Origin of the sequence: Paenibacillus germinis (genome assembly GCF_013141785.1) — a bacterium.
Lineage (GTDB): Bacteria > Bacillota > Bacilli > Paenibacillales > NBRC-103111 > Paenibacillus_E > Paenibacillus_E phytorum.
This window is the reverse complement of sequence record NZ_WHOC01000039.1, coordinates 1-57,671: the sequence shown is the minus strand read 5'-3', so window position 1 is coordinate 57,671 and position 57,671 is coordinate 1. Positions and strand designations below refer to the sequence as shown.

41 protein-coding genes (1 of these 41 running past the window's edge) are annotated in these 57,671 nt (G+C 44.7%); 37 read left to right on the top strand and 4 right to left on the bottom strand.

Features of this window, described 5'->3' with window-relative positions; all coding sequences use genetic code 11:
- The 12 genes from GC102_RS07655 to GC102_RS07605 all read left to right on the top strand — a co-directional run.
- Nucleotides 1-36: the end of an ABC transporter substrate-binding protein gene (locus tag GC102_RS07655; RefSeq protein ID WP_246320784.1), read on the top strand. Its footprint begins 1,245 nt before the window's first position; the window shows 36 of its 1,281 coding nt (coding positions 1,246-1,281); its start codon lies beyond the left edge, outside the window; the stop codon is at nucleotides 34-36.
- Nucleotides 37-40: 4 nt separating this feature from the next.
- A complete protein-coding gene (locus GC102_RS07650) occupies nucleotides 41-1,216 on the top strand; it encodes a response regulator (RefSeq protein ID WP_171688952.1) in 1,176 nt (391 codons plus the stop codon).
- A 121-nt stretch (nucleotides 1,217-1,337) separates the two neighbouring features.
- Nucleotides 1,338-2,645, top strand: a complete 1,308-nt coding sequence (locus GC102_RS07645; protein WP_171688951.1) for an ABC transporter substrate-binding protein — start codon at nucleotides 1,338-1,340, stop codon at nucleotides 2,643-2,645.
- 13 nt (nucleotides 2,646-2,658) lie between these two features.
- Nucleotides 2,659-3,540 carry a carbohydrate ABC transporter permease gene (locus tag GC102_RS07640; RefSeq protein ID WP_171688950.1) on the top strand — a complete coding sequence of 294 codons (882 nt, stop codon included), beginning with the start codon at nucleotides 2,659-2,661 and terminating at the stop codon, nucleotides 3,538-3,540.
- 116 nt (nucleotides 3,541-3,656) lie between these two features.
- On the top strand, nucleotides 3,657-4,442 hold the full coding sequence (locus tag GC102_RS07635; RefSeq protein ID WP_376769354.1) for a carbohydrate ABC transporter permease: 786 nt from the start codon (nucleotides 3,657-3,659) through the stop codon (nucleotides 4,440-4,442).
- Nucleotides 4,443-5,300: 858 nt separating this feature from the next.
- Entirely contained in the window at nucleotides 5,301-6,827 is a 1,527-nt protein-coding gene (locus GC102_RS07630) for a replicative DNA helicase (protein ID WP_171688948.1), read from the top strand.
- Nucleotides 6,811-7,572, top strand: coding sequence for a DUF6063 family protein (locus GC102_RS07625; RefSeq protein WP_246320783.1), 762 nt, complete (start codon nucleotides 6,811-6,813; stop codon nucleotides 7,570-7,572). Before GC102_RS07630 ends, GC102_RS07625 begins: the two co-directional genes overlap by 17 nt.
- A complete protein-coding gene (locus GC102_RS07620; protein WP_171688947.1) occupies nucleotides 7,556-11,986 on the top strand; it encodes a coiled-coil domain-containing protein in 4,431 nt (1,476 codons plus the stop codon). Before GC102_RS07625 ends, GC102_RS07620 begins: the two co-directional genes overlap by 17 nt.
- A 312-nt stretch (nucleotides 11,987-12,298) precedes the next feature.
- Nucleotides 12,299-12,685 (top strand): MarR family winged helix-turn-helix transcriptional regulator, encoded by a 387-nt coding sequence (locus GC102_RS07615; protein WP_246320782.1) that lies wholly within the window; start codon nucleotides 12,299-12,301, stop codon nucleotides 12,683-12,685.
- A gap of 51 nt (nucleotides 12,686-12,736) precedes the next feature.
- Nucleotides 12,737-12,865 carry a hypothetical protein gene (locus GC102_RS39985; RefSeq protein WP_281367633.1) on the top strand — a complete coding sequence of 43 codons (129 nt, stop codon included), beginning with the start codon at nucleotides 12,737-12,739 and terminating at the stop codon, nucleotides 12,863-12,865.
- Nucleotides 12,866-12,888: 23 nt separating this feature from the next.
- The gene (locus GC102_RS07610) at nucleotides 12,889-13,704 is read left to right on the top strand and encodes an MFS transporter (protein WP_246320781.1); all 816 of its coding nucleotides are present in this window, start codon (nucleotides 12,889-12,891) and stop codon (nucleotides 13,702-13,704) included.
- Between the two features lie 14 nt (nucleotides 13,705-13,718).
- Nucleotides 13,719-14,804, top strand: a complete 1,086-nt coding sequence (locus GC102_RS07605; protein ID WP_171688945.1) for a saccharopine dehydrogenase family protein — start codon at nucleotides 13,719-13,721, stop codon at nucleotides 14,802-14,804.
- A gap of 130 nt (nucleotides 14,805-14,934) precedes the next feature.
- On the opposite strand, the gene GC102_RS07600 is transcribed toward GC102_RS07605, so the two are convergent.
- On the bottom strand, nucleotides 14,935-16,143 hold the full coding sequence (locus tag GC102_RS07600; protein WP_171688944.1) for an SEC-C metal-binding domain-containing protein: 1,209 nt from the start codon (nucleotides 16,141-16,143) through the stop codon (nucleotides 14,935-14,937).
- A 145-nt stretch (nucleotides 16,144-16,288) separates the two neighbouring features.
- Between GC102_RS07600 and GC102_RS07595 the strand changes: the two genes are divergently transcribed.
- The 15 genes from GC102_RS07595 (at nucleotide 16,289) to GC102_RS07525 (ending at nucleotide 43,234) form a co-directional block, all read left to right on the top strand.
- Nucleotides 16,289-17,104: an RQC-minor-1 family DNA-binding protein gene (locus GC102_RS07595; protein ID WP_171688943.1), complete on the top strand. Its 816-nt coding sequence runs from the start codon at nucleotides 16,289-16,291 to the stop codon at nucleotides 17,102-17,104.
- 275 nt (nucleotides 17,105-17,379) lie between these two features.
- Nucleotides 17,380-18,609 carry a PD40 domain-containing protein gene (locus GC102_RS07590; protein ID WP_171688942.1) on the top strand — a complete coding sequence of 410 codons (1,230 nt, stop codon included), beginning with the start codon at nucleotides 17,380-17,382 and terminating at the stop codon, nucleotides 18,607-18,609.
- Nucleotides 18,606-19,205: an acyltransferase gene (locus GC102_RS39980; RefSeq protein WP_171688941.1), complete on the top strand. Its 600-nt coding sequence runs from the start codon at nucleotides 18,606-18,608 to the stop codon at nucleotides 19,203-19,205. The genes GC102_RS07590 and GC102_RS39980 overlap by 4 nt, the downstream gene beginning before the upstream one ends.
- A gap of 184 nt (nucleotides 19,206-19,389) precedes the next feature.
- Entirely contained in the window at nucleotides 19,390-20,343 is a 954-nt protein-coding gene (locus GC102_RS07580) for an ABC transporter permease (protein WP_171688940.1), read from the top strand.
- Nucleotides 20,343-21,227, top strand: a complete 885-nt coding sequence (locus GC102_RS07575; RefSeq protein WP_171688939.1) for a carbohydrate ABC transporter permease — start codon at nucleotides 20,343-20,345, stop codon at nucleotides 21,225-21,227. Before GC102_RS07580 ends, GC102_RS07575 begins: the two co-directional genes overlap by 1 nt.
- A 47-nt stretch (nucleotides 21,228-21,274) precedes the next feature.
- Nucleotides 21,275-22,789, top strand: a complete 1,515-nt coding sequence (locus GC102_RS07570) for an extracellular solute-binding protein (RefSeq protein WP_171688938.1) — start codon at nucleotides 21,275-21,277, stop codon at nucleotides 22,787-22,789.
- 52 nt (nucleotides 22,790-22,841) lie between these two features.
- On the top strand, nucleotides 22,842-25,082 hold the full coding sequence (locus GC102_RS07565; RefSeq protein WP_171688937.1) for a helix-turn-helix domain-containing protein: 2,241 nt from the start codon (nucleotides 22,842-22,844) through the stop codon (nucleotides 25,080-25,082).
- A 316-nt stretch (nucleotides 25,083-25,398) separates the two neighbouring features.
- Entirely contained in the window at nucleotides 25,399-26,382 is a 984-nt protein-coding gene (locus tag GC102_RS07560) for an ABC transporter permease (protein WP_171688936.1), read from the top strand.
- Between the two features lie 19 nt (nucleotides 26,383-26,401).
- On the top strand, nucleotides 26,402-27,277 hold the full coding sequence (locus tag GC102_RS07555; protein WP_171688935.1) for a carbohydrate ABC transporter permease: 876 nt from the start codon (nucleotides 26,402-26,404) through the stop codon (nucleotides 27,275-27,277).
- A gap of 41 nt (nucleotides 27,278-27,318) precedes the next feature.
- Entirely contained in the window at nucleotides 27,319-28,893 is a 1,575-nt protein-coding gene (locus GC102_RS07550) for an extracellular solute-binding protein (protein ID WP_216627975.1), read from the top strand.
- Nucleotides 28,894-28,970: 77 nt separating this feature from the next.
- Nucleotides 28,971-31,298: a helix-turn-helix domain-containing protein gene (locus GC102_RS07545; RefSeq protein ID WP_171688934.1), complete on the top strand. Its 2,328-nt coding sequence runs from the start codon at nucleotides 28,971-28,973 to the stop codon at nucleotides 31,296-31,298.
- Between the two features lie 337 nt (nucleotides 31,299-31,635).
- On the top strand, nucleotides 31,636-33,873 hold the full coding sequence (locus GC102_RS07540) for a discoidin domain-containing protein (RefSeq protein ID WP_171688933.1): 2,238 nt from the start codon (nucleotides 31,636-31,638) through the stop codon (nucleotides 33,871-33,873).
- A 377-nt stretch (nucleotides 33,874-34,250) separates the two neighbouring features.
- Nucleotides 34,251-39,812 (top strand): OmpL47-type beta-barrel domain-containing protein, encoded by a 5,562-nt coding sequence (locus tag GC102_RS07535; protein ID WP_171688932.1) that lies wholly within the window; start codon nucleotides 34,251-34,253, stop codon nucleotides 39,810-39,812.
- Nucleotides 39,813-40,096: 284 nt separating this feature from the next.
- On the top strand, nucleotides 40,097-41,152 hold the full coding sequence (locus GC102_RS07530; protein WP_171688931.1) for a glycoside hydrolase family 88 protein: 1,056 nt from the start codon (nucleotides 40,097-40,099) through the stop codon (nucleotides 41,150-41,152).
- Nucleotides 41,153-41,188: 36 nt separating this feature from the next.
- Nucleotides 41,189-43,234, top strand: coding sequence for a heparinase II/III domain-containing protein (locus GC102_RS07525; protein WP_171688930.1), 2,046 nt, complete (start codon nucleotides 41,189-41,191; stop codon nucleotides 43,232-43,234).
- 38 nt (nucleotides 43,235-43,272) lie between these two features.
- Here the strand turns inward: GC102_RS07525 and GC102_RS07520 are convergent, their stop codons facing one another.
- A complete protein-coding gene (locus tag GC102_RS07520) occupies nucleotides 43,273-44,082 on the bottom strand; it encodes an AraC family transcriptional regulator (RefSeq protein WP_171688929.1) in 810 nt (269 codons plus the stop codon).
- 131 nt (nucleotides 44,083-44,213) lie between these two features.
- Between GC102_RS07520 and GC102_RS07515 the strand changes: the two genes are divergently transcribed.
- The 3 genes from GC102_RS07515 to GC102_RS07505 are packed head-to-tail and all read left to right on the top strand — an operon-like array spanning nucleotide 44,214 to nucleotide 46,716.
- Nucleotides 44,214-44,921: an RraA family protein gene (locus GC102_RS07515; protein WP_171688928.1), complete on the top strand. Its 708-nt coding sequence runs from the start codon at nucleotides 44,214-44,216 to the stop codon at nucleotides 44,919-44,921.
- 27 nt (nucleotides 44,922-44,948) lie between these two features.
- On the top strand, nucleotides 44,949-45,980 hold the full coding sequence (locus GC102_RS07510; protein WP_171688927.1) for a zinc-dependent alcohol dehydrogenase: 1,032 nt from the start codon (nucleotides 44,949-44,951) through the stop codon (nucleotides 45,978-45,980).
- A 22-nt stretch (nucleotides 45,981-46,002) separates the two neighbouring features.
- Nucleotides 46,003-46,716 (top strand): SDR family oxidoreductase, encoded by a 714-nt coding sequence (locus GC102_RS07505; protein ID WP_171688926.1) that lies wholly within the window; start codon nucleotides 46,003-46,005, stop codon nucleotides 46,714-46,716.
- 49 nt (nucleotides 46,717-46,765) lie between these two features.
- Here GC102_RS07505 and GC102_RS07500 read toward each other — a convergent pair whose 3' ends face one another.
- Complete coding sequence (locus tag GC102_RS07500; protein ID WP_171688925.1) at nucleotides 46,766-47,566, bottom strand: WYL domain-containing protein; 801 nt, start codon at nucleotides 47,564-47,566, stop codon at nucleotides 46,766-46,768.
- The gene (locus GC102_RS07495) at nucleotides 47,541-48,866 is read right to left on the bottom strand and encodes a helix-turn-helix transcriptional regulator (RefSeq protein WP_171688924.1); all 1,326 of its coding nucleotides are present in this window, start codon (nucleotides 48,864-48,866) and stop codon (nucleotides 47,541-47,543) included. The genes GC102_RS07500 and GC102_RS07495 overlap by 26 nt, the downstream gene beginning before the upstream one ends.
- Before the next feature lie 158 nt (nucleotides 48,867-49,024).
- Here GC102_RS07495 and GC102_RS07490 point away from each other — a divergent pair, with 158 nt between their 5' ends.
- The 7 genes from GC102_RS07490 (at nucleotide 49,025) to GC102_RS07460 (ending at nucleotide 57,320) form a co-directional block, all read left to right on the top strand.
- The gene (locus GC102_RS07490) at nucleotides 49,025-50,443 is read left to right on the top strand and encodes an RtcB family protein (RefSeq protein ID WP_171688923.1); all 1,419 of its coding nucleotides are present in this window, start codon (nucleotides 49,025-49,027) and stop codon (nucleotides 50,441-50,443) included.
- 503 nt (nucleotides 50,444-50,946) lie between these two features.
- On the top strand, nucleotides 50,947-52,059 hold the full coding sequence (locus GC102_RS07485) for a slipin family protein (RefSeq protein WP_171688922.1): 1,113 nt from the start codon (nucleotides 50,947-50,949) through the stop codon (nucleotides 52,057-52,059).
- Between the two features lie 315 nt (nucleotides 52,060-52,374).
- Complete coding sequence (locus GC102_RS07480) at nucleotides 52,375-53,157, top strand: nucleotidyltransferase domain-containing protein (RefSeq protein WP_171688921.1); 783 nt, start codon at nucleotides 52,375-52,377, stop codon at nucleotides 53,155-53,157.
- 15 nt (nucleotides 53,158-53,172) lie between these two features.
- Nucleotides 53,173-54,594: an RtcB family protein gene (locus tag GC102_RS07475; RefSeq protein WP_171688920.1), complete on the top strand. Its 1,422-nt coding sequence runs from the start codon at nucleotides 53,173-53,175 to the stop codon at nucleotides 54,592-54,594.
- Nucleotides 54,591-55,901 (top strand): AAA family ATPase, encoded by a 1,311-nt coding sequence (locus GC102_RS07470; protein WP_171688919.1) that lies wholly within the window; start codon nucleotides 54,591-54,593, stop codon nucleotides 55,899-55,901. Before GC102_RS07475 ends, GC102_RS07470 begins: the two co-directional genes overlap by 4 nt.
- A gap of 41 nt (nucleotides 55,902-55,942) precedes the next feature.
- Nucleotides 55,943-56,521 (top strand): RNA 2'-phosphotransferase, encoded by a 579-nt coding sequence (locus tag GC102_RS07465; RefSeq protein WP_171688918.1) that lies wholly within the window; start codon nucleotides 55,943-55,945, stop codon nucleotides 56,519-56,521.
- Complete coding sequence (locus tag GC102_RS07460) at nucleotides 56,514-57,320, top strand: TatD family hydrolase (protein ID WP_171688917.1); 807 nt, start codon at nucleotides 56,514-56,516, stop codon at nucleotides 57,318-57,320. Before GC102_RS07465 ends, GC102_RS07460 begins: the two co-directional genes overlap by 8 nt.
- Nucleotides 57,321-57,671 lie beyond the last annotated feature (351 nt).

The window sequence follows — 57,671 nt, the reverse complement described above, 5'->3', positions numbered from 1 at the left end:
TTTGAGACGCTAAACCATGTAGAGGGAGGAGGGTAACCGTATGTTTACTGTTCTGATTGTAGACGATGAAGCGAATGTACGTATTCCAATGTGCAGAACATTGGCCCGTTTCGAAGGCGTGGGTGAAGTGCTGGATGCTTCTAGCGGGCAGGAGGCCATTACAATACTGCAGCAGAGGACGGTGCAGCTCGTAATTACAGATATCCGAATGCCGGCGGGGGACGGCCTGCAGCTTGCCGAATATATCAGGCAGCATTCACTGCAAACCGAAGTGTATGTGCTAACGGGGCATGCGGAATTCGATTATGCCATGCAAGCGATGCAGCATCAAGTGGCAGCTTACCTGCTTAAGCCCCTTTCCAAGGAGAAGCTGCTTGAGGTATACAACGAAGCATATGGGAACTATCGAAGGCGGATGGAGTCCGAGCAGGTGAGTGTGATCCGCAGCCGGGCTTTGCTGGAGAAACGAATGCACGACCTGCTCCACGGGGTACCGGTGCCAACCTTCGATGAAGGGCTGATTCCGCCATATGCCACTATCCGGCTCGTCTCCTTTTCGACCAAGGATTTGCGGTCTCTGGGAGAGACCTCGGTACGTTACTTTATCCGGGAATGTGCTCATGAATCGTTCAGCGGATTGGGGACAGCGGCAGTATGCGAAGAGGACCGGCTCATCACTGTGGTTCTGTTCACCGAGCACGATGATAAAGTGGCTTGGGAGCAGCGGGTGCAGGAAATTTCGAAGTGGATGGAAGCAAAGCTCCGCATCGAAGTGAAAATAGGTCATGGAGGCTGCACCAAGGAGATAAGTGATCTTGGGCTGATGTATATGCGCAGCATGATGAGCTTGGGCTTTAACGAAATTACAAGGAAGGAAAGAGGGGACTCATTTCCGCCGATTATTAAGGCGCTCTTGAAATACGTACATAACGAATATGCCAACGAAGCGGTGAATTTGTCCGATTTTGCCCAGCAATTCCAAGTGAATGCCAATTATTTAAGTAATTTGTTTCATCAGGAGATGGGGCTTACCTATACGCAGTATTTGACGCAGATCAGGCTCACGGAGGCCAAGCGATGGCTGCGCGAGACGAACCTGAAGGTATATGAGGTATGCATTCGGGTAGGGTACAAGGACCCGGCCTATTTCAGCCGCATCTTCAAAACCTTCGTCGGCATGGCCCCCGGGGATTATCGGACGGTGGAACATTCCTGAGAAGAGTCCAAGAAATCGAAGATTCGTTACCTATACGAGCTGTAATGTCCTGCCTATACTAAATGTAAGGGCTTACTAATTTGGAAGTCCAGTTGAAAATGGTGAAGGGAGCGTTTATCTAATGAATTGGATGCCTAAACGCAAGTCCATGTTTCTGCTCTTGGTTTCTCTTCTAGTTCTTCTTAGTGCATGCAGCAGCGGAGGTACGCAAAGCGCAGTAAAAAATGAAGCAGGTGGAAACAGCGGGAAAAAGGTTCAACTGCAAATGTGGTTTTGGCAGGGGGCATCATTTGAAAAGATTATACCAGAGTTTAACCGCACGCATCCAAACATCGAGATTATTCCACAGATTTATAAGTGGGAGGACGCCCATAAGAAGGTGTTAACGGCTATGTCGGCAGGTTCGGGGGCTCCGGACATTGCGATGATCGATATTTCGCAGATGGACCAATTCTTGAAGTATCCTGATAAATTTTACGACCTGAACGAGTATGGTGCTAAGGATCTGTCCAAGGATTATCTGGATTGGAAATGGAAGCAAGGCAGCGTTGGCAGCAAGCAGCTTGGATTTCCTACGGACATCGGTCCGATGGTGCTTTACTATCGCCAAGATCTTTTCCAACAAGCCGGACTCCCTTCGGAGCCTAACGATGTTGCGGCCAAGATTAAGAATTGGGACGACTTCCTCGCTGCTGGCAAAACTTTGAAGGAGAAAACAGGCGCAAGTATTTTATCCAACCCTTATGAATTATATGGCGCGATTCGCGACCAGGGCAATGAACTGTACTTTGATAAAGACGAGAATTTAACAATGGAATCCAACCCGCAAATCAAGAAAGCGCTGGATTATTATAAAAAAGCCCGTGAAATGGGCATCGCTGGAGCTTATGACCAGAAAAATGCGCTGCAGGAGTACTCTGCCGCTCTGAATTCGGGCAAAATCGCTACGTACATCTCTGCCGCTTGGGGCAAAGGGCATGTCGAAACCCGCGCACCGGATACGAAGGGCAAATGGCGAGCAGCCAAAATTCCAGAGGGCACCGGCAATATGGGCGGTTCGTTCTTACTTATTCCGAAGGAAACGAAGAACGCCAAGGAAGCTTACACAGCTATTAGTTGGATGCTTTCACCCCAGCAGCAGTTAGAAGTATTCAAGATTTCAGGCAATTTCCCTTCGACTCCGTCGGTCTATGGCGATAAAGCGTTCACAGAGGCGGGGTATGAATTCTGGGGCAACCAGAAGCTCGGCATCTTGTTCTCCGAGGTAGCCAAGGATGTGAAAGTGCAGCGTAAAGGACCTTTCTATCAAACCGTGGAAGATATTATTAGCGATGGCATGCAGGCCGTGACGGTCGATAAGAGCAAGGATCCTGACAAAGAATTCGCGGCCCTCATTGAGAAGGCCAAGACTAAATTGAAAAACAAATAGGGATGTGGCTGCGATGAGAGGGTTGAAGACGTATTTGGCGCCCTACCTGATGATATCTCCATTTTATATCTTGTTTATCGTATTCGGGTTGTTTCCGATTCTGTTCTCGCTGTACCTGGCTTTCCACTCGTGGGATGGGCTCGGGCCGATGGAGTTCGTGGGACTTCGCAATTTCCGTAATTTGCTGACCGATGATCCAGATTTCTGGAAATCGGTCAGCAACACCTTCATCATCTGGTTTTTCTCGACCCTACCGCAGCTGTTTCTGGCACTGGTCGTCGCATTTCTGCTCAATGCCGCTTTCGTGCGGTTCAAGGACTTTTATCGAGCGGTCTATTTTCTGCCGAATATTACGTCGATTGTGGCTGTAGCCATTATCTTCGGGTCGTTTTTCGGCAGCCAATTTGGGCTGATTAACGGGCTGCTCCAGGTTATTGGGCTACCGCGGATTGAATGGATCAACGATCCGTTCTGGGTGAAGGTTGCCGTGTCGCTCATGGTCATTTGGCGGTGGACGGGCTACAATGCCATCATTTACTTGGCCGGGCTGCAGAGTATCCCGCATGACTTGTATGAAGCAGCTACGATTGACGGGGCTAGCCGGAAGCAGCAGTTTTTCAGCATTACGCTGCCTTTGTTAAAACCGATCATTCTGTTCACTGTGATCCTTTCGACGATCGGAGGCATGCAGCTGTTTACCGAGCCATTAATCCTCGTCGGCAATACCGGAGGGGCAACCAAAGGCGGGCTGACGCTGGTGCTGTATCTGTATAACCAAGCTTTCGGCAATCAGCTGTTCGGCTATGCTTCTGCTATCGCTTGGATGCTGTTCCTGATCATCGGTATTTTCTCCTTCTTGAATTGGAAATTCGTTTCGAGAGGGGAGGGCATCTGATGAGCACGGAATCTTCCAAAGTAACGGTCACTCGCCGAAGCAGAGATGCCGTCGTCCTAACCAAGACCCCAGCGAAGTCATCATGGGCTTCAGGAACGTTCCTTATTCACATCGGGATGCTGGTCGGTTCTCTGTTGTCGCTATTTCCTTTTTACTGGCTGTTCGTGATGTCTACAGCAACGACTTCGGATATGTTCCGGTTTCCCCCGAGGTTTCTTCCGAGCGATCAGCTGCTGGTTAATATCGGAAAGGTTATCGATCATGTCGGGTTTTTCCGGTCGTTCGGCAACAGCTTGATCGTAGCAGGTGTGCACACGCTGCTGGTTCTGTTTTTTTGCTCGATGGCGGGCTTCGCCTTTGCTAAATTCCAATTTCCGGGAAAGCCGTTCCTGTTCTTCTTCCTGCTGATGACCATGATGGTGCCGCAGCAGTTGGGACTAATCCCCCAGTTCATCATTATACAAAAGCTGGGCTGGATCAATGACCTGAAAGCCTTGATCATCCCAGGTGCGGCTAGTGCGTTTGGCATCTTCTGGATGCGGCAGTATGCGGCCTCCGTGCTGCATGATGAGCTTATCAATGCAGGACGGATTGACGGCTGTAACTCTTTTGACCTGTACTATCGCGTAGCGCTTCCGGTACTTCGCCCGGCGTTGGCGACGCTTGGCATTATTACGTTCCTGAATTCCTGGAATGATTATTTGTGGCCGCTCGTCGTCATCTCGGTACAGAACAAATTCACGATCCAGATGCTGATTGCCTCAATGAATGGCGTGTACAGCACGGACTACTCAATGGTCATGGCCGCAACGCTGATGGCTACGGTACCGCTCATTGTTGTGTTCTCAATCTTCAGTCGGCAGTTTATTGCCGGGCTTATGCAGGGGTCGGTGAAAGATTGACAACAGCTGAGCCAGGAGGCTGCTCGGGTGTTGGATAGATATGTTATTGCAGGAAGGAGCTGTCCCAAAAGCCATAAATGAACAGTGACCCGAAAGAAAGACACTTTGAAAAAAGTGACCTATCTCGGGTCTTTTTACGTTTATATAATCAATGAATAAGAAAGGTTGAGGATTACACGTGGGAAATAATTGGAGTAGGGAATCCTTCTTCTCGGTTGAATGATGTTGTAAAAAGTGCAACAAATTCTGCCTAGATCCCGCCTTTCTCCCCTCGATGTTGCATAATGTACAACAATTGGGCTCTATACAGGTCATTTTGCAACAAATGGGTTCGAAATGTTGTACAAACTGCAACTTCAACGTACAAAATAGCCTTTTGGCATATGAATTGTTGCAGAAATTACAACAGTGGTAACCACAATAGTCTCTATCAACCAGCATTAGCATTCAAGGCTAGCTGTGGTTAAAGCTAACCAAGAGGGCAGGGACACTTTCTGAGCACCATCGTTTAACAGCTTAATCCAGGGTCTTCCTTTGAAGTGTCCACGAACGGGGGGCAGTTCAGAAATGGCTGAGGGATAGCCCTTTTTTTGCGTTTAATGAGTACAAACATTCGCCCATGGTGCTATACTAACAAGTGACGAAAAAGATCGGTTGGAAATCGAAGTGGAAACATCATTATGATAAAGTCTGCTTGGGCTTAATCGCTCAAACAGGCTTTTTTTATTGGATGGAACTACTTCCCAATGGCCTACCAATCCTTCAACCTTTGAAATTTTGATATAATAGGCATATATTCTCAAACAGGAGCATGTGTTTACCCACACACGAGCTTTGTACGATTTGGAGGCACACAGCATGGATTACGTAGAAATTGGTCAGGTTGTTTCCGGGTTCCGGGAACGTATGACCAAGCTGGCACTTTTTGATCCTCTCTATGAGCTTCAACGAAAGCGCCAAACGGATCGTCAAAATAAACCGATAGATTTCATGGAGCTTGGGCTGTTGACGCTGCTTTACTTTTTTGAGCAGAAGTTGATGCGAAACAATAAGGCGGGTGTAAAAGACTTAGCCGAGTTTCTTTTGAAAGTGACGGGGATCTTCATCGATTTGGACGATGTCGAATTTGAGGATCTGGCAAGGCAGATCACGCAAGTTTTTCGTCCGACGACAGGGAAGAAACGGGATTTTACCTTTATGAATTGGGAATCCGGTCAGACGGAGCATATTTATATATCGATTCTGAAAGCGAATGCCTTCGATTTAAAAACGAATACGCAGTACTACACGCTCGACGAAGATGGGTTGGAGCTTATTTTTGCGACCAAGGAATTTTATACAGAATTCCAATTGTCGATTCATCAGCTGGTGCTGCGCAAGCAGTTGGAAAAAGGCGAGTTCGAAGGCGCTTTGCGGCAAATTAATGAGATGCGGATCGATGTGGAAGCGTTGCAGGAGCGGATGGTTAAGCTGGAGCATGAGTTGAAAAGAAATATCGTGTCGGAAGAAACATTCGGACGTTATAAAGGTCTGCTGGAAGATATTTATCTGCGCTTGCAGATGGAGAATGAAGAGTTCGAAGAACTGCGTCAATTTGTGAAGGAGACCAAGGATCGCGTTCAGGCACAGACGGTTAGGCAAGCTGATCAGCGGCCTTATGAGTTGATTTTACGCATATCCAACGAACTGGAGAAGGTTCATGGCGAGCATTCGGATCTATTTCATCAGAGTATGGTGTTAAAATCACATGCACTTGGCGCAGCGCAAGAATCCTTATATTATACCGGGTTGGATTCCTTTAATTTTGATCAGGATATTGCTTCGCTTATATTTAGTACGCCATTGCCTTTGGAGACGATGAAAGGTGTGCTGGCCCCGTTCTTACCGGTTCAAGAGACGAAGATGTGGTCGCTTTTAACCGTGTGGGCTGAGCAAAATATGCTGGAAGACGGCAGCGGACAAGAGCGGGATGACAAGTTTCTGGAACTTGGCGGAGACAGCGACGAATACCGGTACCAGACGATGCAGAAAAAGTTGTACAAGATTCTGATGGAGCAGCTGCTGCAAAAGATGGAAGAACAGGGCCAAGTTGAATTGAAACCGTTCATTCAGCTGTTCGAAGAGAGCGAGCATGCAAATCTGCTGGGTGAGAGAGCTTTCTACGATTTTTGGATCTATCTGCATCAAAGAAGTCCCCTTAGGGCGGATGATAGGGATAAGCATCAGAATGAAGAGCCGGGGACATTGCTGGAAGATATGTATATGCTTCTGGGAAGCCGCTGTCTGGTCATCATTGAGCAAGAGGATATTATTAAGGTAAACGATAGGTTTAGCATTCAGAATATGTTGATTTCGTGGGGAGAACAGGATGACAATTGGACTTGAGAATGGGACAGTAATGAGAGCTTTTCGCATCTATACCTTGCTCGCTCGTGATAACGCGGTTGGCAAACAATGGCTCCAAGAATACATGGCGGACGATGTGGTGCGAGGGCTTGTGGATCAATTCGCGCGAGAAGTCGATTGTGTAACGGTTATTGCAGGCGAACAGCTGTATATGATTCCGGAGACACGGCTATCGCCTTTTCATATGAACAACGAAGTGATTAAACGCAACTATCTGCGGGCGAATGCCGTGAATGCGGATCTCTATCTGATGTATGTCAGCATCATCGTGTTGATTGGAGCCTTTTACGACAGCTACCAAACGATGGAGCCTACGAGAAGTTTTATCGGAATTGAAGAGTGGACGGAGCTTGTGAATGAGCGAATAGCGTTATTGAAGACGCATCCTGAAGCTGAATTAAGAGAGATGGAGCAGGAGTTTTCCTATAATTGGACGGCCTTGATTGAAAAGTGGAGTGCCATGGACGATATCAAGGAAACAGCTGCGAGGCAAAGCGGGAATACGATTAGCCGGGTTAGCTTTATGGACTCTGTCCGCAAGTTTCTGGTCGCGCAAGAGTTAGTGATCGATATTGGTAATCAAGAGATTACGTTAACCGAAAAGGCCAAAGTGGTTGTTCAGCGATATTTTATGGAGCTGGAATATAACCGCGGCATTTTGGAGTTTTTATATCAAAGCGATGCGTTTGAGGAGGAGGGAAGCGAACATGCCAGCCATCTCTAAAATACGTTTTACGAATGTGGTCTATGAGGATGGAAATAAGCGTTACAACGACGAATTGTTTCATTTTGATGGGCATAATGGCGCGATCCTTCTGGAAAATGGAGGGGGCAAGACGGTTTTTATCCAGTCTGCTATTCAAGCCATACTACCGCATGCGGAACTTGCCGGACGTAAAATGAAGGATACGTTAAGTCTCGAAAACGGTCCTGCGCATATCGCGATCGAGTGGATTCTGAGTGAGCGGCCACGGAGATATGTGGTCACTTGCGTTAGTTTGTTTCTGACAGCAACAGGGATTGATTCTTATCGGTATGTCTATGATTATCCGGAGCTTGATGCAGATAGCATTGATCGGATACCTTTTGTCAAGGAAAGTGCAGGCAACTTGAGAGCTGCCGATAAAGGCGAAATCCATGATTATTACCACCAGATGACGTCGAAAAGAATGAACGCGAAGCTACCTCCCACGATGAAAGAGTACAAGAAAGTATTGGAAAACGATTATCACATTATCGCATCAGAGTGGGATCGAATTGCGAAGATCAATAGCTCAGAGGGCGGAGTAGAGAGCTTTTTTGATGAATGTAAAACGACGAGCCAGTTGTTCGATCGCTTGTTGATCCCAACGGTAGAAGATGCAATGGCAGGATATGAACAAGGCGAGTTCGCGAATAATTTTGAAATGCACAGGGACAGCTTCAAAAAATATAAAGAGTTAAAAGAGAAAATCGAAGAAAATAAGAAAATCCTCGTTGAATTGGATGGCTATGTGCTTCATTTTGCCAAAATGGATGCTAAACAGATGGCTTATGCAGCTGCCCAGGCTGAAACGAAGGCCTATTGGTTATTAGTGAATGAGCAGAAAAATGAGGAAACCACTAAGCTTTCACAATGGCACCGTCATATGTCAGAATGCGATCAGCAGTTGCAGTTATTGGCTCGGAAGAAAGAATCCCTTCAGATTGCCAAGCAAAAGCAGGAGCAATCCGCTTTGGAAACAAAGCTGAGATTGGTCGAGGAAGACGTTGAGCGGAAAGAGACGCAAGTACGAAGTGCTAAGCAGCACTACTACTCTCTGCGTTTAGCCGACTACAAGCAGCAGTGGACCTCTGCAGAAGAGCGCATGAATTATTTGCAGCGCGAACTTGATCAGTTCGGTAATACCCAAGAAGAAGGGGATCTTCGGGAAGCATGGATCAATAATAGTGGGCAAATTCGCAGTTTTTACAGCAAGATAGAGCAAGAGTGGCAGGTGGAAGAAGAGAAACTCAGGCAGGAATTAGATGCTCATCAGAATAGGACGGCCTTAGAGGAAACGATTTTGAGAGATCTATCGAGCGAACTTGAGGAATTGAACAAGCAGCTCATTGAACATAGATCCATTGTGCAGGCTCGTGAGAAAGATAGGGACGTTCTTAGGATCAATGTTTTGGCAAATCCAGCAGTCGAGAGCATGGAAGGCAGTATGCCGGATTGGATTCAGCGTTATCAGAAGTTGGATGATAGCAACGTGCACCTTGTGCAGAAGAACAAGGAGTTGGCATTCGGTAAAGAGGAAAGCGGGAGAGAACTGGAACGAGTTAGTGAACAGCTCAAGATCGCCTATGTGGAACGCGTCAGCTCTGAGCAAAATCTCGAAGCATTCAAAAAAGAGCATCAATCTATGCTTTCTGAAATCGCTGCTTACAGGTCTTCATGGGGGAGACTCTCATCCGTTTATGAGAAGCAGAGTTCGATTGAAGAACGGCTTAGGGAGGATTTGGAAAAGCTGCACCTGGAAAAGGAAGCTTACTTGTTGAAAGAGCGTCTGGCTTTCCGTTATATCGATGATTATAGCTACCAACATGCCTTTTTTGCTGATGTCTATGTGGCAGGATTGGTGGAAAAATGGCGTAATCAATTCGCGTTATTGGAGACAGGCATTCAATATTTGCAGGGCTTAGACCTAACCGAGCGGGCAATGACACATCCTCTTTGGTCAGTGACTTTGATTACGACAGAAGAAGAGGTTGGGTTATTAACGAGCAAGCTGCGGCAGTATGCGGAGGATATGCAGTTCCCGATTCAAGTCATCTCATCGCAAGAAGCATCGCGTCTAGCCAATATGGATACGCCGATAGCTGTGCAAGAAAAAGCTTGGGTTGAACCGATGCATTGGCGTGAAAATGCGGATGTCGAGGAATTTGTGAGCTGGAAACAAACGATATCTCAAAAAGGTGAAGAGGTTCTGACAGCACGTAGAGTAAAGGAAAGTGAATTGCAGCGTACTTCTGATTTACAAACTTCTTTCAGTCGATTCATTGCTTCATACCCGCTTGAGGTCGTACAAGAAATGGAAAGGCAAGTTGGACTTAAGCGCGAACAAGTGCGTGAATTAGAGAACCAAGAGGATTCAATCAGGAAATCGGTGCGACTGGCTGAGCAAACGATTCAGCAGCACAGTAACATCATGGACGAGCAAAAAGGTGAAATGGTCCAGCTTCAGCAATGGATTGAAAAAGGACGGACATATGTTGAGCTGGGGAAAGAAATCTCCGCATTGAACGGGGCCATCGATCAGCTTGCTGAACAGGCAGAAGATCAGCAAAGCAAGTTGGATAGCAGGCAGCGCTCTATGGAGCAAGTGAAGCTGCAGTTCGAATCCGTGAAAAGCAGAATGAACTATTTGAGAACCGAAAAATCAAGTCTTCAAAATCAAGATCTGTATATGGAAACTGTTGATGTGCAGCCGATTGAAGCGAATCATAGCATAGAGTGGTTGAAAACTGAACGGAAGGATTTAAATCTCAAGTTAAATCGCATATCCCAAGGGCGTCAGCAGCTTGAAGCGGAGTGGAATCATGCAAAGACTAGCAGAACAACGTTGGAGAAGGAGATGAATAAGCTTCGACTCGAACAAGCGGACTTGGATTTGAATGAGGATCTTGCGTTTTCTGTGACCGGTGAAGAACAGATGTCGCAGCTGTTATCGGAGCTCAAGGACTATGAATCTCGGATGTCTCGTGACAAAGAAGAATTTACGCGAGTTGAGAAGCAATTTGATGCACTAGCGACGACTATTAAACTACTCATTGAGCAGTATGGCACTGCGCATTCGGGTGAGCTACCTATAGCCTTCACGGAGTCTCTGACTGTGGTGCAAGAGCAAGTCCAAAGCGAAGATACACGCCTGCAGCAGCAGAAGACTGGATTACAGCAGCAGCATACACAAATTCAGGCCCAATTAGGTAAAATAGAAGACGTTATCCAATACTTAAATCAATATAAAATCATGCATGGTTTTGAAAATCCGCTCATTCAGGCGTCATTTATCACGCAAGAGCTGAAAGCCGAGTTTCCGAATGACAGAATGAAACTGGTCCGAAAATCCGTGACTTTGCTATCCGCCGTTATGAAGGAACTGGAAGCAGAAGAGACATCGGTAAAAAAAGCGAGAGTTCATTTTATCGATTTTTGCAGGAAACAAATCAAAGATATCAAAATGAGAGACATGGCCGAGCAAGGTGTCGAGAAAAAAGACAACTATCAGGAGCTAACGCAATTTCAACAGAAAATGCACAGCCGGATTGAACGTGTCAACCATGTTGCAGAAGAAACGATGCGCACCCATAATCAGCAGCTAGAGCAGTATATTATTCATGTGCACAGCCATATAAAGCTGATTGCTTCTGAACTTCGAGATATCCCTAATAAAACCAGAGTAAAGGTTGAGGACCAGTGGAAGCACATTTACTCGTTCCAAATTCCTGAATGGGATGAGCTGGAGGCCAAGGACCATCTGCGCAAGCATCTGGAATGGATATTGGCCGAACTTGAAAAGGGACACTACCGCGATGACAACGGGCAGGAAGTGAAATCTACCGTTCGTAAGGAGATCGAAAAATGGCTGGATACCAAGCAGCTATTGCACATTGTTTTGCAAGAAAGGCCGATGAAAGTATCCTGCCGCAAAGTAACCAATGAGAATAACGTAACGAAGGCTTCCTTCTCCTGGGAGCAATCTAATAATTGGTCTGGCGGGGAAAAATGGAGCAAGAATATGACCTTATTCTTGGGTTTACTCAACTATGTCGCCGAAAAACGTCAACATATTCAAGCGAATATGAAAAGGCATCGTACCGTAATCCTAGATAATCCTTTCGGGAAAGCGTCGAGCGATCATGTCTTGAGTCCTGTCTTTTTTATAGCCGAGCAGCTCGGCTTTCAGATCATAGCGCTCACAGCGCATGCGGAAGGCAAGTTTCTTAAAGACTATTTCCCTGTCGTCTTTAGCTGCAGACTTAGACAAGCGGCTAATGGAAGCAAGCTAGTCATGACCAAAGAAAAGGAAATTAATCAGGCTTATTTCCGTGATTATGCGCCGATTTCACTTGAAAGATTAGGTGATGTGAAGCAGATGGAGTTATTCATATAGCGGCGTAAGTGGATAAAGATGCAAAGCTTTCCTGGTGAAGAGTAAAATAAACCTTAAGTAAGTCTGCCCTATCTCCCGTAGTTATGCATCGGAGATGAGGCAGACTTTTTTGTTACTTCTGCAATACCCTTGGAACCGTAGGTATCCATCATTGCAATAATTAGCGCAGATCGAGGGATATTTTTCCTTGAAAAACGGACTCGATGCTTGACAAACAATTAGTTGAGATACTAAACTAAAATCATGAATAATAAAAATGTCTCTCCGTCACATAGCAGGAATAGAGGAAGCCGTAATCTTGGAAGATTGATCATGCAGCTCAGGCGGCTCGAACGCCATCCTCAAACCTTTGGAAACGCGGGGACCTTGACTCCGAGTGAAATTCACACGATCGAGGCGATCGGTTTCGAGGGTGCCGTATTAATGAGTGAGATCGCCGCCCGCCTAGGCGTTACGAAAGGCGCGGTAACACAGCTTATCGTCCGCTTGGAAGCTAAAGACTTGGTTACGCGTGCGCCGCATCCACATGATTCAAGAGGGATTGTAATGTCACTTACCGAGAAAGGGAAGGAAGCTTTCACAGCACACGAAGAAGTGCATGTCGATTTTTACGATCAGCTTCGTACTCAGGTAAGCGAGCAGGAGATCGAAATATTCGAGAAATGCATTGAAAAATTAAACGAGTTTTTACAGAGATAATTTTTTTTGGCTATTTAGTTTAGTAACTATACCATATAGGATGGTTAGGGGATGAAGCATCATGAATTTATCCGGTATTCCGGAGCAAAGGCAGCGATTTTTGATGATGATTTCGATTTGCGCGGGGGCGTTTATATCCCATACCGAAGGAAAAAAGAGGGCGGGCTCTTGGTATTGTAAGCACCGCTGTAGCCCTTGGCGGCATGACCGGGCCGTTTGCGGGCGGTTTGATCGCGGAGTGGTTTAGTTGGCAGTGGTTGTTTTTGGTTCATGTTCCCGTCGCAGTCGTTGCCACATGGATGGCTTTACGCTACATTCCCGCACGCGAACAAGAATACCGTTCTGAACCTCTCGATAGTGTTGGAGCGTTTCTGTTTATCATTGTGATTGGCTCCGTTATTTTAGGACTAACGGATGGCAACACATGGGGCTGGCGATCGACAGAAATCATTTCTATATTCTCTGTTGCTCTCGTGGCTTTGTTAGGGCTCCTTCTATGGGAATTACATCAAAAAACACCCTTTTTACCGATTAAGGCGTTGGCTATTCCCGCTGTGTCAGGGGGGTTGATCATAAGCTGTACTTCTTTTGTGCTAGCTAATACGGTTCTGGTCGTCATGCCATTTTATTTATCCGGCCTGTCCGGCATCTCTCCACTGTCCGTCGGATTTATCATGACCGCGTATCCGCTCCTTTTGGCTTTTGCAGGTCCGGTTGCGGGTCATATGTCCGATCGTTTTAGTTCCAGAGTTTTTATGTTCTTGGGATTATGCGGGATGGGAGTCGGACTTATGGTTTTTTCTATTGGTTTCGGCCAGTTGCCGCTGGTATGGATTATTCTTGTGATGGCACTGATGGGGATGGGAATGGGGTTTGTTGCGTCCCCGAATAACAGTTTTATTATGCAGCATGCTCCTAAGGAGCATGTCGGATCCATAGGAGGGATGATCGCTTTAACACGCAACCTGGGCATGGTTTTAGGGGCGGCGCTGGGACTTGCAAGTAAACAATTCAGTTAATAGGAGAGATCGTTATGAAGAATGATATTGTGGTGGTTGGCGGATATGGTCATGTAGGAAAAATGATCTGCAGGGATCTGGGTGAGTTATATCCAGGTAAGGTTTATGCGGCGGGAAGAAGCTTTAGCCGTGCTGAGCAATTCAGCAGCATAACCAATGGGAAGGTAAGGCCTTTACAGTTAAATATCAAGGAGGCGGTTGATCCAGACATTTTGAAAGACGTCAAGCTGGTCGTGATGTGTCTGGATCAGGCGGATACTGAATTTGTTCGGACTTGTTTCAAAAGCGGGATTCATTATGTGGATGTTTCTGCGAACGATTCGTTTCTATCGCAATTGGAAGGATTGCATGCGGAAGCCGCCGCAAGTCATGCAACGGCCGTGCTGAGTATTGGACTCGCTCCGGGGCTGACAAACTTGCTGGCTCTTCGTGCCAAACAATTAATGGATCAGACGAATGTCATAGACATTTTCATTATGTTGGGAATGGGAGATCAGCATGGACAAGCCGCTATCGAATGGACCGTTGATAACCTAAGCACGGATTTTGGTGTGGTAAAGGATGGAAGCAGGGATGTCGTATCTAGCTTCACGGACGGCAAAAAAACGGATTTTGGATCAGAGTTGGGTCGTAGAAAGGCGTATCGGTTCAATTTTTCTGACCAGCATGCGCTTACGCGAACGCTTAATGTACCATTTATTTCCACGCGTCTCTGTTTCGATTCGAATGCGGTGACGGGTTTGCTGGCGTGGCTGAGAGCATTGGGCATGTTCCGTTTATTGAAGTTAAAGACGATTCGTAAAGCCGCGATTCAATTGTTCGGTAAGATGCGATTCGGAAAAGAGATGTTTGCCGTAAAAGTCGATGCATGGGGAAAAAGGGGGCAGGAAGATGTGTTGGTTGAGAGCTTTTTACAGGGAATAAACGAGGCCAAGATTACCGCAAAGGTGGCCGCTTCTGTGGCGGATAGGGTGTACAACTCAGCGTTATTACATGGCGTATATCATATTCATCAGTTATTTGAATTGGAGAGCCTATTTCCTTCCTTTCCTCCAGAGGCCACAATTGAAACCCGGATCAACGGCAAGACGATTTATTGATTTCTCACTTGTACATGCCTGTGCTACGTGAGGTGGGCTAGTAATGACCAAAGAAAAAGAAAGTACGTGAAACAAAATCCCAAACCAAATGTCAGTGGTTGGGATTTTGTTTATGAGAGCCAGATGTTAACTATGCATTGCAGCAGCACTTCTTATATTTCTTACCGCTGCCGCAAGGACAAGGGTCGTTACGTCCTATGTTATCCATCTTCTTGAGGGGGGCTAATATGGGTACTGGACTTTTATTCGAAAATTGTCGATTTATCTCATTTGTTCGTTTGGCTCGTCTTTTATTCTCTTCTTCTAGCTCTAGCTTCCAGATATTCCTCTGAGGCAGCAGAGCGTCAGACATTATACAATGGGCATAAAGCGTTTCCTTGAGATTCAGGAGTCCGCTGTCATAGCCATTCTCTACGAGTTCTTGCACCAAGGGAATACTTATAGTGGAGCCTAACTCGCACAGTCCGTCGGCCAGTATAGTGGCATTAGTGATATCATCTTCGTTGGGCAGCAGCGCAAGCAGTGCTTTCTCAGAAGCGGGCAGCTTAATTTTCCCGAACACACCCGATGCAAAGAGGCTATAGTATTCCTCGGATGCTGCAGCGTATTTTTCAACTAATGTCGTAATGACAGATTCGGTGCCAATCCGAACAAGGGCCTTCACAGCAGTTTCCGGCAGAACATCATCTTCAGCTCCCACTAAGCTGCATAGTAGCGGAATTGCCGTTTCCAGCTGCATTTCACCCGCCAATTGCGTGTAAAAGATCGTTTTGTAACCAAAATCGTCCGGGTTGTAGGAATCGAGTACATGCAAAATGTAGTCAGGCGATACGCTCTTTCGATGTGCGAGTTCATGTATCAGTTGGTCGCAATAAAATGTATCAATGTCGTTAAAGTATTTGCCATAAGCTTCTTTAATGAAATGTTCGAATGCATCGAAGAGAGCATCATTTTCCAAATTAGTAATATTCATTCTGGTTTGTATCCGTTTATTCAAGTCCTCAGAGTGAGCCAGAACATCCAGATAAGGTTCAAGGAGAGACAGATCGCTATGAATGAGAATATTAACTAAATGAAATTTGGTGTTGGCATCCATATCTTTTGCTTGAAGAAGCTCCATGATCTCGGATATCGTTTCCTTGGATTGAGTGAATAAGCGGGCTTCGAACAGGTGGAAGGTCTCACCCTTCTGAACTTGTTTAAGCCTTTGAAGGACTAGCGGCATAAGTGTAGCATCATTCAAATATAAATTGCTGTTGGAAAAATAATTGATCGCTGCGTGGCTAACGACTAGCTCTGGGTGTAAAATAAACGGTTTAATCTGATTAGGTGTGAGCACGGAGAACAACAACCTCTCTATTCTAGTTTTGCTATATTAAAATATTGACTATAATTAATAATACAATATTAGAATGAGTTTGAAAAAAATTATTGGATAAAGTGGGTAAATCCTATATAAGTATGGCGAGGAGGATCAGTTGTTTATGGCCACATTGAATCATAAGAAAAAGCAGATGAAACCGGAGTTGGAAGCTAGTTTAAAAGAAGAGGAAATCCGTCAAATCCTTCACGCGGCAGATAGTTTGATCGGTAGTGGAGGAAGGAGTATGTTGGCCAAAATTTTAAAGGGCTCACGCGATAAAAAGCTGTTGGAGCTGGAATTGAACACGAATGTGGCGTATGGCTACTATGGTTACCTGACTCTGGAGCAAATTACAGAACGAGTCGATTGGATGATCAAGAATGATTTTCTTGAATTACAGTACAACCGAGATATGCCCCTGCTTATTTTCACAGAAAAAGGATGGCTGATCCAGTGTGATCAGTTGACTGACCTGCTGCTGCATCAATGGAGCCAGTGGATTGAAGCTGGAATTGGCGATATAGATATGTCCTATCTGAAAGATCGCAACCGAGGCATGATTCTGCTTTTTTTACAGAAAGTTGCGGGCACTTCGGATGAACGCTTCATTCCACTGCTCAAGCAATGGCAGCTTGTCGATTATCAGAAGGTGAAGAAAGCGATAATGGATGTCATTGCTCATCTTCAAAATAAGGGGGAGAGTCGCTTAGTTTTAGAAGGTGCAGCACCTCAAATGGAAACTACCTCCGATCTGTTCCATCAACCGCGCGAAGCGGAACGACTTAAATGCTGGGAATGCGGAAAACGTTTTGAATGGACGGTAGAGGAACAGGATCTTTTCCGCATGGGTGGCTGGGATCCACCAAAACGTTGTTCTTCTTGCCGGGATGAACGCCGTAGGCAAAGAGAAGGCTTCACATGGAATGATTTTGATTAAGCCCATCCTGTTATCGTGTTCAATTGGCACGGGTGGAATTGCGAGAATAGGTGCGTGAAATATGATTACGACATAAAAACTGATTGAGTTGATCTCGAGCAGTTTTTTATGTTTATTTTTTACATGAACCAATTAATATCTTAGACTGTAACTTCTTAATCATTTTGTGCAAATGATGGTCATTACATGAATGGTAAGGAAGCCGATCCTGGGAATATAATAATAGAACGAGAGGATGAAATCATTATTTATTTCATTAGAGGAGAGGTGTTCACTTGAACCAATTTGGACATATAGGTCATCCTTCAATTCGCCCTATTCCGATACGAGATCGTTGGTGCGTGCACAGCTATTATACATTATCCCCCTATGCACCTGACGGGTCAGGTCGTATTCTGTTAGCGGGCGGTGATTTGGAGAAGAACACTGGAGAGGTATTAGTCGTTTCTCCGAAGGGAGAAGTGTTGGATCGTTTTGGACAAACTGAACTCCACTCTGGGTTCTTTCATACGGGTCTATGGCAATCTTGGAGCCCGGATGGAAAATATGTCTATTACCAAAGTGGAACCTTCAATCGACCGCGAATTATTAAGCGCGAATTAAGTACAGGAAAAGAGTTGACAATGGAAGGCGATATGGAAGGAGCGCCCCCATTCGGCGAGCCAATTATTTCCGGCTTAATGGGGATGCTGTATGCCGCTGGCTACGGATATGACCGATTTCAACCCGAGCTGTCCCCTATCCCTTTCCAGCAGCGGGGAGAGCATGGATTGTTCCGATACTCGTTTGATCCGAACAAGACGGAGCTAGCCCTAAGTACAGCGGAAATATTGGAACGGCATCCACATCGCGATCGTCTGCTTCAAAGCGATCAAGAGGTCAAACAGCGGCTGGGAAGCACGGAAGGCTTAACGTTGATGAGCTATTGCGTTCGGTGGAATTCGGATGGCAGTCGGCTGCTATTCTACTTTGGGAACCATTGCGTGGACAAAAGCAGAGGAGAGCCTAGATTGGCATACGTATTTACGGCAGACAAAGATCTGAAGGAACTGCATCTTGCCGTTGATCTAAGCTATGGGAAGCAAGGTGTTCACTGGTTTTGGCATCCAGACGGAGAGCACTTGATCGGATATGGACCGGATCCGGAAGACATGGCTCGTTTATGTCTGGCGCAAGTTCGTTACGACGGGAGCTGTTACAGAAGAATCAGTAAACATTGCAGCGGGGGGCATCCAAGTATCTCGCCATCGGATCATAATCTGCTCGTAACGGATACAGGAACAATACCAGGAGAGGTTTTATTCATTGATGTACGAACGGATCAGGTCATCCAAAGCTTATTCCTTCCTCGTGTATTCGGGGAGACGGAACCAAGCGGCAGGAATCCTTATCGTGTATGCCATCATCCCGTGTTCTCCCCGGACGGCCAAAAGATAATTGTAAATACACTTCCTAATCAGTATGCGATTGTATGCGAGATTGATATCGCAGAGGTGTTGAAATGAGCTTTTGGACGATTTTGGATGGAGCATACAGCATGCCGGGGAGGCAAACATGGGGTCGGAGATTGGCTTGCAGATTCGGATACTGGCTGGCATCGCGTCACCCGAGGTCAGATATACACCCGACATGCTTGATTAGCCCCGAAGCGAGAATTTGCCCGCGCGACGGAGCGATTGAGATCGGTGAACATTCCACAGTCGCCCTAGGTGTATTGCTGCAGGGGAATGTGACTGTTGGGAAATACTGTTCGATACAGGCCTATTCTAATATCGTAGGATATGGATCTTCTCAAGATATGAGCGGTCGAATCAATATTGGAGATTATGTGCGCATTGCTTCACATGCCATCATCATCGCAGGCAACCACCGATTCGATGAAGTGGATAATCCGATTTACAATCAAGGGGTTGAATTTGCCCCGATTACAATTGAGGACGATGTTTGGATCGCCGGAAGGGTAAACATTACCGCTGGAGTTACGATCGGCAAAGGCTCAGTCATCGGAGGGGGTTCTGTTGTGACGCGGGATATACCTCCTTACAGTATTGCCGTTGGAGTACCCGCCAAGGTTATTAAACGAAGAATAGCTAATGATTAAATCAAAGTGCAGTCTCACTAATCAGGGAGGCTGCATTTCACTTTATATGGAGACAAAATACCTGATTAGCACTGCGTTTGTGCAGGAAGTCATCAAATGAATATCGACGGATACGGGGAAAAAGCCATATGGTTGCTGTATGGAGCGATACCATTAGGTTATAAACGAAAGGCTGATGCGCGAAATGAAACAGTTGTTGTTACGTCCCCGTACTTTTCATGTAAATCTGCAAAAAAGCTATCTGGTCAGCAAGCTGATACGAGACCGATGGTTGTATTTCATGCTGCTTCCCGGTGTGTTTTACTTTCTCTTATTTAAATACGTACCTATGGCCGGAATCGTGATTGCTTTTCAGGAATACTCTCCTTTCAAAGGAATTACAGGCAGTAAATGGATCGGCTTGGAACATTTTCACTTACTTTTTGGCGATCCTGTCTTTTGGATGCTGCTGAAGAACACATTGACGCTCTCTTTGTTAAACATCGTTTTCGCTTTTCCGCTGCCGATTATTGTGGCGCTGATGCTTAATGAGATGAAGAATGTTGCGTACAAACGGCTTGTGCAAACCTTGATTTATATTCCGCATTTTATGTCTTGGGTTATCGTAATTGGCATGTTTTTCGTATTGTTTGAATCGCAGAACGGAATTGTCCAAAACTTGGCCGCAGCGGCCGGATTTGAAAAGTTCAGCTTTATGTTAAATTCGGACTGGTTTCGACCCATCTACATCTTGCAAAACATCTGGAAAGAATGCGGCTGGGGTACGATTATCTACTTGGCGGCACTCGCGGGCATCGATCCTCAAATGTACGAAGCTGCACGTATCGACGGAGCGAACCGGATGCACCAAATGTGGCACATAACACTGCCCTCCATCCGCAGCACGATTATCATATTGTTGATTCTTCGATTGGGCGACATTATGGATCTCAGTTTCGATCATGTGTTTCTTTTGCTGAACACAATGAATCGGGAAGTCGCTGAAGTTTTTGACACATACGTTTACAATGCTGGGATCGTGAAGGGGCAATTCAGCTTCAGCACCGCAGTAGGTTTGTTTAAATCGGGAGTAGGTTTGATCCTGATTATTGTGGCCAACTACTTGTCAAAAAAGCTGGGAGAGGAAGGGATTTTTTGATGAGAAGGGAAACATCGCTTGCTGGGCGGATTTTCGATGCTTTCAATTATGCCTGTTTGACACTGTTTGCTCTAGTGACTGTGCTGCCGTTTGTGAATATTGTCGCCTCTTCATTCGCTTCTGAGCAGGAAGTACTTTCAAGGGAATTTATCCTGTTTCCGACGGACTTTTCACTTGACGCGTATCGGTATATTTTTTCGACGAACACGCTGCTTCGAAGTTTGCTGGTAACTGTTTATATCACGATCATGGGTACTTTCATCAACATCGTCTGTACCTCAATCATGGCTTATCCGCTCTCGCGTAAAGATATGATCGGAAGACGTTGGGTCATGGGGATGGTTTTGTTTACGATGCTTTTTGGCGGCGGGCTCATTCCCAATTACCTATTGGTTAAGCAACTTGGCATGCTTAATTCCTTGTGGTCTGTCATGATCCCAGGAGCCATCGGGGCGTTTGCTTTGATCATCATCAAAAATTTTTTTCAACAAATGCCAGAAGGTATTGAAGAATCGGCTAAAATTGACGGCTGCAACGATTTGGCCATTTTGTTCCGCATTGTTTTGCCCCTATCCATGCCTGTAATCGCTACGTTCTCCCTCTTTTTTGCCGTAGGGCATTGGAATACGTTTATGAGCGCAGTCATCTATATAAACGATTCGGCCAAATGGCCGATTCAAGTGCTCCTGCGATCCATCGTCATTATGTCGAACAGCCAGTTCGGCGACATGGGCAGCGTAACCGACGGCGAGAATATGGTGATACCTCCGGAAACGGTGAAAATGGCGGTCATAACTGTGGCTACCGTTCCAATCCTGCTTGTATATCCATTCCTGCAGAAGCATTTCGCAAAGGGGGTGTTGTTGGGTTCGGTAAAAGGATAAAGTTCAATTTACCCATAATTGCTTATTCCAAGGAGGTCGAAGAACAGATGAATCAGATAAGGAAATCATTCAGGCAGGCAATCACGTCTATCAGTCTTGTGACTTTATTGGCGGGACTGCTCGCAGGCTGCGCCGGGAAAACCCCGGACGAACAAACCGACGATGTAGAGATAGCTTCCGAGCCGACGGCTATCAGCATGATGAACGTCTATTTCTCCGGAGATGCTCCGAATATGAATAACAACGAATATATGAAGTCGATTGAAGATTATACGAACACGAAACTGGATTTTACTTGGGTACCGAATTCAGCTTATGCTGACAAGTTTACCGTGACACTCGCATCGGGGCAATTGCCGAAAGCGCTGCTTGTTTTAAATGCCAAGACCCCAGCATTCATTAGTGCTGTACGTGATGGCGCATTTTGGGAAATCGGTCCCTATATCAAACAATTCGCCAATTTGAGCAAAATGAACCAGAGTGTATTCGAAAGTACGGCCGTAGACGGTAAAATTTACGGTCTTTTCCGTCCGCGTCCCTTGGCTGGGATTGGCATTATACTCCGCAAGGATTGGTTGGATAATCTAGGGCTGAAAGAGCCTCAAACGTTGGATGATTTATACCAGGTCATCAAAGCTTTCACTTTGAACGATCCTGATAAAAACGGAAAGAATGATACCTACGGATTTGCTGAAAATAACGTACTTAACGGGTTCGAAAGTTTATTAGTCTATTATGGAGGACCTAACAAATGGGAATTGAAGGACGGTAAGCTTACTCCCTCACATTTAACAAAAGAGTATCTGGACGTTTTAAATTTTTACCGTAGGTTGGTAACAGAGAAGCTGATCAATCCCGATTTTCCATTGATTAGTGAAACACAGAAAAGGGATTTGATAGTTAAAGGCAAAGCCGGAGTAACCTTCAGCTCGATGAATACCGTGACGCTGCTTCAGGATGGCGGTGAGAAAGTGAATCCTAACATTAACCTGGATGTCTTGAGAACCCTCAATGGTCCCAAGGGAGAACGCGCTAGAGGCGATACAGGATACAATGGTTTGTTTTTGTTCCCCAAATCGTCAGTCAAAACCGAAACTGAGCTGAAGAAAATACTAGGATTTTTCGATAAGCTGTCTGATAAAACGATGCAAAATTTGATTGAGTATGGAAAGGAAGGAACCGATTATAAGCTGGAGAACGGCAAAGTCGTTAAGCTTGATACGGCACGAAAAGATTTCCCGCTTTACTTGCCTCAGCTGCGAGTAGATGATGGATCGCTCCTCTATGAGCAGAAAGATATGAAACCGCTGGACGTGAAATGGAAAACACTGACCACGGCGAATGACAAAATTGCGGTGTTGAATCCGACCGCGCCGCTCATTGTGGATCTGCCAAAAACGCAAGACATTTCCAAAATCATTCCCGATGCCAGTACGAAGTATATTTTGGGTGAAAGTGATGAAACAGCCTGGTTGAAAGCGATTGAGCAGTGGCGCAAAGGTGGAGGCGACGAGCAGATTCGATTGATGAATGACGCCTATGAGAAATTGCAAAAGAAGTAGAATTGATTGATATTTCAGCAATTAAGGCATTCGTAGTGGGGGGAATAGTACCATGAAGTGGGTCGGACAAAGCTTTTTAATTAAATTGATCTTGTTTAGCGTTTTGCTGGGTACGTTCCCGGTCATTGCTGTCGGCATGTTCTCATACTTCAACGCAGCGAGCAAAATTCAGGAGATGGCCGTTCACGGCAACAGGCAAATTTTGCTGCAGACAGAGCAAAGAGTGGAACAAACTTTGAAAACGGTGGACACGGCAGTGACCCAATTCATTAGCTCCCCCAATACGAATTCAGCCATAAACGCTTTGCTTCAAAATCACAGCTTCCAAACTTCCCAATGGTTCGGGCAGCTTGTATCCGGGATGCATCATCTGCAAACGTTCGAACTTGGCGTTCACGACGTTTATTTGATTCATTCGGCGAATCAGTGGTTGATTCGCAATGATGGCATTTATTCATTCGACCAACTAGAGCCAGGAGATCGGGAACAGGTGAGGATGTATACTTCTAGAAAGAAACAATCGGAATGGATCCACGATGTTTACATCGTTCCGGATCGTGTGCAAGAGGGTAATGAAAGCGGCGAAAACGCAAGTTCTCAATACAACGGTGGTATTAGCCTCGTCAAGAAACTTGTTTCCGGAAGCGGGACAATCGTAGCGAAAATTTCACGAGATGAGCTGGAGAAGCTGCTTCTGAAAAGCAGTAAGCTTGGAAATGTCATGATGCTAGGCGGCAACTATGAAATGCTTGCTTTTCAAAAAGGCGTGGGGATGGCGCAAGCTATTCAATCGAACTCCTGGATGGATCAGTTGAAGTCTTCATCCGATCGAGAAGGACTTTTTGAAGCGGTAATCAACGGCAATCGCGCTATCGTCAGCTACCGGAAATCAGATTATTACGGTTTCGTGTATGTATCCATCATTTCCATCGATGTGATAACGCGAGAGTCGGATTTCATTAAATGGGTAACCTTTGGAACATGCGCAGTTGTGTTATTGATTATCCTAGTTGCAGCATTTCTGGGTTCACGTCAAATGTATTCACCGATTCGTAAATCCCAGGATTTGATGAGCGCCCAAATTGACAATCAATTAGAGCAGTTGAAGCACTTTTTTATACTCAGGCTCTGTCTCGGGGAAGTCAAGGAAAGCGAAATCAGGAGCAAACTGGCTTTATTTCCCGAGACAGCAGGTTGGAATACGTATGGTGTGGTAGCCGTTCAAATCGATTCTTTCGAAGGCAGCAAGTATACGGAACAGGATCGGGATCTTCTGTCGTTTGCTGTTTGCAATATCGTTAGCGAACTAATTCCCGTTGGGCGGCGGCTAACCCCATTACTTATGGATCAAGCGATTGTTATCATCGCAGGGTATGATGAAACCGATTCAGTTACCTTTAAAAATGACATGTACACTTGGGCAGAAATGATTCAAAACGCCGTCAATCGGTATTTGCAATTGCAAGTGAGCATAGGCGTCAGCAGGTTTTACGGGCACCCTATCGAAACGAGTATCGCCTACAGGCAGAGTCTGGATACTTTAAAATACAGAATTTCCCTTGGCAAGCAGTCAATTATGTTTATCGAGGATGTTTATCCCGGATCCATTGCACCACGACAGATCCCGCCGTTATTGGAAAGCGGGTTGTTCGATGCGATCAAATCCGGAGAATCGGAAACCGCTTACGGACAGCTTGAACGGATGTTGGCTTTCGTAACGGAAGCCGGTCTGTCACCGCTGGAAGTACAAATGTTGCTAATGCGGCTTGTGACGGAAATCATTCGTATGATTCAGGAAGCAGGTTTGTCTGTATCGGCAATTTACGCTGAAAAGCCGTTAATCGATCAACTATTGAAGCTGAGTTCGGTTAAAGAGATCGGACATTGGTTGCGCCATCAAGTGATGCGTCCAGCGCTGGAAAAGCTGGAGCAACAGAAAGAGCATCAATTTCAACAAATATCCCGCGAAGTGATTCAGCTCATCACTGAAGGGTACGATACGGATTTGTCCCTAGAATCATGCGCAATAGCGATCAACTACAACCCACATTATGTCAGCAGAGTATTCCGCCAAGAAACAGGGATGACGTTTAGTGAATATTTGTCGAGGTACCGGTTAGGCATGGCCAAAAAGTGGCTTATCGAGACAGAGATGAAAGTAGGTGAAATCGCGGAAAGATTGAAGTATGCGACAACCACCAATTTTATCCGGCACTTCCGCAAGGCAGAGGCAGTTACACCGGGACAGTTCAGGGAGCAGCAATATAAACCAAGCTCGAAAGGGATGACGTGACGACAAACGAAATTGAGGGTTATAGCAAGACTAAAACCATAAGTGTTCTTGTTCACGAAGAAAAGCAGTCTCTCCTTTATTGGGGAGGCTGCCTTTCACTTTTATGCCATGTGCTTATTTCGCAAAAATGTGCAGCGAAAAAGCTGAACATTTTTGCCGGAAGAGAGAAACGGTGTTAGAAAATGGCTATGTATCAAGGTTTTAATCAGATATGGAGGCAAAAGAGTCACGTAGACGAACGGCTTTAACGTGGGGTAAATTGAAGCTATCAACTTCGAGTCAGAAGGACAGACCAAGGATAGGAGGAGCATTAACCATGAGTAAGGCATCAATTTCGCCAGATTCAATTCTTCATGGCAAAAGAGGAAAGTCGCCAACTAAGTCGCGAATGAAATCGAAACAAATCATGAACATTGTATTTCGTGACCGATTTTTATATCTACTCGCATTGCCAGGCATCTTATTTTTTATCATTTTTAAATATGTTCCCATGTGGGGTTTGGTCATTGCTTTTCAAAATTATTCGCCCTATGCGGGTATTCTGAAGAGCGATTGGGTGGGACTTGAGCATTTTGCGCGGTTTTTCGGTAATGAGGATTTCTATCTTCTGTTGCGTAACACACTAGCAATCAGCACTTTAAATATATTGCTGTTTTTTCCGGCGCCAATCCTCTTTTCCATTATGCTGAATGAAGTTAGGCACATGGTTTTCAAAAGAGTGGTCCAAACGGTCATCTACTTCCCTTATTTCCTGTCTTGGGTCATTATTGCCGGACTCAGCTTTATCATGCTCGGACAGTCGGAAGGCGTGGTCAACGCAATTCTTGTGTTCCTCGGTTTTGACAAAATAGCATTCTTGACTTCTCCTGGATTGTTTTGGATTATGTTAACTCTGCAAACAATTTGGAAAGATGCCGGCTTCGGAACGGTCATATTTCTGGCGGCAATCGCCGGCATTGACCCAACCCTATATGAAGCCGCCAAAATGGATGGGGCAAGCAGATTGAAACAAATTAGGCATGTTACACTCCCAGGAATTCGGAATGTCATTATTGTTCTCTTGATATTAAGGTTGGGAGACGTTATGGATGTAGGATTTGAACAGGTGTTCTTAATGGGCAGCGCGGCTGTTTCGAACGTTTCGGATGTGTTCGATACGTATGTGTACAGAAATGGCATATTAAACGGGGAATTCAGCTACACGGCATCTGTTGGTTTGTTCAAGTCGTTTGTTGGGTTAATTATGGTGGTAGCCGCCAACAAGCTTGCTAAGATGTTTGGCCAAGATGGTCTATATTAACAAAAGGGGGGAGGGAACCATGCATAAACTAACCTTCTCGGAGAAAATATTTGAACGTACGAATATGCTGCTGTTGGTCTTAATTGGAATTGTCTCGATTTTTCCCCTATATTATGTATTCTGTGTTTCATTCACAGACCCTGCTGTCTATTTGAAGGGTGGGCTTATCCTCTATCCGCAAGGCTTTACCTTAGAGAATTACCGATATCTGCTATCTACGCCGCTGTTTCCACGTTCCATGGGCATAAGCGTCTATCTTGCCGTTATAGGCACGGCATTAAGTTTGGTGGTTACTTCGGCACTAGCCTATGCATTGTCCAGAAAGCGCATGCTGGGAAGAAAGTATATACTGCTGCTGATCTTGTTCACAACCTTATTTCAGCCCGGTTTGATTCCGAATTATTTGCTAGTTAAGGACTTGGGCTTGATTAATTCCTTGTGGGCGCTCATTCTTCCCGCGTTAAGCAGCGGTTGGAATGTGTTTCTGATCAAAAGCTTCTTTGATAGCATTCCCTCAAGCTTGGAAGAAGCAGCTGTTATTGACGGATGTAACGATGTTCATGTGTGGTGGCGGATTATTTTACCGCTATCTCTTCCGGCGTTGGCTACTTTCGGACTGTTTTTTGCGATAGGTTATTGGAATGTATTTTTTAATGCGGTTCTTTATATTAATGATTTCCAAAAATGGCCGTTGCAGCTGGTATTAAGGCAGATGTTGATCGATTCCAGTACTTCGGCCGGTGGGGGGGACATTCTCGAGGAAGGGCAAATCATAAACCCGCAATCGATCAAGATGGCGGCCGTCCTTATTGCTACGATCCCCATTCTAATGGTATACCCATTCCTTCAAAAGCATTTTACCAAAGGAGTTTTGGTAGGTTCTGTCAAGGAATGATATCATACAATAAATTGATTTGCCAAAAAGGGAGGAAAAAAATGAAACACCTCGCATCCATTCGAAAGAAGTCGGCCGCACTTCTGGTTTTAACGCTTGCAACAGGTACTCTGTTGGCGGCATGTGGTAAAGAAAGCGGCACACCCGCTACAAGTGGCAGCTCAATGCCAACTGCCAGTGCGAAAGCATTGGAACCACCAACACCCATTAGTATAATGTCTACGTTCTATGGAGCAGAGCCTCCTGGCCCGGATAATGTGGTGATCAAAGAAATCGAGAAACGGACCAATACCAAGCTCACCATTACTTGGGTGTCCCCTAACAGCTATAATGAGAAGGTGAACGTTACCCTCGCATCTGGAGAAATTCCGGACATTACTTTAGTCGGGGATAATTTTGCGCCAAATGTAAGAAGTATGGCCGCTCAAGGCGCCTTTTGGGATTTGGAGAAATATATTAACGACTACCCTAATTTGAAAGCTTACCCGAAGGAAGCCTATGATAATACCCGTTACCAAGATGGTAAAATGTACGCCATTCCACGCGTTCGGGGATTGGAAGCGGGCATGTTGTCCGTACGTAAGGATTGGCTGGATAAGCTGAATCTGAAGGTTCCGCAAACGATGGACGATCTCTATAAAGTGATGGAAGCATTTACAAAGAATGACCCAGACGGAAATGGTAAAGCGGATACGGTTGGATTGGTGGGCAACATTGATTCAGGTGGCTTAAGTTTGGGCAGTTTCAATGGGATTATAAGTACGTTCCAAAACGCCAATGATAGTTGGAAGCTCGACAATAGCGGTAAATTGATCAACATGACAACGGATCCATCGACGAAAGAAGCGATTGCTTGGCTGCGAAAAGCGTATGCTGATGGGTTGATTCACAAGGATTTTGTGACGCTCAAGAATACACAAGCGAGAGAAGTTGTCATGGCAGGCAAAGCAGGCGTTTCCTTTGATGCTGTCTCGACTGGATGGGTTCTTACGGAAGGAATAAGAAAGACGGACCCTAAGGGAGATATGCTTCCTTTAGTTTCATTGATAGGTCCAAGCGGAAATAAATACAATAGTAAAAGCTTGGGCTACAGCGGGGTATTTGTCATTCCGAAGTCTGTCCCTGAGGCTAAATTGAAGAAAATTTTGACTTTTATTGATTACGGCGCTTCCGATGAAGGCTATGAGTTGGGAGCATATGGGTTTAAGGATGTGCATTTCGCCAAGGACGGCGACTTCTATAAACAGACGGAGCAGGCTCAAAAAGATATTGTTTCGACTTCTGCCTTTGGCCAAATTTTCACAAAATACAATAAATATACCTATGCGATTGCTCCCAATATCGCAGCTGATTATTACAATCGAAATAAAGGAATCATTGATGAAATAAGCAAGATCAGTATTTCTAGCCCAGCTACAGGACTCTATTCCGAGACTTGGACCAAATACCGTAATGAATTTTTCAAGAAGACAACAGATCTTCAGGTGAAAATCATTTTGGGATCAGAACCGCTAGAAAGTTGGGATGCCTTTGCGACGAAACTGGCAGCGGATCCGAATTGGGTTAAAGCCATGGAAGAGATGAATGCAGCATATAAGAAGAAAACTGGCAAGTAAAGCAGGTATGGCTAGGGCTTTGTTTAATACTAACATCTAAGAATCTTACTAATGTTACTAGAGGTGGGCAGATCGCCATGAGGAAGCTAAACCTGAATTATTATTATAAAAACTTAATCATTGTATTTATAGTAACCTGTCTTCCCATGGCGATCATTGCTGCTTGTAATTATTTTATTGCTGTTAAACAAATAGAAACGGAAGTGAAGCGAAACCATCAACTGCAGCTTCAGCAAATCTATAACAGTATGGAAAAGCAGTTGTCTCACCTAGAGTTGATCGGCAATCAATGGGGATTTAATCCGATTTTTAACAGCGACTTGCTTAATGGCGATTTGCGCCAGAAACCAGATACGACGAGAGAGTTGCTGGTGTCTTTAAGGATATTGAAGGAAACCAACCCATTGATCGACAATGCGGTGCTGTATTTGCAGAAAGACCAATTATTAATTTCCGATGATGAAGGGATCAATTCAATAACGGAAGAACCAACGAAGCAAACGTTTCAACAACTTTTAACGATGAAGTCTTCCCTTTTCTGGTGGGATCATCCCATCAGCGCACTCAAATATAAAAATAAAGTGAACGTAGCTCTTGTTCACAAAGTTCAGGGACTGGAAGGAGCTCCCTTCGGTACCATTATTCTGTATATCAATAAGAGTCAGCTAGATGATTGGTTATTTCCTCTTAATCCCGATGGGGAAGGAGTCGCCTTCATTCTGAATAAAGACGGCGAGTGGGTAACAAACGGCAGACGTCAAAGTTCGGAGCCTATCGAGTTGGATGAAGCCGTTCGGCAGGAAGTATTAAAACAAGGACGCCAAGAGGGCGATTTTATCTATAATCAGAATGGGGTAAGTTATTCCGTTACAATAGGATTGTTATCACGAAACGGTTGGAAGTATGTAGTGGCTACGCCACTTTCCAAACTAACAGCACCTGTCATTTTGGTTTCTAAGCTTGGCCTTGCTATCAGTTTGATAGGGCTACTGGTTGCTTTTGTCCTTTCCTTGTTGGCATCCCGAAGTATTTACAGGCCGGTTAAGCATTTGGTAGGTATGTTCATGGATAGCGTTGGGGGAGGAACTGCCCCTGTTGAGAAAAATGACGAATTCCAATTCATCGAAGGGAAATGGCGGAAGATGATTCATGAAAGCCGAGAGCTGCACGTGAATCTGGAGCAAAGCCGTCAATCGTTGAAGGAAGGTTTATTGCTGCAATTGATACAGGGACACTTATATTTCTTCTCCGAAGCTGAGCTGAAGGAAAAGATGTCGCTTCACGGCTGGAATGGGGACGATAAGGGCTTTGCTATTATCTTGGTCCGGATGGATGGCATCGCAGATAAGAAAGGGAAGTTTCATGAAGGCGACGAACAGCTTGCAACCTTCTCTGCGGTCAATATTTCACAAGAAATATTGAAGAGCAGTTGTAAGGATGCCGAAGTGATCAATTTCTATGATCTTTCTTTTGCTGTTTTACTTGCTTATCCGTCAGAGCTTCCCAAAGAGCAGGTTAAGAGTGATTTATTCCGCCTGTCTGGAGAATTGATCGATATTCTAACTCGATTTACGCAAATGAGGTTTACCGTAGGTGTAGGAAAGCTTGTATATCTTGCGCAAGATATTCATAAATCATTAGAGGAAGCTAGGGAAGCACTAAGGTTCAGAGACTTAGACAAAAATGAACAGATCTTAGATATGGACAATATACTCCCGTTGGCAGCCAATCATGTTAACTACCCGTTCGACATCGAAAATGCGATCATTCAATCCATGAAAATGGGTGTGCAGAAGGAAGCGGTCAGGCAGTTAGAATATTTCGTTGAAGATTTGAAGCAAAACCAGGGCAAGGAGATGCTATTCCAACAAGGTATGCTGCAGTTGTTAGGAAGCATTCTGCATGCTTTACTGAAATCGGGTGTTTACTCGGCAGCGCTGCATCGCGATGGTAACCTATTTGAACAATTGAGCGCCATTAAAGTCCCGGATGAGATGCTTCGATGGATGCGATCAAGAATCATAGAACCGTATGTCACGGAGCTCTCCAACACACGTGAGAAGATCATGAAGCAGATCGTGAATAAGGTGATTGATGCTATTCATGAGCATTACCATACTCCTATTTCTCTAGAATCCTGCGCGGATGCACATGGGATCACTTCCTACAATTTAAGCAAGGAATTTAAACAATACACGGGGACGAACTTTATCGATTATCTGACGAATATCCGTCTAGAGAAGGCCAAAGAGCTTTTGCGGACAACAGATATGAAAATGAACGATATTGCCGAACGAGTAGGCTATCAGCCGACTTATTTTATTCGGATTTTCAAGAAGGTGGAAGGGACTACTCCTGGTCGTTACAGGGAGATGAAGGTTACACATTTTCCTGTTGATCCATGATAAATTTATAAAATAACGCAAGGGCTGATTGTGAAAATGAGCCAAATGACCTGAGGCAAAGTCTCAGGTTTTTCTTCATATTATAAACTAAAAATTTCGGCGAATAAGATAAAAAATAATTGATTCATTCATGTTGCAACTTGAAATGAAAGTATAGAATAAATCTGTAATTACATATGTTATTCTCACTCCAAAGCGCTTTACTATTGCTGTAATTGCATCAAATTTTAAGAATCTGATTAAAGGAGGTTTTGTAAACGATTACATTTTTGTTTTGATTGAAATGTGGTAAACACTACAATCGTCTTATACTTAGAATGATAGGAGGAGTTAATTAATGAAAAAGAAATTAATAAGCTGTTTTACTGTTGTTTTTTCTTGGGTGATGATTTTCAACATAATGCTTGCTGGTGTAGTTTGGGTCCCAACAAGTGTGCATGCAACAACGCAAGCAACCTATTATGTATCACCTACCGGCAGCGATAGCAACCCAGGTACGAGTTCACAACCATTTATGACCATTGAAAAAGCACGGGATGTAGTACGCACAATAAACAGTAATATGACCGGAGATATTTATGTAAAGTTAAAAACTGGCGTTTATCCGGTAACCAACACGATAGCATTTAATGAAACGGATTCAGGCACGAATGGGTACAACATTTACTATCAGGCTGACACAAACGCAAACCCCATTATTAGTGGTGGACAAAAAATCACAAATTGGACGCTGCACGATGGTGCTAACAATGTCTATAAGGCATCCGTTGGAACATTAAATTTCAGACAGTTGTATGTGAACGGGAAGCCTGCTGTGCGTTCAAGGACTCCCAACACCGGCAAATATAACAAACTCTTGTCATGGGATACAACTAACAAACGGATTCAAATCAATGCTTCCGAATATTCCAGCTGGGGAAACCTTAATCAAGTAGAGATGGTCGTGCAAAAATATTGGGGTAATGATTATTTAAGAATTGGTTCAGCTACAACGGTTGGAAGTGCTGTCTATGTGACACCCCAAAGCACGGAACAAACGCGTGAATTTGTAAATGTAAACCCGCAAAAAGCGAACAATCAGCCCTATCATTTTGAAAACGCTTATGAGTTTATCGATCAAGAAAGTGAATGGTATGTAGACACATCTGCGCAAACCCTCTACTATAAACCGAGAAATGGCGAAAATATGAGCAGCGTGGAAGTTTATGTTCCGACTGTGCAAACGCTGGTTAGTATTCAGGGTTCTGATCTAAACCATTTGGCTAGCAATATCGTATTTGATCACGTTACTTTCCAGCATAGTACATGGATGTTGCCGAGTAGTGAAGGGTATATTGAAATACAGTCCCAGCAGTACTATAACGGACTGCCATATAAGCAGAGACCACCGGCAGCTGTTTATCTGAAAAATGGAAGCAACAACAGTTTTAGCAATTGCACATTTAGTAATATGGGCTCGGTTGCACTTGATGTGCATAGAGGAGAGAGCAATACTTCGATAGTGGGAAACAAATTTAACGATATTGCAGGAAACGGCATTATGATCGGTGTATTTGAAGACAGCGGTACTCATTACAATCCTCCCTATAATCCAACGAACGGCGATGCGGTAACAGGAGCTTTGATCAACAATAACTTCATAACGCGGGTTGGTCAGAGCTACTATGGAGCAGCAGGTATACTCGCAGGATACATTGGGAATTCGGAGATTAGTAATAATGAAGTCGTGGATACGCCGTGGTCGGGAATTAGTGTAGGCTGGGGCTGGAATACCAATCCAAGTCCTTTGCAAAATATTTTGGTGCAAAATAACCACATTTATAATGCTATGAACCTCTTATGTGATGGCGGCGGAATTTATATGGTACATTATCAGCCAGGAACACAGGTCACCAACAATTATATTCATCAATTGTCTTATAGTTTATATTCCCAACTTAATCCTATAGCAGGAATTTATTTGGACATGGGAAGCAAAGGGATGACAGTCGAAAATAATGTTTTGAGCGGTACCAGCAATGGTAACCAAGTGTTTGTACAGACGGGTGTTCCATCTGGAGACAATACCATAGCCAATAACTACACGGATAATGATACTATTGAGAATAGTGCAGGGCTCACATCAAGCTATATCGATGTCAGACGCGGAGTGGATTATAATGCAAGCGTCAGTAAGTCCGCTACAGCTTCTACTTACGATAGTGGCCATCCTCCCTTTTACGCGATCGATGGAACTAATGCGGATTACTGGGGTGTGGGAACTGCCGGGCTTTATCCATGGCATCAAACTGACCTGGGTAAAGCGTATATCATTAACCAGATTCAGCTTTTCTCTAGAGCTGGCACTAGTGCCAATGATTTATACAGGAAAAATTTTGAAGTAAGGGCATCGAACGATCCTACTTTTTCCACCTCTACTTTATTGGACAGTCAAGGGGCTACCGCTTGGCCGGCTGGGGAAGCGTGGATTAAAAACATTGCCGATACCAATGAATACCGCTATATAAGAGTTATAAAAACAGATTCTTCCACTTTCTATTTGAACGAAGTGATCATATTTGGCAGAGAACAATGAGGATTTAGCTGGTTTCAAAATTGATATTTCATTAAGAAGGATCTGGCCATCGGCCAGGTCCTTTCATTTTTTTTGATACATCCTCGGCTTACGAGGACACATATATTCATCGAATAAGACAAAAAATAATTGTTTCATTCATGTTGCTACTTAACGTGAAAGTATAGAATAAATCTATAATTATAGTAGCCTATCTCTGTGATAGGTTCCTTTCCTTGGTTAGTTAGGAGAAACAAATTTTACAAATCTATTTAAGGAGGTTGGTTGTGAACTTGTTGTACGTGTAATGTAATTTCCAATCATGAAAACGCTATCATAATTGTGTTTTCGTAAGATCAAATGGGTTTCGATACATCCAATTAATTAGGAGGTAAAAGATGTTAATAAAAGTAATTAAACATTTGATTCGCTTTGCTGAGCTTACAGTTCTGGCTTTGTTCCTATTTATTATCAATCCTTTTGTCTACAACTCGGTATCAGCAGAAGAAACACAACCACAGAAAATAGTTTATATTTCCCCGAGCGGTTCAGATATGAACGGAAATGGCGAGGAAAACAACCCTTTTCAAACCATTACAAAAGCGCGGGATACAGTTAGAGAATTTATCTCCAATCATCCAATGACTGGAGATATTGTTGTATATCTGCGTGAAGGAACATATTTTCAAAGTACTACGATAACTTTTGGACCGGAGGATTCCGGACAAAACGGCAATAACATTATCTATAAGGCATATCCGGGAGAAACCCCCATCATCAGCGGCGGGCAGCCTATCACCGGATGGCAATTGGTGTCGGAAGGGCTTTACAAGGCCCCGGTCGGTTCTCTTGACTTTCGGCAACTATATATCAATGACACCCGTGGCGTTAGGGCACGTACACCGAATACAGGCAGTTTTTATCGATTAAAATCCTTTGATAATGCCAACAAGACCATTAAAGTGAACAGTTCCGAAGCAGCAGACTTGGCAGGGGGATCGGGCACTGCCGAAATGATCATTCAGACCCATTGGGCGGACCGGCATCTCCTAGTTGATTCCGTCAATGCTGGAGTCACTGAGACAACCATAACGCCCAGGGAGCCCGAAAGAAGCCAGGTTATTGGCAATGAAGCTCCAAAAAGTGAATCTAATCAATCTTATCATTTTGAGAATAAATTAGCCTTTTTGGATAAGGGTGGGGAATGGTTCTTGGACAAAGACAGTCAAGAAGTCTATTATGAGCCTCGTCCGGGCGAGAATATGTTCACTTCCGTCGTTATCGCACCCCAATTGGAAACCATAGTAAAATTCACGGGCACCGTAGATAGCCCCGTGCATCATATTCAATTCCATGACTTGAATTTCGAACATTCCACTTGGCTGAAGCCTAATGATGGCTATGCCGGTGTACAGGCAACTTATTATCAAGTTGGAGGTCTCTGGTATGGCGGTAAGCTTCCTGGAGCGGTACAAATGGAAGCTGCAGGAAATATCCGGTTTGAACGAAATACGTTCAAACATCTTGGTGCAACGGGATTGGACTTGAGCTACGGTAACTTTGATACATCTATTGTAGGCAACATCTTTACCGATATTTCCGGAAACGGCATTGGGGTAGCGAGCAAGCTGTATACACTTACAGCAGCACCGGAAGATCCCCGAGTGGTTGATAAAAGAATTCAAATTCAAAACAACTATATTTCAAAGATTGGTCAGGATTATTATAGCGCCGTGGGCGTTTTCGGAGGCTATGTGGAAGAACTGACGGTCGAGCATAATGATATTACCGATACGCCGTATAGCGGAATGTCGGTAGGCTGGGGCTTTACCAAAACGCCAACGGCATTGAAGAATAACATAATACGGAATAACCACATCTATAATGTCATGAATTTGATGGATGACGGTGGCGGCATTTATACATTGTCTTATCAGCCGGGAACTCAAATCAAAGAAAACTATATTCACGACGTTGTTCGTTCGCCCTGGACAACCGTGAACGCTCCGGATAAAGAATGGTGGCGTAATCTGGGGATTTACCTGGACCATAGCAGTTCAGGAATGACAGTTACGAATAATGTGATTTTGAATACGGAAAGAGTTATCAAAACGAACATCGAACCGTACGGGTCCAATACCTTTATTCGAAATCATAACGACCTTCAGTGGGTAAAGGATCTTTCGGGGATTGAGCCTGCCTATCAGGACATCCGGTTGACGGTGCCGGGAAATCCGCCGCCAGCCGCACCGGATGCTGTGCCGCCGACCCTTTTGGGTGCTTCTTCGGATGAGGCGGGAACAGAGATCTTGCTGAATTTTAATGAACCGTTGGAAGCCATTTCGGATTCGGGAGTCTTGGACGCCTCCAAGTTTATTTTAAACGGTACGACTGCCGTGATTTCTTCCGCTATTATGGATTATACGGATGTTAAAAATGCAAGAGTAAAGCTTACGCTGAATGAAACCGTCGGTTATGGCAAGACGGTTACTCTCACGCTGGCGGCAGGCACAATAAAAGATGTCGCATTGAATAGCATTCAAGAAGTAAATGGTTTCAGTGTCACCAATAATACGCTTATCCCTTATTTTATGAAGGTATCTATGGTAGGTTCGCCAAATCTGCATGTTGGAGAGACCGCACAAATTCAAGCTGCTTTTACGACTAGGGACGGCCAGCCAGTAGATTTATCACAGGGCATTCTTGCCTATAATACAGCAGACAGCAGTATAGTAACGGTAAATAACAGCAATGGAATTGCGACAGGGGTAATGGCGGGGGAAACGCAAGTAGCTGTCCGTTTCCAGATTGACGGAATTGAATTCCTGTCTAATGTAAATCTGCTTGTTATCCCTGCGGGTACGCCCCGGCCTGAGCTTGTGAATATTGCAAAAGGCAGGCCGGTAACAGCAACAAGTGAATATAATTCAGCCTTTGCGGCAAGCAAGGCAAACGACGATAATATCAATACGGCTTGGGTGACAGCCGGAACCGCTTCATGGACGGTAGACTTAGGTGAACAGGTTGACCTGTACCGTCTTCGTAAAATTGAATTCGTAACGAGACAGGATGCTAACCAAAATTCATCGCGAGCCAACTTTGAAATCAGGGCGTCGAATGACAGCACATTTGCAACTTTTACGTTATTGGGAAGCCAAGGGCCTGATGTACTGCCATATAGATCAACATGGTCACTGGATTTGACAGACACAAGCAGCTATAGGTATTTACGCTTTGTTAAACCTGTGAACTATGCATCTGTAGCTGAACTCAGGGTATTGGCTGAGCCAAATGATTCCCTGAACGAGGTTTCCTATTTAACCGTGCAACCGGAAGATAAAAAATTGTTGGTCACATGGGAAGAACCGCCCAATGCAAGTTTTGCCGGAGTAAAGATTTATCACGACGGAACGATGGTCAAATCGGTTCCCAAGGGAACGAAGTCAGCTGTCATTGAGAACTTGGCAGGCGGCGTACCTTATACATTTGTATTGAAAACCTTTGATATTTCTGGCATAGAATCATCGGGAATAAATGTTACCCGGACACCCATTCTGGTAGACGATACTGGTCCAACACTTGTAAGTGCAGTTACAGATGAGACAGGAAAGGTTATTACTGCGACGTTCAGCGAAGCGCTGGATAAAGCTGCTTTGCAAGCATCAAGCTTTACGCTTGGGGGGACTGATGCAATCGTAACTGCAGCTGCTCTGGACGGCACCGATACCCAGAACAAAACCGTAAAGCTAACGTTGAATAAAGCGGTTGGCTATAAGAATACAATTGCACTTTCGCTCTCGCAAGGCGCAGTGAAAGATGTGGCATTAAATCCTAATCTAGCTATAAATAACTTCAATGTAGTGAACAACATGCTAATACCTTATTTCATGCAGCTTTCTATGCAAGGGACACCTATTTTGAATATTGGAGAGACTGCGCAAATCAAAGCGGCACTGACAACCAGAGATGGCCAGCCGGTAGATTTATCACAAGCCATTTATGCCTTTAACGCTGCGGATAGCAGCATTGTAACGATAAATAACAGCAATGGTAGGGTGACAGGTGCGAAAGCGGGAGAGACTACGGTAACTGTCAGTGTTACCATAGATGGAGTTGAAGTTCGATCTATAGTAAATATTCTTGTAGTTGCTGCAAATACGACAAAGCCTACACTTTTGAACATTGCAAAAGGAAAACCGGCAACGGCAACAAGTGAATACAGTTCGACCTATTCGGCAAGCAAGGCAAACGATAATAATATCAATACGGTTTGGATAACAGCTGGAACTGCATCATGGACAGTCGATATGGGTGAACAGGCGAGCCTGTATCGGATTCGTAAAATTGAATTTGTAACCAGACAGGATGCTGATCAAAATTCTTCGCGAATCAACTTTGAAATCAGGGCATCGAATGACAGCACTTTCGCAACTTATACGGTACTGGGAAGCCAAGGAGCTGGTGTGTTGCCCTATAAATCAACATGGTCGGTGGACGTGACGGATATAAGCAGTTACAGATATGTACGTTTTGTCAAACCTGTCAACTTTGCAGCGGTAGCAGAACTGAGAGTACTTGCAGAGCCTATTGTTGACAGTACGCCACCGGTTACAACTGGCTTATTAGAAGGTACCAAGAGCAGTGATGGGACCTATACTTCCGATGTGATGTTAACCTTGACAGCGTCGGATGCTTCGGGAGGATCAGGAATTGATAAGACGGAATATAGCTTTGATGGAACAAGCTGGAATATTTACAATGGACCAATAGCAATAACAAATGAGGGCACAACCAACGTCAGCTTCAGGTCTTATGACATCGCGGGCAACGTAGAAACCCAACACACGATAACGATTAATATTGATAAGACTGCTCCGACGGATGCGACCTTGGCGGCCAATATTACAGAGCCAACCAACAACGATGTCTCCGTAACGATCAGCTATCCAGCTGATGCAACGACGAAAGAATACAAAGTGGGCACAAACGGAGCATGGACAGCGTACACAGCACCAGTTGTCGTTTCGGAAAATAATACGGTCTATGCTAGAGGAACGGATGCAGTAGGCAATGTATCCAATGTAACGAACTACGAGGTAAGCAATATCGATCATGTAGCGCCGATGGATGCAACCTTAGCTGTAGATACCACAGCGCCAACCAACCAGGGTGTTACTGTAACAATCAGCTATCCAGCTGACGCAACCGTGAAAGAATTCAAAGTGGGTGCAAGCGGGACATGGACAGTGTATACCGCTCCAGCCGTTGTTTCGGACAATGACACTGTGTATGCAAGAGGAACAGATGCCGTAGGCAACGTATCGAATGTAACCAGCATTGTAGTAAGCAACATTTATAAGATTGCCCCAGTAACAGTCGCAACGCTAAGTCCGGCTGCACCTAACGGCAAGAACAGCTGGTACAGGACGGATGTAACGGTAAGTTTATCTGTAAGCGCCAATGTATACGGAGGAGCTGCGATAACAGAATACCAAGTGAATGCCGGTGCTTGGATCACCTATACCGGTTCTATTCCTGCCTTCGGTGATGGGACTTATAAGTTCGGTTATCGCAGCAAGGATCAAGCAGGCAACGTAGAGCAGATCAAAACAGTCGAGTTTAAGGTTGACAAGATGGCGCCATTACTTACCATCCAATTAGATCAAACGTCTATTTGGCCGGCGAATCATAAAATGGTGACTATTCATGCCACTCTGAATTCGAGCGATGCTACATCAGGTGTTGAATCTGTGGTGTTAACCTCCATTACGAGCAATCAGCAGCATAGCGGCCAAGGTGACTTTCAAGCTAATTTAGGTACAGCAGCCACTTCATTTAGTTTACGCGCAGAAAAATCACGCATCTATACCATAACCTACACGGCGACCGATAAAGCGGGCAACAAAACGGTTACTTATGCAACCGTCACAGTACCGCACGATCAATCAGACAATCATTAAGATAAATAACCTGAATATGGATATTTTGGAGGATGGCATTTCTGCCATCCTCTAATTTTTTTGGATAAGTAAAACTCATCCAAATGACTTTTGTTAACTATAGTCTCTAAGCCCAAATATTCAGCGAATAAGATAAAAAATAACTGTTTCATTCATGTTATTAATCAACACGAAAATATAGAATTAGGTTTGTAATTAAAGTCTTAAGTCCATGTCGTTTGATCTTTTTCAAAGATGAAACGAGAAACGAATTTTACAAATTATTTTAAGGAGGATTGCTGCTTGTGAATCCATTGTACATGTCGCAAAAGCTATACGAGCACTTCGAACATATAGACGAGGTAAAGCATTATTACGGCTTATTGTCCATCTACGCGCTGCTGCAAACTGCTGAAGAGAAGCAGGATCCGGTACTGCTAGAGAAATGCAAACACATCTTGTCTCGCTTTCCGGACCGAATTGAGCACCCGCGTTACAATTTTCCGAGCTACCGTATCGGCGGTATCCCCAAGGCTTATGCACTGATGAAAGGCTATATGCCAGAGGCGAGCAATCAGGTGAGAGAATATGCCGAGGAAATGATGACTGCAGCACGGGACCGTAAAGGCATTATGTCGTACCCGTATGATCCTGAGAAGGAATTAATATGGATCGATGTCGCTATGGCGGTCACTCCGTATTTGCTATTCGCGGGACTTGCGCTTGACGAACGGCGATATATCGATGAAGCGGCCAATCAAACGTTTCTTATGTATGAGGAATTTCTCAATCCCGACAACGGACTGCTTCATCAAAGCAAGAATTGGGCCGGACCGGGCAAATATTCCGAGGATCACTGGAGTAGGGGGAATGGATGGGGATATTTACCGTTAGCTGAGCTTGTGCAGTATCTTCCGCCAAATTCCGTCCATCGGCCGAAGGCGGAGAAATATTTCAAGAATTTATCGGCTGCTCTGCTTCCCTATCAGTCTAAGCGCGGCTTGTGGAGACAGGAAATTCCGTTTGAATACTCTTATGAGGAAACATCGGGAACAGGACTAATCCTATATGGAATCGGCATTGGTTTGAGATCAGGATTATTAGACAAGGAAATGTATTTTCCCGCCCTTCAGAGAGGCATTGAAGGTCTGAATAAAATTAGCATCAATCCGGATTTTTCCACGGAACGCAGTTGTCCAGGGTGTCTGTGTCCAGGTGAAGGCGAGAATAAAGGTACCGTGCAGTCCTATGTAACATTGATGCTGCCGCATCGAGATGAACATCATAGCTTCGCACCGCTAATGTTTTCTATGGTTGAGGCGTACCGAAACGGAATCTATGATGTTCCTCGCAATGACTGATCATTAATCAAGTAGCGATGATGGGAGGTCTTGGCTTTGGGAAGAATTCTCGGAAACTTGGAGGAATTACGCAGTCGTATTTACATGGATACAGGTAAAATAAATGATCTTTGGACATCGATGGAGGAGCGGGTCAAGGAGTATACGAAATCTCCAGGTTTGATGCAGCCGGGAGATACACAGGAATGGTGGCACCTGATTTGGGAAAGACTCAGCGATGCTGCCTTTGTGCAAGCTGTCAAACCGAGTGAAGAGCTGCAAATGTGGCTTAGAGAGATTGTGCTTGAGATCTGTGATAAACCAATCGATGAATGGATCGGACCTTGGTTCAGGCAAAGAAGCATTCCCATCATGGGAACGTTGGAAACGGCTCATACCTCAATCGCTATCGCAACCGTTATTGACTTGAGTCCAGAACTATTCAGTGATGAGGAACTATTCAATATTAAGATCACATTGAGAACCAAGGGGATGGATCCGTGTAAGGCTGCAATTACTCAATATTTGAATGCGAGAGATCAACTTAGCAATTGGTTTATGGTTCTATTAAACGCTATAGGGACGGTCGCAGCGGTACTGGATGATCAGGAATCCGTTACGGAAACCTTGGAACTATACAAAATTGCGGCTGCGTTCTATAACGAAGATAGCTACGGCGAGTCGGTGCAATACAGCAATTATGCAACCATTCATTTAAGCCATTTGCGAGAAATCCTGACGCGATACGATCCGAACCTCGAAGAGGATCTGGACATTGGGTGTTATGCGAAGTTGATGCCTTGGTATGCAGCGAGCTTTATGTATATGAAGCCGCTTGAGGGATGGGGATTGGAGCGATATCCCAGAACTGTGAACTTTGGCGATAGCTCAGCTATGTTTCGCCCGTCTGGGGATGTACTGCTTCATGTAGCTGTCCGAGCCAAACGACAGTTCCCGGTTGAGTCCGGTATAGCGCGCTGGTTATTCGAACGATTGTACGAAAATCCACGATTAGAACCTGATGAGGGTGCATCTTTCGGTTTTAATAATAGCTTCCAGTTTCTCAGCATTCTACTTTATCAAGAAGCAGCGGAAGCGTTGACGCCGGAACAGGCAGGGATTCCGCTCCTGTCGTCGTTTGAGGTAGGTAATATCATTGCAAGAGATCGCTGGGAGCAGCCGGTTACTGTGCTGGCCATTCAAGGGGGCTTCAAGCCGCATCGTATTGCTGCTCATCGGCATGAGGACCAGAATAGCTTTATTCTGTCACATAGGCAGGAACGTTTTTTTGTCGACCCAGGTCACTGCTGCTATAGGTTGAGAACACAGGACTTCACGAAATCCACGACTTCGCACAATACATGGAGTTTTGAAGTGGAGGATAAGGGTGGAAAACCGTTTGTGATCGAACAGAAGCCCGTACACGGGAACATTTACAAGCCGACGCTCCTGTTTAATCATAATCGTATTGTTAAAGAATTGGATGGCATTTATGTCGTCCGATCAGATGCGGCAGAGCTTTACGGTGAGCCGATCCGCAGAGCAGAGCGGTCATGGATCACAGCGATGCCTCACACCCTTTTTATCATCGACAGAATTCAAGCTGACCGTCCGGTTAAGGTGAGGAGCCACTTTGTGATTAATAACCGTGATAATCGGCTAAAAGCAAAGGTGGCTGCAGAAACGAAGCTAGTATTCAGGCGAAACGAGGCGGGAATGAAATTTTTTCAAGTGAGCGCTACGTCAGATGGGGAGATTAACTCAAACCACCTGTCGTTGGACTGGGGATATGTTCACGATTGTTATCATCCGCTGCCGAATCAAAAGGGTCAAGGGGCGGAAGGGAGCGCTTCCATATTTCGGTATGAGAGCGAGAGGTATCAGACACAGCACACCATCATTTATGCCATTGCAATGGATGATACGGATACGGTAAGGCACTGGCACATCCTACCATTATCGGACCGCCATTTCTATGTGGAGCCTCCGGCAAAGACGGGGGGATATTCCTTACAGTTGATGGAGAATGAAGAGTTGATTGTCAAGGATCATTCGAGTGGTCGGGAGTACCTCATTAGCCAAAACGATATGACAGTGCGTTAAGGAAAAGACTTAGTGAGATCTTTGCGTGTTATCGCCTATTATCCTGTGATGTAATCGGAAGGGTTCGCGCCTGTCAACTTTTTGAATAAGCGACTGAAATAGTAGATATCCTGAAAGCCTACCGACAACGCTGCTTCCGTCACGTTACATTCTCCGCTGAGCAAGAGATCCTTGGCTTTGTTAATACGAATATGGTTCTGGTATTGTATGGCAGTCATACCAGTGATTTTTTTGAACAACAAACGAAAATGAGAATCACTCATGCCCACGAGCTTTGCAAGCTCATCGATGGAAAAATGGTTCTTATAATTGGATAGAATTAAGTTGGCTGTTTGCTCGATCGCGTTATAGTGGGCAGACCCGTGAGTCGTCCGATCCTGTTCTTTGATCAGGTGATACAGAATATCCATGATGATGCTTTTGCATTTTATAACGAAACCGCTCCGCTTGCCGGACCAAACCAGATTAAGCTCTGCGAAAAGGGACGGAAGCCTGTATAGATGCGGGCTGCGAGTCACATGATCCAATCGGTCCAAAGCTTCCTTGGAACTTTCGTTAAGGAATTGAATGCCGAATGCCACTGTATAAAAGGACCAGGGATTCATCGGATTAGAGGAAGCTGAACGCACAAGGCCTTTAGGGAAAAACAGCAGATCCCCTTTCTTAACACTTATTTCTTTTCCATTAATTCCGTATAAAGCCTCACCATCCTTGCAGAAAGCGATAATATAGGCCTCGTGATTGACGATCCTGTCATATCTCCAATGAGGATTCGGTTCCCGTTCGTAGACATTTCCGATGCTTGATATGTTGAAGTCATAATCATTTTGTACATGAATATTAGACATTGGTTCATCGCTCCATCGAAATAAGATTGTTATTTTTATTATAATAACGCAGTTAGATGAATGTCCAGCTATTAAGTAAGCTTTATCGATAATAATCAATTCGTACAAATCAAATAGTGGAGGGAAACAAGATGAATTTGGATCAATTGAAAGCCAATCGAAGCAAAAGGGAGCTCAAGCCGCTTCCTATCTCCGATAAGGAGCTGTGCGAGCGCTTTAGCCAAGTGTTTACAGCAGCTGTAAACGATGTATTAAGGGAGAACGGGCTTCTTCATCAAGTCCTGCCGAGCAACATCATGCCTTTGAAGGATGAGATGGTGTTATGTGGTGTGGCATTCACGGTCAAGGGCTCGAAGAATCTCACTTTGGAAAGCGAAATGGAGCAGCGGGCCAAAATGCTGGAGGAAATCGGCGACGGCTCGGTGGTCGTATGGGATACGAGTGAGGATGATGAGTCGGCGCAGTGGGGGGAAGTGATGACCATGGCGTCCAAACTGCGAGGTTGCAAAGGGGCCGTGGTTGACGGAGGGGTCCGGGATACGAACAAGGTTCTGGAGCTTGAGTTCCCCGTGTTTTGTAAATACAGGACCTCCAACGGCATGCTCGGAAGATTTCGCATGATCGATTGGCAAATTCCCGTGATGATCGGCCAAGTGTTCATTTATCCAGGGGATATTATTTTCGGAGACATTGATGGTGTTATCGTAATTCCCAGAGACATTGCCTATGACGTCCTTCTCAGGTCTGAGTATATCAAAGAAAACGAGAAAGAGATTAAGCAAATGGTGTTAGATGGACTAACGCCGACGGAAGTTGTGAAAAAGGGTGGATATTTTTAACGAAAAAGATCAAAGGGAGGAATAAACATGAAAGCAGCCGTATTGACGAATTGGGAAAATATTGAGATTCAAGATGTACCGGTTCCCGAACTAGGGGAGGAAGAATGCCTCATCAAAGTCAGGTATGCGGGAATTTGCGGTACGGACCTCCATATTTATGAAGGGCATCATCCGACAGCGAAAACACCTGTCACAATGGGGCATGAGTTTGTCGGGACAATCGAACAAATAAACACGAAGCGCGAGACCTCTTTTAAAATAGGCGATAGGGTGGTTGTTGAGCCCCTAATCAGCTGCGGAACATGCGAAGCTTGCAAGGAAGGTAATTGGCATGTTTGCAGGAGCCTTAAGCTCCTCGGCATTCATACGAACGGAGGTTTTGCCGAATATTTGAAAGCATCTCTGGCTAAGGTGATTAAGGTCGACGACGCGCTTTCAGACCGGCTTGCGGCCATGACGGAGCCGTTTGCAGTGGGATTTCACGTGAATCGAAGAGCCGGTGTGAAAAATGGTGATCGTGTATTAGTCATTGGTGGAGGACCCATTGGCTTGATCGTTGGTTTGGTCGCGCGGGAAGGCGGTGCTTCACAGGTCGTATTCTCAGAGATTAAACCTGCTAGGGTCGAGCAGATCCACTCGTTCGGTTTTAGAGATGTGATTAATCCAGCTGTGGAAGACGGTGTGAAAAGGGCGAACGATTTGACTGCTGAAGAAGGCTTTGACATTGTCATCGAAGTGTCCGGATCCCAAGCGGGAATCCTTTTTGCCACACAAGCGTGTAGGATAAGGGGGACGGTTGTCTTCGTTGGTTTCCCAGGCAAACTACCGCAATTAAATATACTGCAAGGAATTTTTAAGGAACTTACCATGATGGGAAGCCGCGTGTATACGTTCGGTGATTTTCAGAAAACGGTTAAAATGCTTGGGAATATGGCCGCTTCAAACACTTGTGATCTGGAGAAGCTCATCACCGACATTTGCCCATTGGAACAACTGGAGACATCTATCCAATCCATGAAAGCAGGCAAAAATAACGGGAAAATATTAATTGAATTTTAGAGAAAGGGAGGATGTCGTTCGGATGAATCTGTTAAAAGATAAAGTCGTTGTCATCATCGGCGCTGGCGGGGGTATGGGCCAAGCCGTCGCCAAGGCATTAGCTGCAGAAGGGGCAAGGCTTGCATTGGGATCACGAAGTGAGCAAGCTTTAGAAGAACTGACTTCTGGACTTGTAAGGGACGGAGCCGAAGCCGTTTGTAAGGCATTAGACGTAACGAGTGAGCAAGAAGTACAGGCATTCTTCGACATGGCGTCACAGACCTTTGGCCACCTTGATGTGCTATTGAATTTGGCGGGTTTAAGTATTCCAGCTTCGATTGTTGAGATGTCCGTGGAGCAATATGAACAATCCATTGATGTGAATCTGAAGGGCACTTTCCTTTGCTCTAAACATTTTATTCCGCATGTTAACACGGAGCAGGGGGCTTTGATTGTCAACATAGGATCCATGGCTGCCAAACGGGCGAACCCTGGAGCGCCCCTTTATTGTACTGCCAAGGCTGCTGTCAATATGTTCTCCCAGGGACTGGCCTTACAGTTGGCGGAGAAAAATATTCGAGTCACCACTTTAAACCCGGGAGCTACGGATAGCGGCTTTTGGGGAACGCGAGCGCTGGCGAGGGACAAATTCATGACTACCACAGATGTAGCTGAAATGCTGATGCTCGTACTTCAAATGAATCCACGAGTCGTTGTTCATGAAATCAATTTTGAATCGTTTGCAGTGTTTAAGTAGATCCATAGAACGGATAGCCAACCCTCTGGTATTTTTTCGGAGGGTTGTTTTAGGACTCCCCGTACCTAGCCAAAGCTTTCTTGGCCGATTCAAGCATTCTCCTTTGCAAATGCTCGCCTTGGATGACGCGCACCCTCTTACCCAAGAAGCGAAGTTTGCTAAGGACATATTCGGCTTCATTATTTAGAAAGGTTAATCGGATTGTATATTTTTCCTGAGTTTCATCGTAATCAACTTGCTTCTCAAAGCAAGAGAAGGCATATAAAATCCGGGACAATTCTCGATTGTACTCCTTTATAACCTCAATCGTTGCATGAATCTGACGTTTTTGCAGCAGTTTCTCTATGTCTAAACCAATTTGGGCGACTCGCTCAGGAGAGATGAACAACTCTTTGATCGATTCGATTTTATCGAGCTTTGAACTCATCATTGCCCGATGTCTGATGTGATACCAGAGCAAGTACCATTCTTTTTTTACCAAAGAATACTCAAGCTTGTAGGGGAAAGCCATTTCATTGGAAAAGGTCTGATCATCTTTCACGCTGTAAGTGAGTTGGATAGCGGCTTGACTCGTAATGAACCGACGTAATGCGCGAAGCATCGGGTGATAAACTAGCTTCTCCTTACTTCTAGCTTTCTCAATAAAGGCATCAGCAAAATCCAAGGTGTTCTCATCAACTAACACAGATTCAAGCTTTTCTAATGTCACTGGAGTGAAAGCATGGGACGCTGAAGGGTGGTTAAGCATGGTTTTCAGCCATGACCTTTCCTGTGAGGTGATCATGAAAGTGCCCGAATTCTCTAGCCTCGTAATCATTTGATAGTTAAATATTTTCTCGAACAGGTTCATAATACGCCTCAAGCTCCTTCCACTCCGCTATCATCTCATTCCGAAAATAGATCGGTTCAAGCACTTCGCAGCTAGATCCGAAGCTTCTAATCCAAGGCTTAATTTCCGTAGTTCCATTAACCTTAATTTCGAAAATAAACGAATCTATCTGTTCTTCTGTAATCTCTCCCCACTGCCCCTGAAGTAGGACACGATCTTTAATGAAATTCGGCCCCGTATCGCCTGGATTAAAAAATCTTACTTTCAAGGTAACCGAACGTCCGGTATCAAGGACCCAACTATGCTTTATATTCTCTTCCAATACACTTTTCTTCTCATCAAAAAGGATTGAGTCGACAGTCTCACCTTGCTCAATCTGAGTCATGCCTTCCATGCGATATTTCTTAATACCATGTCGTGATTCATAGGCAAGCAGGTACCATCGTCCATATTGGTGATCGTAGACAATTTTGAGCGGTAATGTTTTCTGCAGTTTCCCTTCCATTTCCCGTTCAAATAAGGGATTTGTGTTTTTCGATGAATAGGATTGCGAATTTTTGGGTGAAAAGTATAAGAACTCGATTTTGCGACGGTTTTGGATTGCTGATAAAAGGATGGACAGATGTGCTTCATCCAAAATGCGTGAGTGGTAATGATACTTATAAAGAAATGGCTCTATGGGTGCCGGTTCCGATGAGGTCCGATTCATATGCTTTTTTAGCCCGTCTCGCAGTAAATAGCCTTGAACCGACGGTACCTGCGTATTCGACATCACATCAATGAAATCATACAGATCAATTAGCTCATCAAGCGTAAGCTCTTGGATTAAATCATTATGTATGCGATAACGATAGGGGCGTGGTCCAGGTACTTTTTTAATGACACCGACTTCTTCGAGATATTTCAAGTCATTTCGAACCGTTTTCTCATCAGGAAGTGAGGAATCGGTTTGGATACCTTTACAACATACATCCAACAGCTCAATAGCGGTAAGTGCCTGCTCATTCAAAGCAGCAAGAAGCGTAGATATTCGCTGACTTTCGGATTCTTTCAATGACTTCGCTCGAAATAAGAACAGCAGCATAGGATCCGTTGAATCGAAATAGCTATAGCGCAGCATCTCAGCGAGTTCTTTCCTTTGCGCATCAGGAACCTGCTGATACATCGTAGCTACGATTTCTTTTAATCGGCGTAATGTTTTATCAAAAGTATGAACCGAGATACCCAACCTCTCGGCAAATTGCTGACGACTATACGCGCCACTAGTGAGGACAAGCATTCGCAGAAATTGAATTTCTTTATCAAAGCTTTCCTTAGCCATTTGAATCCCTCGCTCTTCATTTCAACCTTATCTTATTGTAACAGGGGAGAGATATGGAGAAAATGGAAAACTTTTTCACCTGTCGTCATACTTTCACCATGTTCGCTCGATCCTAAATAAGCGATGATAGCTTTAGAAGAAAAACGGAGGTTAACCAAATGGATATGATAACAAAAGCACACGGAAATAATCATTATGAAATGGAACTAGCGCATGGTAATCTGCACGTTTTTGCTAACGCGGATGTGTTCCAATCCTTTGAAAACAAAGTATTCGAAATGGCAGATAATAACCTGCGGATTCCGCGGAATGTGCATATGAGCTACACCCCGGATGCCCATGTTGGCATTGGTACTTGCATTGGGACAACGGCAGTCTGGAGTATGAAAGACGGGTTCGTTTCCCCATCTATTGTCGGTGTAGATATCGGCTGCGGCATGCGTGTTCATACGACATCCCTGCATAAACGTGACATTCAAGACAAGGGTGTTCGCAGAGCGCTGATCAAAGCAATCGAGAAATATGTTCCAACCAATGAGCGAACGAATACGAATTATTCTGATATCGATATCATGGAAGTCGTTCAAAACGGATTAAAAGGACTTCCTGAGAAATATGTTCCGAATGAACAGTGGCTTACGCATGTAGAAGAATCTACGTTCAAGTTCGACCACGCCTACCTGGAGAATTTGCCAGCAAAAATCCGTAAATATGCCCACGGGCAGCTTGGGACACTTGGTGGCGGGAACCATTTTATAGAGATTCAGTATCTAGAAGTGGCAGATGCTCATAAGGATTTGGCTGCAAAATGGGGCTTGTTCGACGGTCAGGTTGTCGTCATGATTCACTCCGGATCACGTGCATGGGGAGCTATGTTGGGTCAAGAATTCACCAAGGTTTTCAGAGAAGTCATGCAAAGCTGGGGAATTGAAAATCCCGACCGGAATCTCTTATATGCTCCTATTGCAAGTCATGAAGGGCAAACCTACTTAAATTTGATGTATTCCGCACTCAATTTTGCAGTAAGTAATCGACATATGATTGCCTTTGGCGTGCGTGAAGCTTTCAGAGAAGTTTTTGGCGAAGATGAAGATCTGCCTGTTCTCTATGACCTTATGCATAACTATGCGCTAAAAGAGTTTCACCGCAATCAGCCGATGCTCGTTCATCGGAAGGGAGCGACAAGAGCGCTGCCTCCAGGTCATTTCCTGAATACAGCTGCATACAAAGAAACCGGCCATCCGGCATTAATCCCTGGTTCGATGGGAACCTCATCCTACATTATGGTGGGGAGAGAAGAAGGGCTGAAAAACTTCTACTCCATTTGCCACGGTGCGGGCAGAGCAAGATCACGGAAAGCAACAAAAGAGCTTGTCACCGTCGATCAATTCGCGCAATCCCTCAAAGTTGGAACGGATGAAGAGATACTTGTTAATCATCGTTCCCTGCAAACGATTCTTGATGAATGTCCGCAAGCCTATAAGGATGTGGATCAGATTATTGATAGTGTTGTGGGCGCATCGCTAGCAGATGTGGTGGCGACCTGTAAGCCGATGGTTGCGATTAAAGGCGTTTAGTAAATTGTAGTGATGATAGACGTCAATGGACGTATAATCATAAATTTGGATGTATGTACGGATGACTTTACCTAGGCTAGGATTTCAAAATAGTCCGGCAGTGCTCACACATCTCTATGTGTTTGTATACTGTAATGTTCATTTCGGCGTACATTCCCCAGGTGCAGGGGTTCGAATCCCCTATCGTGTGGAACGATTAGCTCAGTGGTAGAGCACTCGACTTTCAATCGAGCAAAAAACATCCCAAATTGATCGTGTACTGGAGTCTTCTGTGGCTTTCAAATTGCACACTGCGCTATGGCTATGCAGTCTGCAGATACCGATTGCAAGAATGTTTACAACCATTTGTTAATAAACGGGAAGATAGACGGTTTGCTTAAGTAACCTGACAACTCCAACTAGTTTCAAATGGTTGTTATTCATTACTTGTATTCTTAAGCAGAATTCCGCCCTACTCGCAGGAGGACTCCAAATACGTGATCTATCATTCAAGGAGGGTTAACATGTTTAAAAAAGTGACGATACAAAATGACGAACGAGGCCTGCTTTTTCGTAAAGGCAGCTACTATAAAAGCTTACAACCGGGCACTTATCGGTTTTCTCCATTTTCGGAAGATACTGTTGTTGTTCTAAATATCATGACCCCTTTTAACGTAAAAGGGAAAGATCTTCAGTTGTTTATGCATGATGATAAACTCATACAAGAGCTGGATATTGTGCAGGTTCAAGACTACGAATATGTTCTGCATTATGAAGATGCCAAATTCGTTGGTTTGTTGACAGCTGGAAGCTATGCTTTTTGGAATGTTTTGAAAAAGCATACCTATCTTCGTGCAGATATACGTAATCCTGAATTACCCAATGAAATTGATCCAGCGATCATTCCGAAGCTAATTGGTTACTATCAAACATTTGATGTGGCTAGTCACGAAAGTGGGGCTTTGTTTTATAACCATGTCATGCAAAAGGAGCTTGCTCCTGGCAAATATTATTTCTGGAAGGGGCCAATAGGAGTCGCTGTGAAAACCGTCGACCTGCGCCAACAGCAAATGGATATGACGGGGCAAGAAATGATGACGGAGGATAAGGTGACACTTCGACTTAACTTTGTGTGCCAATATCGCATTTTGAATTCGCTTAGAGCGCTTGAAATCAAGTCGTTTGAAGAGCAAATGTACATTCAACTGCAGCTTGTTTTGCGTGAGTATGTAGGTACATTGAAATTAGATGATTTGCTGAAAATGAAACAGGAAATCGCCACCTATGTTTTGTCACGATTGAATGAGAAAAGTCTAGATTATGGGGTGCAGTTCTTATCAGCAGGTGTGAAAGATATCATTCTGCCGGGCGATATTAAGGATATCCTGAATACAGTCTTGTTGGCTGAGAAGAAGGCTCAAGCCAATCTCATTACGCGGCGTGAGGAGACTGCTTCTACACGGAGCTTGCTCAATACGGCTAAGCTTATGGATGAGAACCAAACCCTGTTTCGCTTGAAGGAGCTTGAGTTTCTTGAGAAGATATGTGAGAAAATCGGGACGATTTCTTTTAATGGTGGAGGCAGCTTATTAGAGCAGTTGAACTCACTGGTTGGAGATAAAAACATTTCTAAGTAATGATAAATTTTATTAATAGGAACGATCATTAAAATTAATCTTTCCGCCCGCAACGGATTGACAGTTCTTAGGTTTGACTCGTATGATGTTTGTAAATGAATGGAAAGGAGGCCGACGATATGATTCGCAATCAAATTTCTATGAATAACCTGACAATTGAAAAGCACATTATACCATCGGTCTCAATCGGACTTGTGACGAATACGTAGGTACTCTTTGAGTATTACCTAGTTAAAATTTGACATGATAAAGCCGTAGACGATGTTGGTCTATGGCTTTTTTGCGTCCACATAATACGAAGAAAGGGTGAGTCCCATGACATTTGATATGACAAAAATAGATAGTGAGCTTAAACGAATTGAAGAAGAGGAAGGCGTACGGATCCTCTATGCCTGTGAATCGGGTAGTAGAGCGTGGGGATTTCCATCGAAAGACAGTGATTATGATGTGAGGTTTATTTATGTAAGACCTGTGGATTGGTACTTATCCCTATTCGAGAAACGAGATGTTATTGAGCGTCCAATCAGCGATCAGCTGGACATCAACGGTTGGGATTTGAAGAAGGCGCTGAACTTGTTTCGCAAATCGAACCCGCCTTTGCTCGAATGGCTCCAGTCACCGATTCAGTATATGGAGCAATACGGTGTAACGGAGCAAATCCGCCAGCTTTCACCGTTAACCTTTTCACCGCGGTCCAGTATGTATCACTATTTGCATATGGCCAAAGGGAACTTTCGGGAATATTTGCAGGGTGACTATGTGAAAATCAAAAAGTATTTTTATGTGTTACGCCCAATACTGGCTTGCCAGTGGATTGAAGAGCGCGGCAGCATGCCACCGATGGAATTTGAAAATCTGGTAGAGCAAATGCTCCCGGAATCGAAATTAAAACAAGAAGTATATACGTTGTTGACGCGCAAGAAGGCTGGTGTCGAATTCGACTTAGAGCCGAAAATTACGGTAATCAACGATTATTTAGATCGACAAATTGCTTATTTTGAAGAAACTGCCAAACATATCGCTGTCTCTGGTGAAAAGCAAGAAGCAGCATTAGATGCTTTATTCCGAGATGCGCTGAGGGAGGTTTGGGGTTCATAGAGAGGAACAAAACGAATGAAAGAAAATTATTTTCAGCAGGTCCAGCTCCCATCGGGAGTTGTGCATGTATACGCAGGACCTGAGTTGTTTAAAGCGTTAGATTATCAAGTTTTTCAAATGGCCAACAACAATTTGCAGATTCCCAATCAAGTGTATATGAGCTATACGCCTGACGTACATGTCGGTGTTGGTACTTGCATAGGCACGACAGCAGTATGGAACACGCATGACGGCTATGTATCACCATCCATTGTCGGCAGCGATATAGGCTGCGGCATGAGGGTGCATATGACAAATATGCACAAGGATGAACTGAAGGATGTGAAGCTGCGCCGCAAGCTGGTGAAGACGATCGAGAAGTATTTGCCCGTTGAAGATCACGCACGTGGGCATTTCTCGGACATCCGATTGGAGAGCATCGTCACCAAAGGACTGCATGGACTTCCAAAGAAGTATATTCCCGACGGCTATACGCCTCGAAAGGCGACTTCGCTTACACATGTAGAAAGCAGTAAATTTACTTTGGATGAAAATGCATTGAATCGATTTCCGAGCCATGTTTGGCATCGGTCACACCGCCAGCTTGGGACGCTTGGGAATGGGAACCATTTTGCGGAGATTCAGTCGATAGAAATTGCGGAAGAGAACCGGGAGGTGGCTGAAGCATGGGGACTATTTGATGGTCAAGTGGTCATTATGATTCACTCGGGATCGCGTGCATGGGGCGGCTCTGTGAGTCAATATTGCAGCAGTGACATGTTGAAGGTGATGCGGATGAACGGGTTAGGAACGGCTGATCCTAAGTTGTTATTTGTACCTTTAAATCATCCGGCAGCCCAGAATTATGTAAATTTGATGTATTCAGCGCTCAATTATGCAGTTGTAAATCGCCATCTCATTGCCTATGCCATTCGTGAGGCTGGTAAAGATGTGTTTGGGTCGAAGTTTGAAATGACCACCTTGTACGATCTTATGCATAACTATGCTTGGGAGGAAAAACATGAGGGTGAGTCCTATTTTGTCCATCGAAAAGGGGCGACGAGGTCGCTTCCGGCAGGCAATCCTAACAATCCGCAGCCTTATCTAAACACAGGTCACCCAGCGTTGATTCCTGGTTCAATGGGGACAGCTTCCTACATTATGGTAGGAGCACCGGGTGGCAAAGCCAACTATCACTCCATCTGTCATGGAGCAGGGCGAATTCGCTCGCGTAGTGCGACGAAAAGATTGATAACACTGAATGAATTTGCCTCTTCCATGCGAGTAGGTACGGATGAGGAAATTGTCGTTAACCAAAGGTCGTTAGAGTCGATTCTAGATGAATCGCCGCAGGCTTACAAAGATGTAGATCAAATTATTGAAAGTGTCGTCGGAGCTGGATTGGCTGAAGTTGTAGCCAAATGTAAGCCTATGGCGGCAGTAAAAGGTGCCAAATGAAACAATTACAAAGCGTAAAAATGAATGAAGAATCATCGGCAGTATCGGCTCCTTTTAGGGCTGACGGGAGCTCGCTTAAAGCGTATGGGGACTATGCCTATGTATTAGAACGCATACAATATGTGCTGGGAGATAAATATGGTCACGACTTCGAACCCTATTTGAGTGATGATGGGAAAGAAGAGTATTGGGAGCTGCTTGAACAGGATGTGAAGACAGGATCTAGTGATGTGCAGTTCGTTACTAAGATCTTTGACCATATGGAGTCACGTGCATTCGGAATAGATGCGGAAAGTGATTCTGCGGCTTATCGCACGTATCCAACACTGCGCAATAACGTTTTTGCTTACCCGTCCTGGGGAATCGCGTTAGCTAGAGTACCTATCTTTCGCGTGAATGGCGTCGGAGAAGAGGATTTTGTTTTTGCAGTGGATGATGCGAGTCTGTTGCGTTTTCTAGAACACGCTCGGCAGCGTCGAAGAGACTTGGATCGGCGACAAGTAACTGTTTTCACAGATGGACCTCATGGCATGGAAAAGGAACTGGCTCCTATTACACGCATGGTCGACCGGACGGAGGTCATCATGAAAGACGAAGTGAAGACAGATATTTATCGCTCTATCGATCAGTTTTTTGCTGAGGATCGTGCCTTTTTCAAAGAGTATGAGCTTCCTTACAAAAGAGGCATCCTGCTTTATGGGAAGCCTGGTAATGGAAAAACAACGCTCGTTAAATCGATTGCCGGCAGCGTAAAAGCTCCTGTTGCTTATTGGCAAATAACGGAGAACACCGGTAGCGAATCTATTCAAGAGGTGTTTCAAGCTGCGGCTAACATGGCGCCAATGATTCTTGTAATTGAAGATATCGACGCTATGCCTCAGCGGGCAAGGTCGTACTTTTTAAACATTTTGGATGGTGCGACTTCCAAAGAAGGCATTTTTCTCATTGGGACAACGAATTATCCGGAGCAAATTGATCCGGCACTTATGAACCGGGCAGGGAGATTCGACCGTGCTTATGAAATCAAGCTTCCTGACCTAGAGCTGAGACAAATCTATTTGGAGCAAAAGGGGATAGGGAAGCTTCTGAGCGAAGAGATGATTCGCGTAACGGCGAAGCAAACAGAAGGGTTTACTTTTGCCCAGTTAAATGAATTGTATGTATCGGCTGCGCTTCAGTGGCATTATGAGCAAAGCGTGAATATTGAGAAGCTGGTGAAATCGATGAAGTCGGATCTTCATAAAGGGCAGACGATGTCATGGATGAAAGAGGATACGGATGTGAGGGTTGGTTTTTTGGTTAGTTGAGGAATAAACAAGTATGAATTGGATTTTAGGACGTGATTGAGATGTTACATGATAACGTACAAACAAAATTAAGTAAGTTTATGAGTAAAATATTGCGGCATTCGCCAGAACAATTCGGACTGAGCTTGGATCCTGTTGATGGTTCTTGTAAGATTGCAGATTTACTAGAAGTTCTTGGTGTACAGACGAAGTGGTCAGAGATTAAAGTAGGCGATATTGAAGAAGTAGTAGCGCGCTGCGAAAAGCAGCGCTTTGAGATTAACGGCGATCGAATCCGAGCCCGATATGGACATAGCCATGATAAAGTCAGCTATACTATGGCTGTGCCTCCTCTTGTGCTCTATCATGGCACGAATGTGCAGGCTGCTCCTTTGATTTTAAAACAGGGGTTACGTCCAATGAAGCGTCAATATGTCCATTTGTCTGAAGGACTTCATTTTGCGACGCTCGCTGGTAAACGAAGAGGGGAATTAATCATTTTAGCGATTGATACAAAGAAAGCTTCCCAGGCTGGAGTAGTCTTCTACTACGCGGGCAATGAAGTATTGCTTGCAGACGCGGTTCCTGCCGAGTTTTGCCGTGTTTATGAGGGTGAAAAAGAGGTGCGGCACAATGACTAACCATTTCATCGATATTGGTGTGAATTTAATGCATCGCTCTTTCGATCAGGACCGTGACGAAGTGGTTGCAAGGGCGTTAGCAGCGGGAGTGTCATCTTTACTTTTGACAGGTACAAGCGAAAGAAATAGCGAGGGAGCAGCGCGTTACGCCAAAAAATTTCCAGGGAAATTATTTGCAACGGCAGGGATTCATCCGCACGATACGCGCAATTGCACGGCGCATACCATTGATAAGCTGCGTCAACTGGCGAAGCTGCCTCAAGTCGTTGCCATTGGTGAGTGCGGGCTGGATTATAACCGTGATTTTTCACCTCGCGATGTGCAGCGGAAATGGTTTGAGGAACAGATTCAGCTTGCTTGCGAACTGCAAATGCCTCTTTTCTTACATGAGCGAGAGGCTCATTACGATTTTGTTCGTATAATGAAGCCGTATGTCGGTTCAATCAATAAAGCTGTTGTTCATTGCTTTACTGGGTCACTGCAAGAGCTTCAGGTATATCTGCAGCTGGGATTTTATATCGGAATCACAGGTTGGATCTGCGATGAACGTAGAGGCAAGCACCTGCGTGAGCTTGTGAAGAGAATACCCCTAGATCGTTTAATGATAGAAACCGATGCCCCATTTCTTACACCGCGGGATCTACCCGTAAAGCCGCAGGATGGCCGGAATGAGCCAGTTTTTCTACCGCACATCGCAACGACGGTTGCTGCATGCCTTGGTAAATCGGTTGAGGAAGTTGCCGAATCAATGACGAGGACAACAAAAGAATTTTTTGGATTGAATGAATTCAATATGTGAGGATTTCTCCTTTGGCTTCAACCACCTAGTCGTGTAGGTGGTACAAATAGTCATAGGGGATTTCCTCTTTTTTGACCACATAAGAAAGTATACGATTTCGGCATTCCGAAAGCTGCTTTCTTATTGGCGAATAAACTTTCCTTTTAGCGGTCGCTTATTTTTGCAAGCCCCCCGATAGAGGTTTATCTCAGCATATTTTTATATTTTTTGAGGGTTAGGGGATAAGCCGAGGATTCCTCCTATGCATGGTAAAATGAATAAGTAGAAAGGCAAGTTGTACTGAGTACAACAATTTCCTTGATTTCTCCCTGGAAAGCTAAGGATGTTGCATGTTGTACAACAATTTAGCCT

Bases quoted from the DNA above. Each gene is read 5' to 3' on its own strand.
- GC102_RS07650 (WP_171688952.1), top strand. From the start codon at position 41: ATGTTTACTGTTCTGATTGTAGACGATGAAGCGAATGTACGTATTCCA.
- GC102_RS07645 (WP_171688951.1), top strand. From the start codon at position 1,338: ATGAATTGGATGCCTAAACGCAAGTCCATGTTTCTGCTCTTGGTTTCT.
- GC102_RS07640 (WP_171688950.1), top strand. From the start codon at position 2,659: ATGAGAGGGTTGAAGACGTATTTGGCGCCCTACCTGATGATATCTCCA.
- GC102_RS07635 (WP_376769354.1), top strand. From the start codon at position 3,657: ATGCTGGTCGGTTCTCTGTTGTCGCTATTTCCTTTTTACTGGCTGTTC.
- GC102_RS07630 (WP_171688948.1), top strand. From the start codon at position 5,301: ATGGATTACGTAGAAATTGGTCAGGTTGTTTCCGGGTTCCGGGAACGT.
- GC102_RS07625 (WP_246320783.1), top strand. From the start codon at position 6,811: ATGACAATTGGACTTGAGAATGGGACAGTAATGAGAGCTTTTCGCATC.
- GC102_RS07620 (WP_171688947.1), top strand. From the start codon at position 7,556: ATGCCAGCCATCTCTAAAATACGTTTTACGAATGTGGTCTATGAGGAT.
- GC102_RS07615 (WP_246320782.1), top strand. From the start codon at position 12,299: ATGCAGCTCAGGCGGCTCGAACGCCATCCTCAAACCTTTGGAAACGCG.
- GC102_RS39985 (WP_281367633.1), top strand. From the start codon at position 12,737: ATGAAGCATCATGAATTTATCCGGTATTCCGGAGCAAAGGCAGCGATT.
- GC102_RS07610 (WP_246320781.1), top strand. From the start codon at position 12,889: ATGACCGGGCCGTTTGCGGGCGGTTTGATCGCGGAGTGGTTTAGTTGG.
- GC102_RS07605 (WP_171688945.1), top strand. From the start codon at position 13,719: ATGAAGAATGATATTGTGGTGGTTGGCGGATATGGTCATGTAGGAAAA.
- GC102_RS07595 (WP_171688943.1), top strand. From the start codon at position 16,289: ATGGCCACATTGAATCATAAGAAAAAGCAGATGAAACCGGAGTTGGAA.
- GC102_RS39980 (WP_171688941.1), top strand. From the start codon at position 18,606: ATGAGCTTTTGGACGATTTTGGATGGAGCATACAGCATGCCGGGGAGG.
- GC102_RS07580 (WP_171688940.1), top strand. From the start codon at position 19,390: ATGAAACAGTTGTTGTTACGTCCCCGTACTTTTCATGTAAATCTGCAA.
- GC102_RS07575 (WP_171688939.1), top strand. From the start codon at position 20,343: ATGAGAAGGGAAACATCGCTTGCTGGGCGGATTTTCGATGCTTTCAAT.
- GC102_RS07570 (WP_171688938.1), top strand. From the start codon at position 21,275: ATGAATCAGATAAGGAAATCATTCAGGCAGGCAATCACGTCTATCAGT.
- GC102_RS07565 (WP_171688937.1), top strand. From the start codon at position 22,842: ATGAAGTGGGTCGGACAAAGCTTTTTAATTAAATTGATCTTGTTTAGC.
- GC102_RS07560 (WP_171688936.1), top strand. From the start codon at position 25,399: ATGAGTAAGGCATCAATTTCGCCAGATTCAATTCTTCATGGCAAAAGA.
- GC102_RS07555 (WP_171688935.1), top strand. From the start codon at position 26,402: ATGCATAAACTAACCTTCTCGGAGAAAATATTTGAACGTACGAATATG.
- GC102_RS07550 (WP_216627975.1), top strand. From the start codon at position 27,319: ATGAAACACCTCGCATCCATTCGAAAGAAGTCGGCCGCACTTCTGGTT.
- GC102_RS07545 (WP_171688934.1), top strand. From the start codon at position 28,971: ATGAGGAAGCTAAACCTGAATTATTATTATAAAAACTTAATCATTGTA.
- GC102_RS07540 (WP_171688933.1), top strand. From the start codon at position 31,636: ATGAAAAAGAAATTAATAAGCTGTTTTACTGTTGTTTTTTCTTGGGTG.
- GC102_RS07535 (WP_171688932.1), top strand. From the start codon at position 34,251: ATGTTAATAAAAGTAATTAAACATTTGATTCGCTTTGCTGAGCTTACA.
- GC102_RS07520 (WP_171688929.1), bottom strand. From the start codon at position 44,082: ATGTCTAATATTCATGTACAAAATGATTATGACTTCAACATATCAAGC.
- GC102_RS07515 (WP_171688928.1), top strand. From the start codon at position 44,214: ATGAATTTGGATCAATTGAAAGCCAATCGAAGCAAAAGGGAGCTCAAG.
- GC102_RS07510 (WP_171688927.1), top strand. From the start codon at position 44,949: ATGAAAGCAGCCGTATTGACGAATTGGGAAAATATTGAGATTCAAGAT.
- GC102_RS07505 (WP_171688926.1), top strand. From the start codon at position 46,003: ATGAATCTGTTAAAAGATAAAGTCGTTGTCATCATCGGCGCTGGCGGG.
- GC102_RS07500 (WP_171688925.1), bottom strand. From the start codon at position 47,566: ATGAACCTGTTCGAGAAAATATTTAACTATCAAATGATTACGAGGCTA.
- GC102_RS07495 (WP_171688924.1), bottom strand. From the start codon at position 48,866: ATGGCTAAGGAAAGCTTTGATAAAGAAATTCAATTTCTGCGAATGCTT.
- GC102_RS07490 (WP_171688923.1), top strand. From the start codon at position 49,025: ATGGATATGATAACAAAAGCACACGGAAATAATCATTATGAAATGGAA.
- GC102_RS07485 (WP_171688922.1), top strand. From the start codon at position 50,947: ATGTTTAAAAAAGTGACGATACAAAATGACGAACGAGGCCTGCTTTTT.
- GC102_RS07480 (WP_171688921.1), top strand. From the start codon at position 52,375: ATGACATTTGATATGACAAAAATAGATAGTGAGCTTAAACGAATTGAA.
- GC102_RS07475 (WP_171688920.1), top strand. From the start codon at position 53,173: ATGAAAGAAAATTATTTTCAGCAGGTCCAGCTCCCATCGGGAGTTGTG.
- GC102_RS07470 (WP_171688919.1), top strand. From the start codon at position 54,591: ATGAAACAATTACAAAGCGTAAAAATGAATGAAGAATCATCGGCAGTA.
- GC102_RS07465 (WP_171688918.1), top strand. From the start codon at position 55,943: ATGTTACATGATAACGTACAAACAAAATTAAGTAAGTTTATGAGTAAA.
- GC102_RS07460 (WP_171688917.1), top strand. From the start codon at position 56,514: ATGACTAACCATTTCATCGATATTGGTGTGAATTTAATGCATCGCTCT.